This window comes from Gilliamella sp. W8123 (assembly GCF_016101085.1).
GTDB lineage: Bacteria > Pseudomonadota > Gammaproteobacteria > Enterobacterales > Orbaceae > Gilliamella > Gilliamella apis.
On sequence record NZ_JACFRE010000007.1, the window covers coordinates 115344 to 160777 of the forward strand.

General features: G+C 34.0%; 38 protein-coding genes, 1 pseudogene and 1 riboswitch (1 of these 40 only partly in view). Of the genes and pseudogenes, 25 read left to right on the top strand and 14 right to left on the bottom strand.

What is annotated here, in order from left to right:
• The 3 genes from H3T56_RS09760 to ndk all read left to right on the top strand — a co-directional run.
• Positions 1-4076 carry the 3' portion of an alpha-2-macroglobulin gene (locus tag H3T56_RS09760; protein WP_198192841.1) on the top strand. It extends 1051 nt beyond the left edge of the window, so the window shows 4076 of its 5127 coding nt (coding positions 1052-5127); its start codon lies beyond the left edge, outside the window; it ends in the stop codon at positions 4074-4076.
• A gap of 97 nt (positions 4077-4173) precedes the next feature.
• Positions 4174-6471, top strand: a complete 2298-nt coding sequence (gene pbpC / locus H3T56_RS09765; RefSeq protein ID WP_198192843.1) for a penicillin-binding protein 1C — start codon at positions 4174-4176, stop codon at positions 6469-6471.
• Positions 6472-6486: 15 nt separating this feature from the next.
• Positions 6487-6909: a nucleoside-diphosphate kinase gene (ndk, locus tag H3T56_RS09770; protein ID WP_034901386.1), complete on the top strand. Its 423-nt coding sequence runs from the start codon at positions 6487-6489 to the stop codon at positions 6907-6909.
• Positions 6910-6976: 67 nt separating this feature from the next.
• Here ndk and H3T56_RS09775 read toward each other — a convergent pair whose 3' ends face one another.
• Together H3T56_RS09775 and pdxA are read right to left on the bottom strand one after the other, a co-directional pair.
• Complete coding sequence (locus H3T56_RS09775) at positions 6977-7738, bottom strand: DeoR/GlpR family DNA-binding transcription regulator (protein WP_198192844.1); 762 nt, start codon at positions 7736-7738, stop codon at positions 6977-6979.
• Positions 7739-7783: 45 nt separating this feature from the next.
• Entirely contained in the window at positions 7784-8764 is a 981-nt protein-coding gene (gene pdxA, locus H3T56_RS09780) for a 4-hydroxythreonine-4-phosphate dehydrogenase PdxA (RefSeq protein ID WP_198192846.1), read from the bottom strand.
• Between the two features lie 265 nt (positions 8765-9029).
• Between pdxA and H3T56_RS09785 the strand changes: the two genes are divergently transcribed.
• The 8 genes from H3T56_RS09785 (at position 9030) to pmrB (ending at position 16189) form a co-directional block, all read left to right on the top strand.
• A complete protein-coding gene (locus H3T56_RS09785; RefSeq protein ID WP_065614291.1) occupies positions 9030-9992 on the top strand; it encodes a 2-keto-3-deoxygluconate permease in 963 nt (320 codons plus the stop codon).
• 11 nt (positions 9993-10003) lie between these two features.
• Positions 10004-11212 carry a four-carbon acid sugar kinase family protein gene (locus H3T56_RS09790; RefSeq protein WP_065577996.1) on the top strand — a complete coding sequence of 403 codons (1209 nt, stop codon included), beginning with the start codon at positions 10004-10006 and terminating at the stop codon, positions 11210-11212.
• Positions 11213-11396: 184 nt separating this feature from the next.
• A complete protein-coding gene (locus H3T56_RS09795) occupies positions 11397-12224 on the top strand; it encodes an ABC transporter substrate-binding protein (protein WP_065577995.1) in 828 nt (275 codons plus the stop codon).
• Between the two features lie 5 nt (positions 12225-12229).
• Entirely contained in the window at positions 12230-12955 is a 726-nt protein-coding gene (locus tag H3T56_RS09800) for an amino acid ABC transporter permease (protein WP_034901374.1), read from the top strand.
• Between the two features lie 6 nt (positions 12956-12961).
• Positions 12962-13648: an amino acid ABC transporter permease gene (locus tag H3T56_RS09805; protein ID WP_198192847.1), complete on the top strand. Its 687-nt coding sequence runs from the start codon at positions 12962-12964 to the stop codon at positions 13646-13648.
• A gap of 134 nt (positions 13649-13782) precedes the next feature.
• A complete protein-coding gene (locus H3T56_RS11795) occupies positions 13783-14307 on the top strand; it encodes a phosphatase PAP2 family protein (protein ID WP_165754888.1) in 525 nt (174 codons plus the stop codon).
• An 89-nt stretch (positions 14308-14396) separates the two neighbouring features.
• A complete protein-coding gene (gene pmrA, locus H3T56_RS09815; protein ID WP_034901372.1) occupies positions 14397-15059 on the top strand; it encodes a two-component system response regulator PmrA in 663 nt (220 codons plus the stop codon).
• Between the two features lie 32 nt (positions 15060-15091).
• Positions 15092-16189 (top strand): two-component system sensor histidine kinase PmrB, encoded by a 1098-nt coding sequence (pmrB, locus tag H3T56_RS09820; RefSeq protein ID WP_198192848.1) that lies wholly within the window; start codon positions 15092-15094, stop codon positions 16187-16189.
• Here the strand turns inward: pmrB and H3T56_RS09825 are convergent.
• A complete protein-coding gene (locus tag H3T56_RS09825) occupies positions 16161-16781 on the bottom strand; it encodes a YrbL family protein (RefSeq protein WP_065614287.1) in 621 nt (206 codons plus the stop codon). The two genes, pmrB and H3T56_RS09825, sit on opposite strands and share 29 nt — an antisense overlap.
• Before the next feature lie 275 nt (positions 16782-17056).
• Between H3T56_RS09825 and rplM the strand changes: the two genes are divergently transcribed.
• The 8 genes from rplM to glnE all read left to right on the top strand — a co-directional run bounded on the left by rplM (position 17057) and on the right by glnE (position 28132).
• Complete coding sequence (gene rplM / locus H3T56_RS09830; protein WP_034901369.1) at positions 17057-17485, top strand: 50S ribosomal protein L13; 429 nt, start codon at positions 17057-17059, stop codon at positions 17483-17485.
• Positions 17486-17496: 11 nt separating this feature from the next.
• The gene (gene rpsI, locus H3T56_RS09835) at positions 17497-17889 is read left to right on the top strand and encodes a 30S ribosomal protein S9 (protein WP_034901366.1); all 393 of its coding nucleotides are present in this window, start codon (positions 17497-17499) and stop codon (positions 17887-17889) included.
• A gap of 303 nt (positions 17890-18192) precedes the next feature.
• On the top strand, positions 18193-18825 hold the full coding sequence (locus H3T56_RS09840; RefSeq protein WP_065577990.1) for a glutathione S-transferase N-terminal domain-containing protein: 633 nt from the start codon (positions 18193-18195) through the stop codon (positions 18823-18825).
• 51 nt (positions 18826-18876) lie between these two features.
• Positions 18877-19287, top strand: coding sequence for a ClpXP protease specificity-enhancing factor (locus H3T56_RS09845; RefSeq protein WP_065650875.1), 411 nt, complete (start codon positions 18877-18879; stop codon positions 19285-19287).
• Positions 19288-19491: 204 nt separating this feature from the next.
• Positions 19492-21357, top strand: coding sequence for an ABC transporter ATP-binding protein (locus H3T56_RS09850; protein ID WP_198192849.1), 1866 nt, complete (start codon positions 19492-19494; stop codon positions 21355-21357).
• The gene (locus tag H3T56_RS09855; RefSeq protein ID WP_198192850.1) at positions 21350-23083 is read left to right on the top strand and encodes an ABC transporter ATP-binding protein; all 1734 of its coding nucleotides are present in this window, start codon (positions 21350-21352) and stop codon (positions 23081-23083) included. The genes H3T56_RS09850 and H3T56_RS09855 overlap by 8 nt, the downstream gene beginning before the upstream one ends.
• A gap of 64 nt (positions 23084-23147) precedes the next feature.
• The gene (locus tag H3T56_RS09860) at positions 23148-24065 is read left to right on the top strand and encodes an inorganic triphosphatase (protein WP_198192851.1); all 918 of its coding nucleotides are present in this window, start codon (positions 23148-23150) and stop codon (positions 24063-24065) included.
• A gap of 1229 nt (positions 24066-25294) precedes the next feature.
• A complete protein-coding gene (gene glnE, locus H3T56_RS09865; RefSeq protein ID WP_198192852.1) occupies positions 25295-28132 on the top strand; it encodes a bifunctional [glutamate--ammonia ligase]-adenylyl-L-tyrosine phosphorylase/[glutamate--ammonia-ligase] adenylyltransferase in 2838 nt (945 codons plus the stop codon).
• 120 nt (positions 28133-28252) lie between these two features.
• Here glnE and ttcA read toward each other — a convergent pair whose 3' ends face one another.
• Positions 28253-29149: a tRNA 2-thiocytidine(32) synthetase TtcA gene (gene ttcA / locus H3T56_RS09870; protein WP_065614280.1), complete on the bottom strand. Its 897-nt coding sequence runs from the start codon at positions 29147-29149 to the stop codon at positions 28253-28255.
• 14 nt (positions 29150-29163) lie between these two features.
• Positions 29164-29736: an elongation factor P-like protein YeiP gene (gene yeiP, locus H3T56_RS09875; RefSeq protein WP_034884126.1), complete on the bottom strand. Its 573-nt coding sequence runs from the start codon at positions 29734-29736 to the stop codon at positions 29164-29166.
• Between the two features lie 12 nt (positions 29737-29748).
• Between yeiP and H3T56_RS09880 the strand changes: the two genes are divergently transcribed.
• Both H3T56_RS09880 and H3T56_RS09885 read left to right on the top strand, forming a co-directional pair.
• Entirely contained in the window at positions 29749-30114 is a 366-nt protein-coding gene (locus H3T56_RS09880) for a YkgJ family cysteine cluster protein (RefSeq protein WP_108720926.1), read from the top strand.
• Positions 30115-30292: 178 nt separating this feature from the next.
• Positions 30293-31759, top strand: a complete 1467-nt coding sequence (locus H3T56_RS09885) for an amino acid permease (protein WP_255542244.1) — start codon at positions 30293-30295, stop codon at positions 31757-31759.
• 127 nt (positions 31760-31886) lie between these two features.
• Here the strand turns inward: H3T56_RS09885 and infA are convergent, their stop codons facing one another.
• The 6 genes and pseudogenes from infA to bamD form a co-directional block, all read right to left on the bottom strand.
• Positions 31887-32105, bottom strand: coding sequence for a translation initiation factor IF-1 (gene infA, locus H3T56_RS09890; RefSeq protein ID WP_025315083.1), 219 nt, complete (start codon positions 32103-32105; stop codon positions 31887-31889).
• A gap of 235 nt (positions 32106-32340) precedes the next feature.
• Positions 32341-32997, bottom strand: coding sequence for a nicotinate-nucleotide adenylyltransferase (gene nadD, locus H3T56_RS09895; protein WP_034903002.1), 657 nt, complete (start codon positions 32995-32997; stop codon positions 32341-32343).
• Positions 32991-33995: a DNA polymerase III subunit delta gene (gene holA, locus H3T56_RS09900; protein WP_198192855.1), complete on the bottom strand. Its 1005-nt coding sequence runs from the start codon at positions 33993-33995 to the stop codon at positions 32991-32993. The genes nadD and holA overlap by 7 nt, the downstream gene beginning before the upstream one ends.
• A gap of 9 nt (positions 33996-34004) precedes the next feature.
• Complete coding sequence (gene lptE, locus H3T56_RS09905; RefSeq protein ID WP_065614278.1) at positions 34005-34496, bottom strand: LPS assembly lipoprotein LptE; 492 nt, start codon at positions 34494-34496, stop codon at positions 34005-34007.
• Between the two features lie 38 nt (positions 34497-34534).
• A complete protein-coding gene (gene leuS, locus H3T56_RS09910) occupies positions 34535-37117 on the bottom strand; it encodes a leucine--tRNA ligase (protein WP_198192857.1) in 2583 nt (860 codons plus the stop codon).
• Between the two features lie 255 nt (positions 37118-37372).
• A pseudogene (bamD, locus tag H3T56_RS09915) lies at positions 37373-38095 on the bottom strand (outer membrane protein assembly factor BamD); the annotation flags it as partial.
• A gap of 93 nt (positions 38096-38188) precedes the next feature.
• Between bamD and rluD the strand changes: the two are divergent.
• Both rluD and pgeF read left to right on the top strand, forming a co-directional pair.
• A complete protein-coding gene (rluD, locus tag H3T56_RS09920; RefSeq protein WP_065577979.1) occupies positions 38189-39163 on the top strand; it encodes a 23S rRNA pseudouridine(1911/1915/1917) synthase RluD in 975 nt (324 codons plus the stop codon).
• An 8-nt stretch (positions 39164-39171) separates the two neighbouring features.
• The gene (gene pgeF / locus H3T56_RS09925; RefSeq protein ID WP_086320218.1) at positions 39172-39939 is read left to right on the top strand and encodes a peptidoglycan editing factor PgeF; all 768 of its coding nucleotides are present in this window, start codon (positions 39172-39174) and stop codon (positions 39937-39939) included.
• Between the two features lie 204 nt (positions 39940-40143).
• On the opposite strand, the gene H3T56_RS09930 is transcribed toward pgeF, so the two are convergent.
• Both H3T56_RS09930 and queD read right to left on the bottom strand, forming a co-directional pair.
• Positions 40144-40758, bottom strand: coding sequence for a 7-carboxy-7-deazaguanine synthase QueE (locus H3T56_RS09930; protein WP_198192860.1), 615 nt, complete (start codon positions 40756-40758; stop codon positions 40144-40146).
• A complete protein-coding gene (gene queD / locus H3T56_RS09935; protein WP_198192861.1) occupies positions 40755-41183 on the bottom strand; it encodes a 6-carboxytetrahydropterin synthase QueD in 429 nt (142 codons plus the stop codon). The genes H3T56_RS09930 and queD overlap by 4 nt, the downstream gene beginning before the upstream one ends.
• A gap of 3 nt (positions 41184-41186) precedes the next feature.
• Positions 41187-41232: riboswitch (PreQ1 riboswitch) on the bottom strand.
• Positions 41233-41506: 274 nt separating this feature from the next.
• Here queD and clpB point away from each other — a divergent pair.
• Positions 41507-44077 (top strand): ATP-dependent chaperone ClpB, encoded by a 2571-nt coding sequence (gene clpB, locus H3T56_RS09940; RefSeq protein WP_086354331.1) that lies wholly within the window; start codon positions 41507-41509, stop codon positions 44075-44077.
• A gap of 284 nt (positions 44078-44361) precedes the next feature.
• Here clpB and H3T56_RS09945 read toward each other — a convergent pair whose 3' ends face one another.
• Positions 44362-44967 (bottom strand): hypothetical protein, encoded by a 606-nt coding sequence (locus H3T56_RS09945; protein ID WP_198192862.1) that lies wholly within the window; start codon positions 44965-44967, stop codon positions 44362-44364.
• Positions 44968-45225: 258 nt separating this feature from the next.
• On the opposite strand from H3T56_RS09945, the gene H3T56_RS11800 reads away from it, so the two are divergent.
• Positions 45226-45315, top strand: a complete 90-nt coding sequence (locus H3T56_RS11800; protein ID WP_198192863.1) for an HAD hydrolase family protein — start codon at positions 45226-45228, stop codon at positions 45313-45315.
• Positions 45316-45434: the final 119 nt, after the last annotated feature.

A 45434-nucleotide genomic window follows, 5' to 3' on the forward strand; every position in this document is an offset into this window, starting at 1 on the left:
TTTCAGCAGTAACAGATAAAGATGGTTATGCTGAATTTGACCTAGGTAATAATTATGACTATTCGTTATTAACAGCCAGTGATGGCCAGCAAACTTCGTTTGTTAATATTGATCGTAATGCGCTTAATTTGACTGATTTCAATTTGTCCGGTAGTCCTTTTTATCAAAAACAATTGTTTGTTTTCGGACCTCGTGATCTTTATCGTCCAGAAGAAACCGTCTATTTTAATGCATTATTACGTAATGCTGATGGGCAATCATTACCAGATCAACCTATCATTGTTGATATTCTTTCTCCTGATAGTCGAGTGATTAAAAATTACCAATTAAAAAGTAATGCTGATTTAAATGGGTTATATCAGCAAACGTTTGATATTCCTTATGATGCCGCAACAGGTAAATGGGCAATTCGTTTTAATTTAGGCGATGATGATTATCGTTACTGGAGCTTTAAAGTTGAAGAGTTTTTGCCTGAGCGTATGGCAATGGAAATCAAAAGCACTACAAACGGGGCGGTTCTTAATAACGAAGATATTAACTTTAATGTTAAAGGTTGGTATTTATATGGTGAACCAGCAATAGGTAACAGTTTAGAAGCTAATCTCTATTTAAAGACCGTCGATTCAGTTACTGGCCTAGCTGATTTCAAAATTGGAAAAGTGACAGACGAAAGCCTATATCGTGAGCTTGATTCTCTTGAAGTTGAGTTGGATGATGATGGTTTAACTCAAATTGAGGTTAGCAAAGATAATTGGTCTGGATTACAGTCTCCTGCTAAATTGGTTTTACAAGCAAGTCTACTTGATTCAGGAGGTCGACCGGTTACACGTTATGCGACACAAACCATATGGCCGGCAGATAAATTACCTGCAATTCGAGCGCTATTTGAAGATTCACCATATTATGATTGGAATAAGGATGAATATTATGATCGTCCTACCGTTGACATTGACCATAATGCCGAATTTGAAATTGCTTATATTAATCTTGAAGGTGAAAAGTTAGCTACAAATTCACTAAAAGCTCGGTTGATTCGCGAACGTCGTAATTATTATTGGACTTGGTCAGATGAGGATGGTTGGCGAGTAAACTATAATTCTAGTGAATATATGGTTTCAGAAAATCAATTATCTATTGATGCAGGTAGTACAACAAAAATAAGTTTCCAACCAACTGATTATGGCTCTTATCGCGTTGAAGTTGTTGATCCTCAAACTAATGTTGTGACAAGTTTCCGTTTTTGGGCTGGTTATGATTGGGAAGATAATACTCGTGGCACAAAATCTGTACGGCCAGATCAAGTTAAGTTAACTATTGATAAACCATCTTATAAAGTTGGCGATATAGCCAGAGTGAATGTTCAGGCACCAGTTGCTGGCTCTGGTTATATCTCTTTAGAAAATAATGGTGGTACCATTTGGAAAAAATCAATAACTATTGATGAAAATGGTTTAGATGTTGATATTCCAATTGAAAATTGGGGACGACATGACATTTATATTAGTACTATGATAGTTCGTCCATCGACAGATGCTGCTGTACAAACAGTTAAACGAGCAATTGGGTTATTATATTTACCAATTGACACAACAGACCGTCAGTTAAATGTTGCAATCAATGCACCAGTACAAGTTGAACCAGAAACTACTGTACCAATAAAAATCAAAATGGATAAACAATTTATTCAACAGGATAAAAAAGTCACAGTTTTGGTTTCTGCAGTTGATTCCGGTGTGTTAAATATAACTGATTTTGTTACACCCGATCCATACACAGGATTTTTAGGTCGTAAACGCTATGATACCAGTATTTACGATGTTTATGGTAAATTGATTGAAGCTTCAGGTCGTAATGTTAACATGAGCTTTGGTGGTGATGCGATGGGTGCTGGTGGTAAAAAACCATTAAATGACGTCCTAATTGTAGCACAACAACTTGAAACTATTCAGTTAAATGATGAAGGCGAAGGGATAATTAACTTACCATTGCCTGATTTTAATGGTGAACTACGAATTATGGCGCAAGCATGGGATACCAATCGTTTTGGCAGAGCTGAAAAAACGATGAAAGTTGCTGCTCCTGTTATTGCTGAATTAACAACACCTCGATTCTTATCTGGCGGTGATCAGGCGATTTTAGCGTTAGATTTGCATAATTTGACTGGTAGTACGCAAAACATGCAAGTTGAGGTATCAACTAGTGGTTTGCTTCATCAAAATGAAACAAAATCGGTTACTGTAAAACTAGATAGTAAACAGAAAGATATTATTAAGATTCCTGTTGCTGCCGATTACGGTTATGGTAAAGGAACAATAAAGATAGATGTAAAAGGCATTTTGCTTGAAGATAATTCTGATTTCAATATAAGTCGTTCTTGGACAATTGGTATAAGACCTGCATATGCCGCAACTTCAAGATCTTATGTCTCAGCAGTAGATGCAAATGAAAGCTGGCAATTATCAGACCAAGCTTTAACTGGTTTAATCGAAAATACTGTTGAAGGACAATTAGTGGTCTCTAATCAACCTCCGTTAAATATTGCACAATATATTAAAAGATTATTTGCTTACCCATATGGCTGTTTAGAGCAAACTACGAGTGGCTTATTCCCATCTTTATATGCTAACAGTGAACAACTGGCGCAGTTAGGCATTAAAACTGATTCTGATGAAAAGCGCCGAGAAAAAGTTCAAACAGGTATTTCACGCATTTTATCAATGCAACGTAGTAATGGCAGCTTTGGTTTATGGAGTAACTATAGTGAAGAAGAACATTGGCTAACAGTCTATGCCACAGACTTTTTATTGCAAGCTAAAGAGCGCGGATATCAGGTTAATGATAAAGCGCTTGATGCTGCAATGACGCGTATTGGTCAATATATTTATGATGCCTCTGCATTTAATAATCTTAGTTATTACGGTGATTTAGACGTGCTTGAGTTTAATAAATTATCTATTAAAGCCTATGCTTTGATGATACTTTCTAAACAAGAGAAAATCACTGCAGCAATGCGTAATGAAATTAATTATTTAACCGATAAAATAATGAGCAGTGATACATCATTTATCTACTCACCATTACCATTAGCTCATTTAGCGGTAACAGCAAAATTAAATGGTTATCAGGCAACCTATGACAAATTATTGCCGTTAGTTTTTACTACTCCATATACATATAATGATAGGTGGTTAGGTAATTATGGTAGTACAGTTCGTGATCAGTCATTAATTCTTTCTTTATTGATAGAAAATAATATGGCGCAGAATAATCAAGCAAATTATCTATATAATTTGTCAGATTTATTAAATGATCAACGTTATTTCTCAACACAGGAATTAAATGCGTTATTTATTGCTGGTTGGACATTAGAACAACATAAAAGTGGTAATCAATTCAAAGTTTCAATAAATGGCAAAATTGATGATGTTGATTCAGTTGTTTCTCACTCCTATGATTTTGATGGATTAGCACAAGGATTATCTATTAATAATTCTGCTCATGATGAGCCGCTTTATATTAAATTTTCTGTTACAGGCTATGAAAAAACACCTCCAGCACCAACATCGCAAGATGGTTTTTTAACTATTAAGCGTACCTATTATGATTTACAAGGTAAAGAGATAATACCATCGAATATAGAAGTAGGTTCAATGATGGTTGTCGTTTTAGATGTAACAGCTCAAAAAGCTGTGCATGATGCCTTAATTGTTGATTTCTTACCTGCAGGTTTGGAGCTAGAAAATCAAAATCTTGCTAATAGCAGTGTAAATTTATCAACAATTCCATGGGTCGCTGATTTATTAAAAAATGAGGATATTAACGAGATTAAATATCAGGAATTTAGAGATGATAGATATGTTGCTGCGGTGAATATCAATACCTATGTCAATGAAAATAAATATCGTAAACGCGTTGCTTATTTAGTTAGAGCAGTGACTACTGGTGATTACATGATTCCTTATCCTTATGTTGAGTCTATGTATCGACCAGATCGGTTTGCTATAGGACAATCACTTGATTTGATGACAATATCCAGTCCTAGTAAAAAGGATAACAATGAAGAAGGTGATAAGTAATTTCACCATTACATTTTATAAAATGATTATTCCGCCAATATAGTTGGCGGAATTTTTTATTTCTAAATAAATTTAGCTGGATAATATAATAACGATAATGAAAAAGTGCTTTTATAAACTATTTAAATTCTTATTGATATTACTAGTTTTATTCGTTGGCAGCTTTTTTGTTGCTGATTATCTTTTTCCATTATCTGTTTCACAAAATAAAACTACGCAGACTGTTATCGCTGAAGATGAAACGCCATTATGGCGATTTGCTGATAAAAATGGTATTTGGCGTTATTCAGTTAGTCTTGATGAAGTTCCTGACTATTATCTAGACGTTTTATTAAATTATGAAGATCGTTATTTTTACGATCATATTGGTATTAACCCAATTTCTTTACTACGTGCTGCTTGGCAAAATATAACAAATGATAAAATTATTTCTGGTGGCAGCACTATTTCAATGCAAGTGGCTCGGTTATTATATCCTCATGATCGAACACTGCTTGGTAAGTTAAAACAGATTTTTCGTACTTTTCAATTAGAATTACATTATAGTAAAGAAGAAATTTTGACATTATATATCAATCACGCACCTTATGGTGGCACAATTGAAGGCATAGGGGCTGCAAGCTGGTCTTATTTTGGTAAACAACCCAAAGCATTAACCCGTAGTGAAGCTGTTTTATTAGCCGTTTTACCTCAAGCTCCTAGTCGATTACGACCTGATCGGTTTCCTGAAAGAGCTAAGCAAGCGCGTAACAAAGTCCTAGATAGATTGGCTGAATATCAAGTATGGTCAAATGATTTGATTGAACAAGTCCGACGAGATGAGGTTTGGGTTTATCCACGAAAGACTCCGCAGTTGGCTCCATTATTAGCTTATCGACTAAAACAGCAATATCCTAATGAGGATATTATACATTCAACCATTGATGTGTCTATCCAGTATAATTTAGAAGATTTAGCGATTAACCGTAAAAAACAGTTACCTCCTAAAACATCACTGGCTATTTTAGTTGTTGACCATACGGATATGACTGTAAAAGGCTATGTAGGTTCTGCTGATTTTAATGATAAAGAACGTTTTGGCCAGATTGATATGATTAGTTCATTACGTTCTCCTGGTTCTACATTAAAACCATTTATTTATGCCTTTGCTATTGATGAGGGTATGATTCATTCTGAATCTTTATTGCAAGATGTTCCTCGTATAACGTCAGATTATCGACCAACTAATTTTGATGAAGGTTTTTATGGCCCTGTTAGCGCATCAGAGGCATTAAGTAAATCACTGAATCTACCAGCAGTTCAGTTAATTGAATTATATGGTCCAAAGCGATTTACCGCCAAACTGGCTGGTATTGGTTTACCCTTATCCTCTATTGCTAATGAACCAAATATTTCTTATATATTAGGTGGCGCTTCGTTAAAAATGGATAATCTTGTTAGTGCTTACAGTGCCTTTGCTCGGCATGGTGAGGTGAGTCCGTTACGCTTTACTCAAAAAGAACCTTTAATAAATAAACCACTTATTTCTGATGGTAGCGCTTGGATAACAAGACAAATGCTAATTAATAGTAATTTATTAGCATATAAAACTGGTACCAGTTATGGTTATCGGGATGCTTGGGCAATTGGAATCAATCCAAGATACTTAATCGGTGTTTGGGTAGGGCGACCAGACGGTACTCCTGTTCCTGGACAATATGGTTCAATGTCAGCAATGCCAATTTTACAGCAAGTGAATTCAATATTATTAAACAGAGAAACTCGTTTGAATCGACCTATTATTGATAATGAAATGCCTAAATCAGTTTCTTCTATGAAAATCTGCTGGCCATTAGGACAACCTCTTCCAGAATCGGATGCGAATTGTCATCGGCAAAAAACGGCATGGGTATTGGATAAAATGGTACCACCAACATTAAGTACTTATAGCGAATTGAAAAACAACATTTACCGTTCTGGTTGGATAAATATTTGGGTAAATGAACGAGGTGAACGTGTCGCAGCTGATTGTTTAGGTGCACAAAAAAAACAGGTAGCATTATGGCCTGTTTCATTAGAAAATTGGTTACTAACTAAAGAACGAAGGAAATCAATATTACCTCCAATAGATAAAACATGTCCTGTAATGGGTAAGGATATCTTTTCTTCTCTCAATATTGTTGGGCTACGTGATAAACAATTGATTAGAGCTTTACCAGGATTTAATCAAGTGACTGTTGATCTAATTCCAGAAGGTGGTTATGGTGAAAAATGGTGGTTTTTAGATGGGGATTTAGTAGCTAATTCCCATAATAATGAAAAAGTTGCTTTAACAGTGACCAAAAAGGGGATACATCGTTTATTATTATTAGATGAAAGTGGTCAAATTGTTCGATTAACTTTTATATCAGATTAATAAAGGAATTCTCATATGGCTATACAACGCACATTATCAATCATTAAGCCCAATGCAGTTAACAAACAAGTCATAGGTGAGATTGAAACTCGAATATCAAAAGCAAAACTCAAAATCATTGCTATGAAAATGATTAAGCTGACAAAGTCTCAAGCTGAAGGCTTTTATGCTGAACATCAAAATAAGCCTTTTTTTGATAAATTAGTTAATTTTATGATTTCAGGTCCAATAGTTGTACAAGTGCTTGAAGGTGAAGATGCCATCTACCAATATCGCCAATTAATGGGACCTACCGATTTAAGTAACGCTGAGCAAGGAACATTAAGAGCTGATTTTGCCGATAACACCACAGAAAATGCAGTACATGGTTCAGACTCTATTTCATCCGCCGAAAGAGAAATTGCCTATTTTTTTGTAGATAGTGAAATAGTTGGATAATTGTAGAATAAGACAAATATCACAGATAAATGAATTTTATTTTTTATTGATTTATCTGTGAAATATATTAACTGGCAATATGTAACTTAAATGGTTGGCTTTGAAGATTTTGTACTGTTTCAGTATCTAAATGGTTATCGGTAATAATATCGGTAAAACGATTGAGTGGTATAGAGGTAAATAAAGAATAAGAATTGTATTTACTGCTATCTGCGACAAGTACTACTTTATCCGCCTTTTGAGCAAATCCTGCTTTAATTAATGCTTTGTCTTCAGTTGGTGCAGTTACACCTTTACTTAAACTCCATGAATTACAACTTACAAATGCAATATCAGGATTAATTTGTAGTAGCAATGAACGTCCATGTTCACCGATGCATGATTGACTACTATCATCAATTTTACCGCCAATGATGGTCACTTCAATCTGTTTAAACTCAGATAAAAAAAGAGCAATATGCAAATCTGATGTAATAACTCTGACAGGCATTTGGGTAATTCTTTTAGCAATTTCCAAAGTTGTTGTCCCTGCATCAAGCGCTATTGAGTCTCCAGCTTTTATTAGTTCGGCTGCAACATCTGCAATAAGCTGTTTTTCATTAAAATTTTTATGAATTTTTTCAGATTTAGTTGGTTGACTAGGAATAAAACGATTTAGAGTAACACCCCCATGAGTTCGACTAATTACTCCTTGTTGATCTAATTTAATTAAATCACGACGAATTGTGGCAGGAGAGGCTTCAGTAGCTATAACTAACTCTTCGACTGTGACTAAGTTATGAATCTTAAGATAATCCATGATTTGATCAAGTCGATTGTATTTACCCACTGAAAATTCTCCTTTTTGTTTTGCTATGTTTATTAATATTGTTCACTATGATAACAGTTCCGCTAATCGGATTGATTCTATCATACTATCGGCTTTTGCAATACCTTGCCATGCAATATCAAATGCGGTGCCATGATCGGCTGATGTTCTAATAAATGGTAGTCCGGCTGCGATATTTACCCCATCATAAAAGCCTAATAATTTAAGTGGGATATGACCTTGGTCATGGTACATTGCGACAACCATATCAAATTTACCTTGATGGGCTTGTAAAAATACTGTATCAGGTGCACATGGACCAATAGCATCAATGCCACAAAGCCGCATTTTTTCAATAGCAGGTGTAACAAATTTTATTTCTTCATCACCAAATAGGCCATGTTCTCCTGCATGGGGGTTAACACCAGCTACAGCAATTTTGGGATCAGAAATTCCTACTTTTTTAAGAAAGTCATCAGCAATTTTAATTACTTTTTCAATTCTATCACTACTTAATTTATCCAAAAAGTTTCGTAGTGAAACGTGTGTGGTAACATGAATCACTTTTAGTGAATCAGTATAAAGTACCATAGCGACATCTTTACTATTGGTGAGCTTCGCTAACAACTCAGTATGTCCTGGATACATGTGCCCTGCTGAGTGTAATGCCTCTTTGTTTAGCGGCGCTGTTGCAATTGCCGTAACTTCGCCCGCAAGAGCTAATTCTGTTGCTTTTTTTACACATCGATAAGCTAGATCTCCCGCTTGTGGTTGAATTTTTCCTGGTTGCAATGAATCGATATCTTCCAATTTTATATCAATTATATTAATCACATTTTTTGAGAAATCTGCTTCGCTAACGCTATTGATTATATTAAGATTAATGTTCTTAAATAATCCCATTTTTAATTGTTTTTTTAATAAATCAGCCGAACCAATTACAACCGAATTTATATTTTTTACAATATCTGATTGTAGTGCTTTGACAATAATTTCCGGCCCAATTCCTGCTGGATCTCCCATAGTTATCGCTACGATTTTTGACACAAGTTATCTCCTTATATGAAATTTTAAATTCAAATATTAATCTTTCTAAACTATATATTTTTTAATTTGAAAAATCCACTTAATTTGATTAAATTTAATCATAAATAATATTTGTGTGATCTTGGTCATAAAACTAATCATTTTAAATATAATTAAATGCTATTATTGATAATATATGATTCAAATAAATCAAAATGATTTATTTGAATCATATTTAGTGGATGATTTGTAAAGAAGTACCAATTATTATTTCAAAGGAATTAATATGAATATTTTAAATACGGTAAAAAAAATACCTGGCGGATTGATGGTTGTTCCGTTGGTTCTTGGAGCTATTACTAATACTTTTGCTCCACAAGTTTTTTCAATTGGAGGATTCACTGAAGCATTATTAAAAACAGGAGCTCCAGCTTTATTAGCTGCGTTTTTATTATGTAATGGCGCACAAATACAGATAAAACAGGCAGGTTTACCTGTTCTAAAAGGAGTTATCTTATTATTAGTTAAAGTTTTAATTGGTGCAATATTAGGTATCATCGTAAATTATTTTTGGGGTATATATGGTGTGTTAGGAATTACCCCTTTAGCAATAATTGCTTCATTAACCAATAAAAATGGTGGGTTGTATGCAGCACTTGCTGGAGAGTATGGAGATTCAACTGATGTTGGGGCTGTATCAGTCATCGCGTTATCTGATGGTCCTTTTTTTACTATGTTGGCTTTTGGAGCAACAGGTCTAGCTCAAATTTCATTTACCGTCTTATTAGCAGCCTTAGTTCCTATTCTACTGGGATTAATTCTTGGAAATTTAGATGATAATATTAGGAAATTTTTAGCTCCAGGTACAAGTATTTTGATTCCTCTTTTTGCTTTTCCTTTAGGTGCTGCTCTCAATTTTAATCAACTTATTAATGCTGGTATGTCAGGTATTTTACTAGGTATTAGCTGTGTTTTTATTACAGGTTTTGCAGGATATTTTGCTTTTAAACTATTTCGTTTTAAATTTCCGCAAGTAGGGGCTGCTGTAGGTGCAACCGCAGGAAATGCAGTTGCTACTCCAGCAGCTGTAGCAGCTGTTGATCCTACTTTCGCTGAAATAATGCCTCAGGCAACTGCACAGGTAGCTGCTGCTGTTATTGTTACTGCAGTTTTATGTCCAATCTTAGTTAGCTTTTTAAATAAGTTAGAAAATAAGAAAAAAGCAAAACTAGAAATGAAAGCTAAATAGGAGTAAATATAATGACAACCCAATATTTGATTGTTGCAGATGATTTTACAGGGGCAAATGATACAGGAATACAGATGAAAAAAAGAGGGATAAATGTAGATGTATTATTGTCTCCAGCATTTCATTCAAGTTCAATAGTGCTTGATACTGAATCAAGAAACCTTAATGCTAACGATTCATATTATAAAGTATTTAAAATGGTATCAGAAGTTTGTGCATTAAGTAAATTTGATATTATTTATAAAAAAGTAGATTCAACTTTAAGAGGAAATATAGCTCATGAAATCAGAGCTATTGCAGATGTTTATCACCCTGATTTAATTGTATTTGCTCCCGCATTTCCCAAAATGAATCGTATTACTAAAAATGGAAAACAGTATTTAAATGATGAACCATTAATGAATACTGAATTGACAAAAGATCCTTTAAGTCCTATTAAAACTGATAATTTAGCAGAAATTCTTAATCAAGCATTTAAAGAATCAGTCAGATATCATGAGGTATCTGAGTTAGATAATAATTGTTTCAATATTTCTGATGAGTATTTACATGTTATAGATATAGTATCAGATAAACAGATATCAGATTTATCAAAAATCCTATTGAAGCTTAATAAAAAAATTCTATATGTTGGAAGCGCTGGATTAGCTGAAGGCCTTTTCAACTCATTATATCCCACAGATCCTGTTCTAGGTGTTGTTGCAAGTATTAGTCAAGTATCAATTGAACAAATAAATTATGCTGAGTCAGAAGGAATTAATATTGTAAAAATTGAACCTGCTGATATATTTAACAATGAAACATATAATAAATATGCTGAAGAAATTTGCTTAAAATTGTCTCAAAAAAAGGATGTAATCTTAACAACCTGTAAGAGTAAATCTGATTATGAACAGACTTTAGCATTTTCAGAAGAAAATGGTATTCTTTTTCATGATGCAATAACTAAAGTTAAAGAATGTTTAGGATCTATTGTAGATATTGTATTAAAAAATGTCTCTATTTCTGGATTGTTTTTAACCGGTGGTGATACTGCCGTTAATATTGTTAATAAAATTCAAGCTGCAGGATGTTGTATTAAGCAAGAAATATCCCCCGGAATTGTGATGTCAACATTAATTCATGAACGTTATGGTAATATTAAAATTGTAACAAAAGCGGGAGCATTTGGGACCAAAAAAGATATCGTTACAAGTATAAATAAGTTAAAAGAAAAATGATTTTTTAAAATTCAATATTGAAATAATAAAAACGTCAATTTTGGGCGTTTTTATTATTTTTAATATAATTTAACTTTAAACATATAACCAATAGTTATATAGATGTAAATATTTGTTATTTATCCTAAAGACTATTTATTGTTAGACTTTTTATGTAAATACCTCTCTTATTAAGGATGTTGTCATGAAATTTCTAACTAAATCATTAACAGCTGTAGCTTTGATTAGTACACTATTAGGCGTGAACACTGCTTATGCAGATCGTTTAGACGATATTGAAAAACGAGGTGAGATTAAGATTGCTGTATTTGATAGTAATCCTCCGTTTGGATTTATTGATGAAAAAACCAATAAAATTGCCGGGCTAGATGTTGATTATGCTAATGAAATAGCTAAAGCATTAAATGTAAAAGTGGAACTTGTTCCAACTAATCCAGCTAATCGTATTCCATTACTTACCTCGCAAAAAGCGGATTTGATCGTTGCCAACTTTACGGTTACTGATGAGCGAGCTAAAACAGTTGATTTTAGTTTGCCTTATTTTGCCACTGGTCAGAAGTTTGTGGCTAAAAAAGGATTGTTAAAAACAGCTGATGATCTTAAAAATCTTCGTATAGGGGCTGATAAAGGGACTGTAATGGAAATTACGTTACGTGAAAAGTTCCCAACCGCTAAAGTGATTTCTTATGATGATACGCCTTTTGCTTTTGCAGCATTACGTAATGGAGTGGTACAAGCTATTACTCAAGATGATGCTAAGTTAATTGGTTTACTCGCAAATGTCCCAGAAGAACAACGTGCTGTTTTTGAAATTTCACCATTTAGTATTACTGAAGAATATCAAGCTGTTGGTGTTCCAAAAGGTGAAACTCGTTTAAAAGAAAAAGTTAATCAAATATTGTTAAAACTTGAAAATGATGGTGAAGCATTAACTATTTATAACCGCTGGTTTGGTCCAGATACAAATTCTGCGATGCCTCGTGGTGATTTCAAAATAGGTAAAGGTCAATAAATTATATGTATGAGCAATTACTAGAGCCACGTTATTTGTGGTGGTTGTGGGATGGTTTTTTAGTCACTATGGCTATCTCTTTTTTAACAATTATCTTTTCTACCACATTAGGATTTTTATTAGTTATTGCTCAGCAAAGTCATATTAAAATTATCAAAGGCGTTGTTATTGGATATAACGCCATTTTTCGTTATTCGCCATTACTACCGCAACTTTTTTTCTGGTATTTTGGTATTGGTAATTTGTTACCGATTGAGTTTAAATTATGGTTATTTGATGAACCAGAAATTCAACTGTTTTTGTTCACTCTAAAAATGCCATCTTTTGAATTTATTATTGGTTTAATTGGTTTAACATGTTATTCCAGTGCTTTTATTGCTGAAGAATTCCGGGCTGGTATTATGGGGGTGAGTAATGGACAAGAACAAGCCTCATTAGCGTTAGGTCTCACTCGTTGGCAGAGTATGCGATTTATTATTTTACCGCAAAGCTTTCGTATCGCTTTTCCTCCATTGATCGGTCAATATATGAATATTATCAAAAACTCATCGCTAACCATGGCAATAGGTGTGTTAGAACTATCTTATGTTTCTCGTCAAGTAGAAACCGAATCGTTAAAAACATTTCAGGATTTTGCAGTAGCAACTTTTTTATATATTTTCGCTATTGTTATTGTGGGTACCCTAGGCAATATTTATCAATCAAAATATTTACAAATAGGCAAGGTCTAATACGTTATGGATTTTAAGGGTTTTGAAATTATTTGGCATAATCTCGATTATCTTATTTTTGGTAATTTCCCTGGTGGCGTAGTATTAACATTGTTAATGAGTTTTGCTGCTATTGTTTTTTCGACCATTATGGGTATTTTCGCGGGAGTCGGTTTAACGGTTTGTGACGGATTTTTACGTAAACTTTTAGTTATTGTATTAGGTTTTTTAAGAGCGATTCCCGTTATTATGCTCATATTTTGGACTTATTTTTTATTGCCAGTTTTATTAAATATTGATGTGCCAGCTATCACTACTGTGATTTTTGCTTTATCATTAATTGGTGGTGCATACATTGGTCATTCTGTTCATGCAGGAATGGTAGCTATTGGCAAAGAACAATGGCAAGCAGCTTCTTCATTAGGTTTCACGAAAACCCAAGTCATTATTTTTATTATCTTGCCACAAGCATTAAAAATGATGTTACCTTCCTTTGTTAATCAGTGGGTATCATTAATTAAAGATACCTCTCTAGCTTATATCGTTGGTGTTGCAGAGTTTACCTTTATTGCTACCCAAATTAATAATCGTAGTATGGTTTATCCTACAGAGATTTTTTTGTTTGTTATTATGGTTTATTTTATTATTTGTGCCACACTTGATTTTACCGTATCAGTATTACCAAAATATCATTTATTTTCTCGCAAAAAATAGCTAGATGGTTTGTTTTAATAGTATTGAGCAAAACATCTCTAAAAAAGTCAAAAAGGTTATTAAGGTTCTTTTAAGCTTTGTTTGCTAAATTATAAGTAAATATTATCAATATTGGTTTTGATATGTTACTTAATATGAACACTCATCTTTTTTTATTAATTAATGCTCAAGAACACGCTTCGAAGTTGTTTATTCTTTTTGCTGTGTTTTGTGCTAATTACTTAATATTGCTACCTATTGGCTTATTAGGAATATACTGTATATACAAACCAGTATATAGAACATTGGTGATAAAAATTTTAATAAGTTTAGCATTGGTGCTAACTGTTACTTTTATTATGAGGCATCTATTTTATTCGCCACGGCCATTTGTACTTAATGTTGGTACTAATTTTTTAACTCATGATAAAACGAGTTCGTTACCGAGTCAGCATGCTGTTTTTATTTGGACTATCTGTTTTTCTATTTATTTAAATTATAAAAAGCAATTTAAATCGTTTGCTTATTTATCTACTGTAGTTGCTTTGCTTGTTTGTTGGAGTCGTATCTACTTAGGGGTTCATTGGCCACTAGATATTCTAGTTGGTATGTTATTAAGTTTTATATCAGTTTATTTAATTAAAAAATTTTGGTTTCTATATTACAAAATTTATAAATGATTAAAAATTTAAGTTGTTCAAGGTTAGGCATATACTAGTTAACTATGCTAGTTAGGGTATTTTTCAAATCTACTTAAGGTTGAACTATAATGAAAATACTTATAGTCGAAGACGATAGTTTATTACAAAAAGGGTTATACGATGGTATAACGTCTGATGGCTATGTTTGTGAAGTGGCATCTAATGGTAAGCAAGCGGAAGAACATATAGAGTTTTCGCAATTCAGTTTAATTATTCTTGATTTGGGACTGCCAGATTGCGATGGTTTAGATTTACTCACTCGTTGGCGTAAAAAACAAATTGAGGTTCCTGTTCTTATTTTAACTGCCCGCGATACTATTGAAGATAGAGTAGAAGGTTTAGATCTTGGTGCTGATGATTATTTAATTAAGCCTTTTGCTTTAACTGAATTACTAGCAAGAGTCAGGGCATTGATTCGTCGAAATCAAGGAACAGCTGATAATGTTATTAATTATGGTCCGATTAGCATTGATATTAAACGACAAACAGCGACATTAAATGGACAAGAAGTTATATTAACACCTAAAGAGTTTATTTTATTGTCTAGATTAATGTTAAAAGCTGGAGAAAAAGTACATCGTAATTTATTGCAAAATGATTTATATGATTGGCAAAGTGATCCTAGTTCAAATGTGCTTGAGGTTTATATTCATGCGTTACGAAATAAATTAGGTAAACATTTAATCAAAACTGTACGTGGATATGGTTATCAACTCAATATTGATAATTAGCTATTATTCTAAATTTAGTGAATGATAAATTTATGATTGAAAAATCCTTGACCAAGATCCGTCATAGTATTCGTTGGAATCTTTTTTTTACTTTAGGCGCTATTATGTTAATTTGCCAAATTATTACGGTATTTTGGTTATGGCATGAAAGTAAAGAGCAAATTGATGTTCTAGTTAATTTAACATTAAGTAAAAATAAAATCGACGAAGTAGTTGAGCACGAGGAGTTAGAGGCTATTTTTGCTCTGTTTTGTTCAGCTTTTTCTATGATGGCTGTGACATTATTTTTAGCTTATAAAGCTATTAAATGGATTACTAAACCTTTAGAGATTCTGGAAAAGGATCTAAATCAAAGAACCGCGGATAATCTTAAGCCGATAAAGCCAATTAGTAATATGCGTGAAATCAAATCGATTACGTTGGTATTAAATAATTTATTTGAGAGACTCAATAATACTCTTTCGCAAGAACGTCTATTCACTGCCGATGTTGCTCATGAAATGCGAACACCATTGGCTGGTATTCGTCTGCATTTAGAATTACTTGAAGCAAAAAATAAAATCGATTGTCGTGAATTAATTGAACGTATAGATCGTTTAGTCAATACCGTAGAACAACTTTTAATGCTTGCTAGGGCTAGTCAAAAATTTACGTTAGGTCAGTATCAAAAAATTAATTTTTATGATGATATTCAAATACCACTTTTTGATGAATTAACCGAACTAACAGAACAAAAACAACAAACAATTGAATGGCAAATTACTAATAAGATTACTTTTAGTGGCGATGCTACTCTGATTCGTTTACTGATTCGCAATCTTGTTGAAAACAGTTATCGATATAGTCCAAATAACAGTAAAATTACGATATGCTTTTATAAAGACATTCAAGATATTATTATTACTGTTCAAGATGAAGGTTGTGGTATTGATGAATCAAAGACTGAAAATTTAACCCAAGCCTTTTTCCGAATGGATCGTAAACATAATGGAATAGGGCTTGGCTTAAGTATCGTTAATCGAATTACTAAATTACATCATGGGCAATTTACATTAAGAAATCGGCAGGACCGTCAAACAGGTACTATTGCCGAAGTTAGACTTAATGATTCACTTCATCAATTAACTTAGTTATTAAATTGTTATATTGATTTTCTTTAATAAGTGATGACAAAAAACGTTGCCAAGTGCGTTCTATTTTTGCTTTGGCAAAAAATCCGACATAATTAGCAATCGGAATAAAGGTTGAATTACCTATATTATCAATAATGATTAAGCGATTGTTTTCAGATGACAAATGCTGAAATAAAATATTTTTACTCTTGATTGTCATGGTAATAATTCGATCTTTTAATAACGCTGTTTTTAATGCTTTAAGTGATACAACTAACTCACTATAATATTGTTGAGTTAATTGTTCGTGAAAGAGATATTTTTCTAACGGTGTAGCAATTTTCCCATCATAGTCCCTAATTAATTCAAAAACATGTCCTTGTCCAAAATTAGTTGTTACTGGGCCATAATATTTTGCTAAAACATCCCACGATATTTTGCGTTTTATAAGATGTTTATAATAAGCAATTTCACGGTTTGTTTCCTCTTCGGCACCATCATTATAATTTACTTTGATACATTTATTCGGATCATCTGGATGGTGGTAGCACTTTCTATGTAGTCCTTTGCTTATATAATCTTTTTCAGTAAGTTGAATTAATTTTTTCATCAATTGATATCGTGTAATTAAAGGTTAACTAAAAGTGTAGCAGTTAGTGTTTTTTATCGCTATGGTTTTTTTATTATAAGTTCTAGCGCTTTTATAATATTTCTGTATAATATTGCCACCCACGTTACAACAGTGTTCTTCCCAACACTGTTTTCGATTGTCAAAATTAGTATAGCAACTCGAAGGGGTTAGTTAGTTAATAGTAGCAATCAAAAAGTGTAAATAAATCAAATGATTTATTAACGTGAGATTAATTAAAATTTGGATAAATACGAATGAGTACTTTTTCAGCTAAACCAGAAACAGTTAAACGCGACTGGTATGTTGTTGATGCAGCAGGTAAAACGTTAGGTCGTTTAGCTACTGAAATCGCAAGCCGTTTGCGTGGTAAACACAAAGCAGAATATACACCACATGTTGATACAGGTGACTATATTATCGTTATCAATGCAGAAAAAGTTGCTGTAACAGGCAAAAAACGCACTGATAAGATCTATTATCGTCATACTGGTTACATCGGTGGACTTAAAGAAGCGACTTTTAAAGAAATGATTGAACGTCATCCTGAACAAGTCATCGAAATTGCTGTAAAAGGCATGTTACCGAAAGGTCCTCTTGGTCGTGCAATGTACCGTAAACTAAAAGTTTATGCAGGTAGTGAGCACAATCATGCGGCACAACAACCGCAAGTATTAGATATTTAAGGGGATAGAAGATGGCTGATAATCAATATTACGGTACAGGTCGCCGCAAAAGTTCCGCTGCTCGAGTGTTTATCAAACCAGGTAGTGGAAATATCGTTATTAATAAACGTTCATTAGAGCAATACTTCGGTCGTGATACAGCTCGTATGGTTGTTATGCAACCGCTTGAGTTAGTTGAAATGACTGACAAACTTGATCTTTATATCACTGTTAAAGGTGGTGGTATTTCAGGTCAAGCAGGTGCAATTCGTCACGGTATTACTCGTGCATTAATGGAATATGATGAAACTTTACGTTCTTCATTACGTCAAGCGGGCTTTGTTACTCGTGATGCGCGTCAAGTTGAACGTAAAAAAGTGGGTCTACGCAAAGCTCGTCGTCGTCCACAATTCAGCAAACGTTAATTGCTACGTTACAAATTTGTTTCAAAAACCCAGCGCAAGCTGGGTTTTTTTTCTGTTTTATTTATTACTATATAAATTTAGATAACAACCACCTAAATAAAAATAATTTATTATTATTCAATATGATATATCATAAATATTTTATTCTCATCTAAAAATATAATCTTTTTCTAAGACGAAAAAAATACAAATCTGAGAAAAAACAAAAAGAAAATTCATTTTTTTTAACAAATTTGTTATCCAATTTGTTAGAATAGTCATTAATATAAACTTATTTAAACTTTTTGCATATTTGGAGTGAACATGGTTGTTGCTGTTAATAAACGTTCTGTAATGACATTATTTTGTGATACAACAGATATTTATGGCCATCAGATTCGTTTTGTGTTGGCAGAAAAAGGGGTAACAGCTGAGATCGAGTTTGTTACAGCAGATAATCTACCTCAAGAATTATTGGATTTAAATCCCTACGGTTCAATTCCAACACTAATTGATCGTGACCTTACCTTATATGAACCACATATTGCATTAGAATATTTAGATGAACGTTTTCCTCATCCACCGTTAATGCCTGTTTACCCAATTGTAAGAGCGAATTCTCGATTAACCATGTATCGCATTAAGAAAGAATGGTATAGCGCTTACGAAACAATTTTAGCTAATCCGGACAGCGAAGCAGCTAAACAAGCACGTAAAAATTTACTTGATGATCTAGTATCAATCTCGATAATGTTTAAAGAAAAAGATTACTTTATGAGTGATGATTTTACATTATGTGATTGTTATTTTGCTCCTCTACTTTGGCGTTTACCTATGATTGGTATTGAGTTGCCAAAAATAGCCGAGAAGAATTATCTTGCTTATATGGCTCGCATTTTTGAACGTCCAGCTTTTATAAGCTCTTTAACTGAAGATGAAAAGAAAATTAGAGCGTAATAGTTTATTTTTTATCTAACGACAGATTAGCAATTAAACAAGGTAGCCGTTATGGAAATTGATAACATGACTCCTCGTCGCCCTTATATCTTTCGGGCTTTTTATGACTGGATATTAGATAACGAATTAACTCCGTATATTGTGGTTGATACATCTGTATATGGTGTATTAGTACCGCAAGAGTTTATAAAAGATAATCAAATCGTACTTAATATTGCCCCGCAATCGGTCGGTCAATATTTAGCTAATAATGAACAAATCGAATTTAATGCTAGGTTTTCTGGTATACCTCAACATATTGTTGTACCCATGGCGGCTATTGAAGCTATTTATGCTCGTGAAAATGGTGTTGGTATGGGATTTGAGGATGAACCATATTATAAAGCTCTCAGAGAAGGTGCGAATAAACCAGCAGAAAATGTTAAACCGAAGCCAGTTAATCCTTTCCGAGTTGTCAAATAATTATTCTTAATTACAAGAATAATCAAATTTTTCACTATCTTATTTACAATATTATTATTTAGTCATAAATAGGATAGTCTTTTTTTGTCTGTAATATCTATAATAGTAATAGCCAATATAAATCAAAGTAGGGGCGAAAGTAATTGTTATTTTAAATTTTATAATTGATAATGATTATTATTACCATAATAGAGTGTTTATTTTATGAAAACGTGTAATAACAATCCTACTTCTCGTCTTTGGCAACTTGCTTTTCGATATAAAGTACTCATCATTTTATCTTGTTTATTTTCAATCTTAAGCGTCGCTACTGCTTTTATTCCTTTTATTTCAGTATATTACATTGTTTATGAAATTATTATCAGTCTAACCAACAACACAACATTAAATAATCAACTTATTATCGATTATGGGTGGGTAGCTTTTATTGCTGCGGCATCATCTATATTTTTAAATTTTGTTGCACTTTGTCTCTCGCATATTGCTGCGTTTAAAACTCTTTATCATTTAAAATACAATTTTATTCGATACTTATCATGTTTACCTCTCGGATTTTATACTAAACATTCAAGTGGCGAATTACGAAAAATTGTTGATGATGATATTGAAAAAATAGAGATTTTTATTGCACACCAATTGCCTGATATGATTGGCTCATTTGCTACTCCAATTATTATTTTTATTATTTTAGCCATTTTCGATTGGCGTTTAGGTTTGGCAACATTGGTACCAATCATTTTAGCTTATATTGTTTTGAAAAGCGGTTATCGTCGTAAAGAAATTAAAAACAATATGCAAGAGTTCCAAACCCGATTAATTGATATGAGTAATGCATCAGTTGAATATATTCGTGGTATAACAGTGGTTAAAGCTTTTAATCAAACTTTCTTTTCTTTTAAACGCTTTTATGAATCGATCAAAGCTTATCAACAATATTGCCTTAAGTTTATAGATTGTTTTAAATATCATATGGCACTATTTTTGCTCATATTAAATAATATCTATCTTTTTATTATTCCAGTAATGATTTTATTACTAGGTACAACAGAAAATTATGCCAATTTTATTTTGTCATCTATTTTCTATTTAATTTTCTCATTAGCTTTACCTGCGCCTTTTTTCAAACTTTTATATGTATCACAAGGTTTTCAAAGAGCAGTTAAAAGTGTTGAAAATATGGATAATGTCCTCAATATAAAATCATTGGCTGAACCTGAATCAGGTCTTGAAGTTGATAATTATGACATTTGTTTTAACGATGTTACATTCTCTTATAATGAGAATAAAGATAATGATTCTTTAGAAAGTAATGCCCTCAATCACATCTCTTTTACTGCCAAACAGGGAACAACCACCGCATTAGTTGGGCTTTCTGGTAGTGGCAAAAGTACCATTTCATTACTTATTCCGCGCTTTTTTGATCCTGGAGAAGGATCAATAACCATTGGTGGTGTAGATATCAAACAAATGAGTAGTGAATATTTATTGTCATTAGTTAGCTTTGTGTTTCAAGATGTTTTTCTCTTTAAACAAACAATTTTAGATAATATTAAAATCGGCAAACCAGACGCCGATCTAGACGAAGTTATTGCCGCGTCTAAAGCTGCTCAGTGTCATGATTTTATTGAAAAATTACCAGATGGCTATCAGTCTGTAATAGGCTCTAAAGGATTGCATTTGTCTGGGGGAGAAATGCAACGATTAGCAATTGCTCGAGCATTACTAAAAAACTCACCTATATTGATTCTTGATGAGGCTACATCTTTTGCTGATCCTGAAAATGAATACAAAATTCAACTTGCCTTAAAAGTATTAATGGAAGGTAAAACCGTTATTATGATTGCTCATCGTCTATCAACAATAAAAGATGCCGATCAAATTGTGGTATTAGATAAAGGAAGTATTGTTGAAAAAGGAACCCACCAACAACTTATTGATAAACAAAATACCTATTACAAAATGTGGCAATATTACAGACAAACATTAGATTGGCAAATGGATCAGCCAAAATCTACTAAAAATTGTCATTCAGATCACTCTTGTCATAATGATGGAGTTGCACATGTTTAAAAAAATATTGATGTTGTCAGATATAGAAAGTAAAAATCTCAATCAAGCTATCATTGCTTGTACCTTATCCAATTTGACATTAATGTTGCCCTTTGTAATTTTATTACAGGTAATCATGTTGTTAATTGAGCCTTTAACTAATCAAATACCAGTGAATGTTTATTATCTTTGGATAATGGCAGGCTTAGGCGTGTTATCGGCAATTTTGTTCTTAATCTGTTATAAAAGAGAATATAAAAAGACTTACGCTAATGCTTTTAGTCAAGCGGCCAATACTAGAATTGCGGTTGCTGAAAAACTTCGCAAATTACCACTAAGCTTTTTTAATCGAAAAGATCTTTCTGAACTTACTGCAAATATTATGGGTGATTGTGCGGTTATTGAAAATATGCTTAGTCACGTTATACCGCAATTAATAGGATATTCCGTTAGTAGTCTAATAACTTGTTGCTTATTAGCATTCTATGATTGGCGGATGTCTGCAGCTATTTTTTGTACTCTGCCGATTGCTATTATTATTGTTGTTGCCGGTAAGAGACTTGAACAAAAATTGGGTGAAAAACATGTTCAAGCTAAATTAGCCGTTTCCGATGAGGTTCAAGAATATCTCGATGGTATAAAAATCATAAAAGGTTTTGGGTTAAGTGGTAAAAAATTCCAGCGCTTAGATAAAGCTTTGAAAAATATGATGTGGGCATCAATTAAGTTTGAAGGAATAGGTGGAATTATTGTTACTTTGTCTACTATGACATTACAAGTGGGTCTAGGTATTGTTGTTTTACTCGGAGTAACTTTAATGGTTTCTGGAAGTTTGGATCCAATTACTTTTATTGCCTTTGTAATTATTAGCTCACGAATTTATAGTCCTTTAATTTCAGTTTTAACATTATTACCTGAACTGTTCTATATGCTGGTTTCTATCGATAGAATGAAGAGTCTGCAAAATGAGACTATTATGGAAGGTAAAGATGAGGTGACTTTTACTAATTATAATATCAATATTGATCAGATTAATTTTTCCTATAACCAGACAAGTGTTATTAATAATGTAAGTTGCACTATACCTGAAGGAAAAATGACAGCACTAGTTGGACCATCTGGTAGTGGTAAAAGTACTTTATTACAGTTGATTGCACGTTTCTGGGATGTAACTTCAGGAAAAATTACTATAGATAATCAAGATATTAAGCAAATAGATCCGGAAACATTAATGCATTCAATGGCTTTTGTTTTTCAGCAGGTGGTATTGTTTGATGATACTATCATGAATAATATTCGAATTGGTAGGCATAATGCTACTGATGAAGAGGTAAAACTAGCGGCTAAAATTGCTAGATGTGACGAACTAGTTGCTCGATTACCAGATGGTTGGAATACATTAATTGGTGAAAACGGTAGTAAACTTTCTGGTGGTGAACGACAACGTATCTCAATTGCGAGGGCATTATTAAAAAATGCACCTATTATTTTGCTTGATGAAGCTACCGCTTCTTTGGATCCAGAAAATGAAGTTTATATTCAAGAAGCCATTGCTAATCTAGTAAAAGATAGAACTGTCATTGTTATTGCTCATCGCTTAAAAACTATCATTGGTGCTGATAATATTATTGTCTTAGATCAAGGTTCAATTGTAGAACAAGGCAATTATCAGCAATTAATGGCTAAAAATGGCTTATTTACTAAGCTTTACAGCCTACAAAAACAGACATTTTCGATTACTTCATGACAGGCTATATTTATCAACTTAATCAGTATATCATATAGCAAAATAACTGATAAAAAACAGACAAATGAGTAACGAAATTGAATTAAAGTTTCAAATCAATCAAAGTGATATAGAGCAGTTACAAAATTACTTAAATCAATGGGTTTGTTGTGATGAAGCTGAGTTTTCATCGCAACAACATTTGGTTAGTCAATTAAATCTGATTAACACTTATTACGATACTGAAGATCATTTTTTACGACTTAATGGTTGTGGTCTTCGAATTCGAACTACAGAAACTGAGCAAAGTAAGTGTTTTGAAATTACCTTAAAATCAAAAGGTAATTCTGTAGGTGGGTTACATGAACGCATTGAAATTAATCAACCTTTACCTAATGATAAGCTCGATTTAAGTGTCCTACCGAAAGAGGCATTACCTAATGGATTAACGCAGTTAAGGCCTCTTTTTACCACCAATTTTAAACGGCAAACTTGGCTGATTTCATTTGCCAATAGCGAAATTGAAGTTGCTTTAGATTTGGGGCAAATTACCTCAAATGGTCAATCTATGCCAATACAAGAGGTAGAGTTAGAAATCAAACAAGGCAATAAGCAAGATTTGCTCAACTTTGCGATCGAATTAAGTCGCTTTAACTTACATCTATTTTCTCAGAGTAAGGCTTCTCGGGGCTATCGTTTATTAGATAACTTAACCTTAACTCCTACTGTTCTTTGTTCACAAATTGAGCAAGATTTAGCCGATCTACTAAACTTTTGGCAACAAAATGAAGAATATGCTTTAGCAAATAATGATTTAATTTTTTATAAACAGCTACTTATTCAAATAAACGAGATACTTATTAACAAAAATCTGCAAATTGAGCCTGAATTTAAACAGTGGCAAATGGCGATACCATTTATTGACTCGATTAAACAGTTTGCTTATTGCGAGGTGAATACCAAGTTCAAGTTGATGTTAATGGCTGAAATAAATAAAAAATAGGTATACGAATTAAAATGAAAACAACCCTCTTTAAATTACCACTATTATTAGTGGTATTTTATTGGTTATTATATAGTGTTTTTACCGTTATTTATCTTACTAGATTTGATAACGATTTTATATCGTTATATGTTGGGACTGACCAAATTGCCTTGAAAATTGTTAAGCAAGTTTTAATCAGTTTTTTTCTTCAAATACCTAATTCAGTAGTTCTTTTTACTATTTCCACAATAGCATTTAATCAGTATTCCATTTCCATAATTAATCGGAAAAACATTATTAATACCTTCTTAGTTGCCATATTTATTGTATTAAGCGATATGGTTTTTCGCTTGAGTTACTACTCTTATAGTTATGATTGGATTGTGTCTAAACTAAGATTTTTAAATATTAATGATGGAGATAATTTTTCGGCATATATATTTCATCTCGCAGAGCATCTCATTTTCTATTTTTTTATAACACTTTGTACTTATCTTAGTATTAAATTATGCAAAAAAAATTATATTTGTAACCAAATCATATTAACCGAAACAGAAAGTCAGAAGTTACATATGGTGTTATTCATCTGTTTTTATAACTGTTTCTTTATAACCATGTCATATTTGTTGCTTTTCGATGGTATGTATTACAGTTTAAGTAACCTGATTTTCTCTATAGTCTTATTGGCGATATTTTTATCAATAGTAAATTTAATTGGTTATTTCTTGCTAAGAAAATGCTTTACAGCGGTAACAGAAATTTTGGCTTTAAAAAAGGTAATTTTTAGTTCGCTTATTACCTTTATATTAAACTGCCTTTTATTAATACTTATTCTATACATTTACAACTATATCTATAATTTCCTACCATTCGATATTATCTCTAATACTTTTAAATTGTTCTACTTATGGATGTTTTTAATTACTTTGTTGATTTCAAGTTGTCTATTGGTAAGAAAGATGACAAAGTTGTTTTTTGATAAACATTAACCCGCTATTCGAATCAAAGAATATAACATTGTTATTGGCCATTACGTTATAACCAATAACAATGATAAGGTAAACAAGCAATATAAGACCTAACGATAGTCAGCAGTTATAGTTTTATCGGTAAACAGATTGCGAAAAAGTATCAATACTGTTTTTCGCGATTTGTTTAATAAAAAGATAGGTGAACTTAAAAAGTCATTTATAATATTTAATTAGGTGATTTTATGTATATATAAATATTTTAAGTGAGTGCTAATTATGTCCCAGCCAAGCTCGTTAGTTTCACCATTAATTGTTGAGCAAAAACAAAAGATTATATCCCAATTGTCACAATGTGATGCAAAAGAGGTGCTCGATAACCTTGATATTTTGCTGCAAAGTGATTTTCTGGTTGATGCTTTTTATCGATTTCCCGAGTGGCTGACAGATATTATTACTTACCCCCCTCAAGCTGATGAAAGATGTTTCTATCAACAATGGTTAAATGAAAGACTAGTATCAGTATTTGATGAATTAGCTCTAATGAAAGTATTAAGATTATTTAGGCGTTATATTCTGATAAGGCTTGAATGGTCACAATTAACCCGCACAAGTAGTGATGAGCAGATTTTATTACAACTCTCGCAGTTAGCTGAAGTGATTATTATCACTGCACGTGATTGGCTTTATGAGCTTAGTTGTAAAGAATGGGGAACGCCATGTAATTTACAAGGACAAGCACAACCTTTACTTATCTTAGGTATGGGAAAATTAGGTGGTGGCGAACTTAATTTTTCCTCCGATATTGATCTTATTTTTACCTATCCTGAGCATGGTCAAACACAAGGTGGCCGGCGAGAATTAGATAATGCGGTGTTTTTTACCCGTTTAGGGCAACGCTTAATTAAAACACTAGACCAAATTACCGAAGATGGTTTTGTCTACCGCGTTGACATGCGTTTACGTCCGCTTGGCGATGGCGGTCCGCTGGTTTTAAGTTTTTCTGCTATGGAAGATTATTATCAAGAGCAGGGCAGAGACTGGGAACGTTATGCCATGGTAAAAGCTAAAATACTTGGTGATCAGCAAGATCCTTACACCAAAGAGCTTTACCAAATGTTAAAACCATTTGTTTACCGCCGTTACATTGATTTCAGTGTATTGCAGTCATTACGAAATATGAAAAGTATGATAGAGCGTGAAGTTCGGCGTCGAGGTTTGACTAACAATATCAAACTTGGTGCAGGTGGTATTCGTGAAATTGAATTTATTGTACAAGTTTTTCAACTTATACGAGGTGGACGTGTTGTAGGTCTACAAACTCGCTCATTATTAAATGCCTTACAAGTAATAGAACAAGAATCGTTACTTAGTGTTAATGAAGTAGATACTTTACGAGAAAATTACTTTTTCTTACGCCGTTGTGAAAATTTACTCCAAGCGATATATGATGAGCAAACGCAAACTCTACCAGAAGATGAATTAGACCAAATACGTTTAGCAATCGGCATGAATTTTAGTAACTGGAACGAATTTGTAACGGAACTCACTCGAAGAATGCAATTTACTCGACAAATTTTCAATCAGCTTATCGGTGATGAATCAACAGAAACAGTTCATAACGTAAACAACGACCAATATGCTGATCTTTGGGTACCAGATTTACAATTAAGTGACGTTACTTCGGTATTAACCAACTATGCACATGATGATGCTGAAAAGCTCTATCAGATGCTTTGCCAATTTCGTGATGATATCGGTAAAAGGACGATTGGTGTTCGCGGCCGAGAAATCCTTGATCAGCTAATGCCAAGATTATTGGAGTCGGTTTGTAATGATAAGCATGCGCTAATCGTATTGTCGCGGATTTTACCGCTATTAGTGAATATTGTTAGTCGAACAACGTATTTAGAATTACTGCTTGAATACCCAACCGCATTGAAGCAACTAATTCGATTATGTAGTGCTTCGCCAATGATTAGTGAACAGCTTGCACATTATCCAATCCTATTAGATGAACTAATAGATATTAACTCACTTTATCAAACTGTTGCACCTAATGAATACAAAAGCGAACTTTATCAATATTTACTGAGAATTCAGGTTGATGATGAAGAACAACAACTTGAGGCATTAAGGCAGTTCAAACAGATGCAACTACTGCATATAGCTGCGGCTGATGTTGAACAAGTATTAAATACTATGAAAGTAAGCGATCATTTGACCTATGTTGCAGAATCACTAATTGATTTTGTTGTGCAAATGGCATGGAATCAAATGGTTGCTCGTTATGGAATACCCGCACATTTAACCGATAATCAAAAAGGCTTAGTTATTATTGCTTATGGTAAATTAGGTGGCTTAGAATTAGGATATGGTTCAGATTTAGATCTGGTATTTCTTCACGACTGTCCAGCCGATAGCATGACCAATGGGGATAAACAGATTGATAGCCGCCAATTTTATTTGCGATTGGTGCAGCGAATCATTCACCTATTTAATGTCCGCACAAGCTTTGGAATTCTCTATGAAGTTGATGTTCGTTTACGTCCACAAGGTGATGCTGGTTTATTAGCTTGTAGTTTAAATGCATTTTATGACTATCAAATGCATGAAGCTTGGACATGGGAGCATCAAGCACTGGTTCGAGCAAGAGCTGTTTATGGTGAAATAGACCTTATTAAACGCTTTAACCAAATCAGACATGATGTTCTATGTAAAAAACGTGAGGAAAATATATTAAAAACCGAAGTCCGAGAGATGCGTGAAAAGATGCGAGCCCATTTAGGTACTACTGAATCTCATCGGTTTAATTTGAAAATTGATGAAGGCGGTATTGGTGATATTGAATTCTTATCTCAATATCTGGTACTAAACTATGCACATCAATACCCTAAAATGACCACATGGAGTGATAACGTACGAATTCTAGAGTTAGCGGCAAATTATCAAATTATGGATAGTCAAGAAGCAGAGCAACTAACTAAAGCTTATATTGATATGCGTAATGAAATACATCAATTATCATTACAACTTTTACCTAGCACCGTTGATGATTCCTGTTTTAAATCAGAAAAACAGATTGTTAACCAAAGCTGGTTAAAATGGCTTAAATAATAATTAGCCTGAATATAATTATGATTAATTAAGATCGTTAATAAATATAAATTTTAGGTGATTTATCGGCGATATAGATTATCACCGATAAAAAGATAATTTATAGAGAATAGCTAATTGCTAGTTAGCCTCTTTCCACAGAATTAGATCTTGATCGTCGAGTTCTGACGCATCAAATCCGACCATGGCTGGCAATTCTTCACGGTCAAAGGCTAAATCGCCACCATTGATATCAATATCACCTTTCTTAATCCCTTTGAAATCGTAAAGATTGGTATCACATAAATGCGAAAGGGTGATATTTTGTGTAGCACGAAACATGGTTTCGATACGGCCAGGAAATTTCTTATCCCAATCATTTAGCATCTCTTTGATCACTTGCCGTTGTAAATTAGGCTGTGAACCACAAAGATTACAAGGAATGATAGGAAACTGTTTTATTTCAGCATATTTTGCAATATCTTTCTCTTTGCAATATGCAAGAGGTCGAATAATAATATGCTCACCTGAATCATTCATCAATTTAGGTGGCATAGCCTTAAGTTTGCCGCCATAAAACATATTTAAAAACAAGGTTTCCAAAATGTCATCACGATGATGTCCAAGCGCTATTTTGGTTGCACCAAGTTCAGTTGCAGTGCGATATAAAATACCACGTCGAAGCCGAGAACAGAGTGAACATGTAGTTTTGCCTTCAGGGATTTTTTCTTTAACAATTCCATAAGTATTTTCTTGGACAATTTTATATTCAATACCTAAGGATTCTAGGTATTGAGGTAAAACATGCTCTGGAAATCCTGGCTGTTTCTGATCTAAATTAACGGCAACTAATTCAAATTGCACTGGAGCACTGATTTTTAAATTAATAAGAATGTCTAGCAATGTATAACTATCTTTACCGCCTGATAAACAGACCATTATACGATCGCCTTCTTCAATCATATTAAAATCAGCGATTGCTTCGCCAGTAAGACGGCGTAAGCGTTTATGTAATTTATTTTGATTGTATGTATTCATCACGATTTAATTGATTATTCCGCTCGGCTCATATATCGGCGTTCAGCAATATGAATTTTAACTTTTTCGTGGTTATCAATATATTCAGGTACTTGAATAACAAGACCAGTAGAGAGTGTAGCCGGTTTAGTGCGTGCACTTGCCGACGCACCTTTAATACTTGGCGACGTTTCAATGATTTCAAGTTCAACAGTTTGTGGTAATTCTAAAGCCACAACTTCACTTTCAGCCATTAAAACTTGAATGCCATCCATACCACCTTCAGGGATAAATAGCAGTTCTTCTTCAATTTGATCTTTCTTAAAAATAAACGGCGTATAGTCTTCATTATCCATAAACACATATTCATCACCGTCAATATAAGAAAAGCTAACAGGGCGTCGAAATAATTCGATAGTATCTAAAATATCATCACCTTTAAAACGTTCTTCAACTTTACCGCCAGATTTCACATCGGTAAAACGCATTTTATAAAGGGTACTAGCACCACGTGCACTAGGACTTTGAACATCAATCTCTTTCACCAATAATAGTTTGCCATTATAGGTGACCGCATCACCACGTTTTATTTCATTTGCTTTAGCCATAATACTTTCTTCATGTTTAATAGAGTTAAAAATTTAGCTCGCTATTTTACCCTTAACTTGCTATTGTCACCATTAAAATTTATAAAACAACAACAAATTCCTCTAAATCCAATGACTGATTCATTTAAATGTCGTAAAAATTGCGGTGCATGCTGTATTGCGCCATCAATTTCATCTACTATACCTAGTATGCCTAATGGTAAACCAGCTGGGATTGCCTGTTTTCATTTAGATGAGAATTTTCAATGTAAATTATTTGGTAATGCTAGTAGACCTCTAGTCTGTAGTCGTTTAAAACCTTGTTTTGAAATGTGTGGAACAAATCGCGATCAAGCGATGGATTATTTAACTCAATTAGAACAGTTAACTAGCAACTAAGTATTGCGAATATTTAACATATCAGTTGTATTATTAGAATTATTTATCTCGCAAAGAAATTTTTTTGATACACTTCAACGCAATTTATCAGCTAATGATAAATATCGGAATAAATTATTTTAAATCAGTTATTAACCTAGATATAAAGCATAAGGTAGTAACTAAGTATATTTAGAATCTGTTTAACAAGAAGAAAATTGATATGAATAATAAATTAAAGCGTGATTTAAAAGCCCGTCATTTAGCGATGATAGCCATTGGTGGCTCCATCGGTACCGGGTTATTTGTCGCTTCAGGCGCTACTGTTGCACAAGCAGGTCCTGGTGGTGCACTACTTTCTTATGCCATTATCGGCATAATGGTTTATTTTTTAATGACTAGTTTGGGTGAGCTTGCTGCTTATCTTCCGGTTTCTGGGACATTTGCGACCTATGGATCACGCTATGTAGATGAAGCTTTTGGTTTCGCTATTGGTTGGAACTACTGGTATAACTGGGCAATAACAGTTGCCGTTGACTTAGTTGCGGCACAGTTAGTGATCTCCTATTGGTTTGATGCTGGTGCTTATAGTTGGTTATGGAGTTTATTGTTCCTAACTATTATCTTCTGCTTGAACTATATTTCTGTAAAAGGCTTTGGTGAAGCTGAATTTTGGTTCTCATTAATTAAAGTCGTCACTGTGATTTTATTTATTGTAGTTGGTTTATTAATGATTATTGGCATTTTAAAAGGTGCTGAAACTGCTGGTTGGCAAAACTGGCAAGTTGGCGATGCTCCATTTGTTGGCGGTTTTTCCTCAATGATTGGTGTTGCGATGGTTGTTGGTTTCTCATTCCAAGGTACTGAGCTAATTGGTATAGCTGCAGGAGAATCAAAAGATCCAGAAAAAAACATTCCAAAAGCAATGAAACAAGTGTTTTGGCGAATATTATTATTTTATATTTTGGCAATTTTAGTTATTAGTTTAATCATCCCATATACTGATCCTAACTTACTACGTAATGATGAAACTGATATCAGCGTAAGTCCATTTACTTTAGTTTTTCAGCATGCAGGACTATTATCTGCAGCAGCTATTATGAATGCGGTGATTTTAACTTCAGTTCTTTCTGCAGGTAACTCAGGGTTATACGCTTCAACCCGTATGCTATATGCTTTAGCTAAAGAAGGTAAAGCACCGAAGATCTTCGGAAGATTATCTTCATCTGGTGTACCTGATATGGCATTATTTGCGACAACATTAGTGGCTATGCTTTGCTTCTTAACCTCGCTATACAAAGATCAGGAAGTTTATTTATGGCTACTTAATATGTCAGGTATGACAGGGTTTATTGCTTGGCTTGGTATTGCTATTAGCCATTATCGTTTTAGAAAAGGCTACATAGCACAAGGACATGATCTAAATAAATTACCATATCGTTCGAGTTGTTTCCCATTTGGCCCTATTTTTGCCTTTATACTTTGTTTGACGATAACATTAGGTCAAAATTATGAAGCATTTTTACAAGAGACCATTGATTGGAACGGTGTCATTGCCACTTACATTGGTATTCCATTATTTCTTTCGATTTATTTTGGTTATAAAATCGTTAAAAAGACTAAATGGATAAAGTATGAGCAAATGGATTTTTCTCAAATGGATTAATTAGATAGTAACCTAAATTATGACTTGCACTTCCGTCGACTTTAGTCGACGGAATTGTATTAAAAAAGAGAAAATAACTAATCAACTTATTAGTTAATAATGTAAAACAACAAGCGTGATAACTATATTAACGACTACGGAATATGATACGTGCTTTTGAAAGATCGTAAGGTGTCATTTCTACCGTTACTTTATCACCAGTTAGAATTCGAATATAGTTCTTTCTCATCTTTCCAGAAATGTGTGCAGTAACAACATGACCGTTTTCAAGTTCAACACGAAACATCGTGTTCGGAAGAGTATCAAGAATAGTACCTTGCATTTCAATGTTATCTTCTTTTGCCATTGGGGCCTCTTAATATTAAATACAAATTAAATACACTCAAATTAAAAAACATCATTCTCATTTTCTTTACGATTAACTAGAAAAGCGAATTAATCAAACTCAACTAAATTACCAAAATGTTTTTTGATCAAGATAAAGTGATTGATTTGAGTATAAACACAGAACAGCTACATTTAAATTATCTAAATATAGCGGCGAAATAATGCCGAAAAAACTCTCAGATGTAAAGTCATTTCTAACATTTCTTTGCATTATAGAGCCTATTTTCATGTATATATTGCCAAACTTTAGGCGATAATAACTTTTCACAGCTTTGTTGATTATCAATATTTTGTCGGATTTCTGTTGCTGAAATTGCTTCAAGCGGAGTATTAGCAAAGTAAATATAGCCATTAGGACATTGATGTAATGTTTGACTAACTTGGGTTTGGTGTTGATAAATCCATTGTTGTAACTTGGTATCACAAGAGGTTTGAGCATAACCAGGCCGCTTACATATTAGCAAATGACAATAATCAAGTAATTTTTGCCATTCTTTCCATGTTGGTAAACTAAGCAAAGAATCTTGCCCCATTATAAAAGCTAAACTTTGCTGAGTACCATTTTGCTGACGCCATGATTTGAGAGTATCAATGGTAAAAGAGGGCTGATTGATTAGCGTTGGTTCTAATTCTCGAGTATCAATTGAAAATAGAGAATAATCAGCTATAGCCAGCTCCAACATAGCTAAACGTTGCTCAGTATTGGCCTCAGGTTGTGGTTTATGAGGTGGAATTCGGTTAGGTAACAGATTAATTTTAGTCAATCCTACCTCTTTGGCTAAGGCTAAAGCTGGGCGTATATGTCCATAATGGATTGGATCAAAGGTTCCACCAAATAACGCAGTTAGCACTTATTTAGCCCCATAAACTGCATAGTTAAACTCAACAGCGCATCCCAGACAGGTAAATCATTATTATGTTTTAGACTAATTTCAATGTCGGTTAAAGTCGCTAGTAGGGCGAATAATGCTTTGATATCAAAACGATTCAAATAATAGCTATACATGGTTCTTCTATTTTGCCACACTCTGTATTCGTCAAAAACTTGACGAGGTGATTTTTCGGCCAAAGCTAATTTTAAATTGATCAACAAAATCAATTCACGTTGAATAATCCGCATCAATATTAATGGCTCAAAGTCATTCATTTTTAGCTGTTGTAAAACATGTGTTGCACGTTTTGCTTTATGGGAAAGCATTGCATCAATCCAATGAAAAGGCGTAAATATTGCTGAATCATTAATATTTGATTCAACTTGCTCATAAGAAATAGTTTGATTGGGATAGAGTAAATTTAATTGTTCAATAAGCTGTGTCAACGCCAACAAATTACCTTCATAATAATAGCTAAGTAACTCAATCGCAGGAGATTCAATAACTATTTGCATTTGTTGCAAATAGCTTTTGATCCATTGTGGTAATTGTGCTGCTTCAGGTGTTGAACAATTCACTACCACTAATTTGTCAGATAAAGCCTTATACCATGATGCATTTTCTTGGTTCTTAGTGATCTTAACTAGACTAATTATCAAGCCAATATCAGGCGTCAACATTTCACATAATGTATTTAATCTTGCCGCGACCGAAACATTTAACACACCTTCTCCAATATCTATACAGAGTAAAGTCTTGCTTGAAAATAGATTCATTGCTTGGCAACTATCATACATTGCCGACCAATCTGTTTGGCTATTTATGGTAAAAGAAAGTTGCTCGTCATATTGAGCTTGCTTAAAAGCATAACGTAATTGAGTTTGTACATAATGTTGCAGATAAGGATCGCTACCTAAAATTAAATAATAAGGCGATCCTAATTGCTGGGTTATTTTTTCAGCACTAATTTTTATCATAACAAGTCGTTAGTTTGCTGCATCAACTGCTTTCAATTTACGGATGATGTCTTTAGCTGCTTGCTTATACATTTCATCTTCAATCAAATTTTGTTCTACAGTTTTAGCCAATGCAGCTGCTGGATTATCGAAGAAGGTACGGAATATACGAACAGTAATTGGATGAATTTGTTCGCCAGCGATGACTACTTGAGCTTGAATAGCCAATACTAACTGATATTCCGCAGCTTTACCATCTTGATAGATTGATATAGTGCTTCTATCCAATGAATCACTGACTATGCGTAATGATGGATATTTAGCTTTATTATTGGCTTCAGCTAATGTAACCCCATTATCGCGTAGCAACTCTTTAATATCCCTTGACAATCGGCCGTATGGATCACCACTCTCATAAGACAGTGTCTTAAAGCGAGCAGGAACTTCGGGTTCATATTGCAAATGAAAACCGCATCCAGACAACAATATTGTCAATAACATCAAAGCCAAATATTTTTTCATTGGTATCATCACCTATATCTTAGTTATATCCAACATTATTAACTTACAACCAAATTCAATAATTTGCCTGGCACATAAATAACCTTACGAATAGTTGTATCAGCTAAATATTTTTGAATGTTTGGTTCTTGCTTCGCTTGCTCTACTACAAAATCTTGTTCGGCATCCGCAGGAACGGTAAATTTACCACGCACTTTACCATTGATTTGTACCACAATTAATTTTTCATCTTCAACCATTGCTGACTCATCAGCAGTAGGCCATGACGCATTATCAATGGTTTCACTATTACCTAATGCTTGCCACATAATAAAACAAGCGTGAGGCATCATAGGATAAAGTAATCTAACAACTGCATTTAATGATTCATCCATTAACGCACGGTCTTGATCTGTATCTTGTGGCGCTTTTTGTAGGCGATTCATAAATTCCATTACTGCTGCGATTGCGGTATTGAAGGTTTGGCGGCGACCAATATCATCACTGACTTTAGCAATCGTTTTATGTAGTTCACGACGTAAAGCTTTTTGATCGGCAGTCAATTTAGATAGATCAAGAGTTGTTGTTTTACCTAGTTGAGCATGTTCATATACTAAACGCCATACACGTTTAATAAATCGATTAGCACCTTCTACACCAGATTCTTGCCATTCAAGCGTCATATCGGCTGGAGAGGCAAACATCATAAATAATCTAACGGTATCTGCACCATATTTTTCAACCATCTCTTGCGGGTCGATACCATTATTTTTCGATTTAGACATTTTTGTCATACCAGCATGAACAAGTTCATTACCTTTGCTATCTGTGGCTTTAGCAATACGACCTTTGTCATCACGTTCAATAGTGACTTCAGTTGGTGAAACCCAAATTCGTTCATTGGTAGGGCTGGTGTAATAGAACGCATCAGCTAAAACCATACCTTGGCATAACAAGCGTTTAGCCGGTTCGTCTGATTTCACTAAACCAAAATCACGCATTAATTTATGGAAGAATCTAAAATAGAGTAAATGCATAATTGCATGTTCAATACCACCAACATATTGATCAACAGGCAACCAATAATTTGCTGCATTTTCATCTAACATACCTTTTTCATAATGAGGGCAGGTATAGCGTGCATAGTACCAAGACGACTCCATAAACGTATCAAAAGTATCGGTTTCACGTAGTGCTGGTTGACCATTAACTGTTGTTTTTGCCCAATTTGGATCTGCTTTAATTGGACTAGTAATACCATTCATTTCAACATTTTCTGGTAAAATGACTGGCAGTTGATCTTCTGGAGTTGGGATTGTTGTGCCATCTTCAAGTGTCACCATAGGAATAGGTGCACCCCAATAACGTTGACGAGAGACTCCCCAATCACGTAAACGATAATTTACTTTACGATTACCAATACCTAATGCGATAAGTTTATCTGCGATGGCATTAAAGGCTTGTTCAAAATTAAGACCGTCAAACTCACCAGAATTAAATAATTTACCATGTTCAGTATAAGCTTGCTCAGAAAGATCGGGCGCTTGATCATCTTGTGTTAAAATAACAGGTTTTATTGGTAGATTATATTTTGATGCAAACTCATAATCACGCTCATCGTGACCTGGCACCGCCATTACGGCACCTGTGCCGTATTCAATTAAAACAAAGTTTGCAATCCAAACTGGAACTTTATCACCAGTTAATGGATGGATAGCAAAAAATCCTGTTGCCATACCTTTCTTTTCCATTGTTGCCATGTCGGCTTCAGCGGTTTTAGTCGTCTTGCATTCAGCAATAAATTCAGCAATTTTTGGATTATTTTGCGCAGCTAACTGAGCGAGTGGATGTTCCGCAGCTACCGAAACAAAACTCACACCCATTAGCGTGTCAGGACGAGTAGTATAAACACGCAACTTGTCGCTATAGTTTTCAACGGCAAAATCAAACTCTACCCCTTCAGAACGACCAATCCAATTTCGTTGCATTGTTTTGACTTGTTCTGGCCAGCTTTCAAGAGTATCTAAGTCATTCAATAATTCATCAGCATATTCAGTGATTTTGATAAACCATTGAGGAATTTCTTTACGCTCAACTGGAGTATTACAACGCCAACAACAACCTTCAACTACTTGCTCGTTAGCTAATACAGTCTGGTCGTTTGGACACCAGTTAACAGCTGAAGTTTTTTTATAAACTAAACCTTTTTCAAATAGTTTAGTAAAGAACCATTGTTCCCATTTGTAATACTCAGGACGGCAAGTTGTCACTTCACGATCCCAATCATAACCAAAACCAAGTAGCTGTAATTGCTTCTTCATGTAAGCAATATTTTCATAAGTCCATTTGGCTGGCGCTGTATTATTTTTAACTGCTGCGCCTTCGGCGGGTAAACCAAATGCATCCCAACCGATTGGTTGTAATACATTCTTACCATTTAAACGTTGGTAGCGCGAAATAGTGTCACCAATTGTATAATTTCGAACATGACCAAGATGTAAACGACCTGAAGGGTATGGAAGCATTGACAAACAGTAATACTTCTCTTTCGATGGATCTTCAGTAACGTGGAATGTTTTGTCTTCTTGCCAATGTTTTTGTACTTTGGCTTCAATTTCATCTGGGCGATATTGTTCTTGCATGACGAATTAATGTCCTATCTATTATTGCTAATAAAAATAATTTGCTAATTGTATTGGTTATTGAGGTGTTTTACAAACGTTATGTGAATTGTAAGATTGATTTATTAGGAATTAAAAGATGTAATTTGGATATTGTGCATTAATAAAAGCGTAAAAAGCGGGCTATGCCCGCTTAGTAAATAATTAGCCACCATTGAATACACTAGTAAACTTGGAGAAGAATGATTTTTGTTCTTCTTTTGGTATGTTTTCCAAATTGGCCTGAATAAGTTGATCAACTTTTTGGCTCTCATCAACTAAACCTAATTCATTGTAAGCATTACGCATCAATAACAGTGCGCTCTTAGTTGAATCAGTATCAGGGAATAAAGCTAACATTTGGGTAACCCGATTAATTACTGCAACATAAGCACCACGTTTAGTGTAATATTGCGATACTTTTAATTCATGACGAGCAATACGGTTTTTCAAAAATACTAAACGCTTTTTGGCATCTGCGGCATAACTACTATTTGGAAAACTAGTTACCAAATAAGTAAAATCTTTAAATGCAGCCATAGCAAACTCAGGATCTCGGTCTGAACGATCGACATTAAACCAACCCTGAATTGTATTGTCATTTTGCGCCATATTTGAAATTCCGCGCATGTAAATTACCCAATCAATATTAGGGTGTGTTGGGTTTAATTTTAAAAAGCGGTCAATTGATGCAATGGCCAGTGGATAATCCGCTGTTTTATAGTAGGCATAAATCAAATCTAATTGAACTTGTTGTGAATAAGGTCCAAATGGATAATTTTTGTCTATAGCCTCTAAAACACTAATACTGGATTTGATATTTCCACTCTCAAGCTCTGTTTTAGCTTTATTGTGGAGCTCAATCTCTGGCACATTTTCAACATCATGCTTTGTACTTGTACAGCCAATTAGCATGCTACTTAAAGCGATAGCTAACAAAGTTTGTAAACGCAATTTCATTCAGTTTTCAATCCAAAATATAATTAAACATTAAAGGCGATGATTAGTATATAATACTCTAAAACATAACAGCTTAAAATAGATAAATTACACATGCATAAGTTAAAACTTTCATCTGAAATCGAACAAACCCAGCTTGGAATGCGTTTGGATCAGGCTTTGTCCGAGCTTTTCCCTGATTACTCAAGGTCAAGAATTAAAGAATGGATCGTAAATAATAAAGTATTAGTTAACAATAATATTGTAAATAAACCCAAAGATAAAGTACTTGGTGGCGAAAAAATAATTATTGAAGTTGAAATTGAAGAAGAAACTTATCACCAACCAGAAGATATAAAACTTAATATCGTTTATGAAGATGATCATATTTTGGTTATTAATAAACCTCGAGATTTAGTGGTTCATCCTGGTGCTGGAAATCCAAATGGTACCGTATTAAACGCATTACTTTATCACTATCCAGATATCTCACGAGTACCAAGAGCAGGCATTGTCCATCGTCTAGATAAAGATACCACAGGATTAATGGTGGTTGCTAAAACCATTGAAGCACAAACTCATTTAGTAGAATCATTACAATTACGAGAAATAACTCGTGAGTATGAAGCGGTTGCTATGGGGATCATTACCGCTGGAGGTAGCGTAGATCAACCAATTACTCGCCATCCAACTAAACGGACCCATATGGCGGTTTTTCCAACCGGAAAACCAGCAGTAACCCATTATCGTGTTATGGAAAAATATCGGTTACATACCCGATTACGTTTAAGACTTGAAACAGGGCGTACCCATCAAATTCGTGTACATATGGCACATATTGCCCATCCATTAGTCGGTGATCCTCTTTATGGTGGTCGACCTAGACCACCGAAAGGTGCTAGCGAATCATTTATCCAAACTTTACGTGATTTTGATCGCCAAGCCTTACATGCCACTATGTTACGTTTATATCATCCAATTACTGGCGAGCTAATGGAATGGCATGCACCAATACCTGATGATATGCAAAAACTAATTCAAGAATTACAATTAGATACCGAACTCCACAAAGATGAACTTGATTGGTAATAGTTATGATTAAATCAATTTATCCCTATTGGCCGGCACCGACAAATATTCGTGCTTTTACTACAACTCGCATCGGTGGTGTGAGTTCTGCACCATTTGATAGCCTAAATTTAGGTAGTCGTACTGGTGATGATTTGAATGATGTTGTTGAAAATCGTCGTCTTATCATTAGTGCTGAAAAAATCCCTAGCGAACCTTATTGGTTAAATCAAACCCATAGCACAACTGTACTTGATATTTCAGAAATTCAACTACAACCAGCACATGGATTGATTGGTAATAGTGAACGTTTTGAAGCTGATGGCTCATATACCCGGCAAGCAAATCAAGTTAGTGTCGTGTTAACGGCTGATTGTATGCCAGTACTATTTTGTTCCGTCGACGGTAATCAAGTCGCCGCTGCCCATGCAGGTTGGCGTGGACTTTGTCATGGTATTTTAGAAGAAACGGCAAAGAAATTTTACTGTAAGGCTACTGATATCATAGTTTGGCTTGGTCCTGCAATTGGCGCTACAAAATTTGAAGTAGGTGGCGAAGTGAAAAAACAGTTTGAAGCTTACGATGCAAACGCGCATCATGCATTTAAACTAATAGATGCCAAACAACAAAAATATTTAGCGGATCTTTATATGATTGCCAAACAGCGATTAAATTCAATCGGTATAAACCAGATTTATGGTGGTAACTATTGCACCCATACCGAGCGAGACTTGTTTTACTCCTACCGTCGAGAAAATAAGACAGGAAGGATGGCAACAATGATTTGGTTTGAATAAAACCACTAAACAAGGCTTCGAATAATCTATTAATCATGATAAAAACAGATCTAGATGATTTGTTTTATCCTTTCTGTCATACCGATAACTAGGTAAAAATCCTTATTCCCTTAATAATGAATCATCATAACTGAAGGTATTTTATCGTATAGGATAATAGTCTATTTTATTTTTATAACCTATAGTGAAAGTTTGCCAATCTAACTATTCAATATTGGCAAATTTATGTGTTTGTAGACTTAGCATCCATTTATTGTCAATACGATTATGATTAATCTTACCTAACAACTCAATGGTATCAAACATATTCATCTCACCATTGACTTCGCAAGGTGACAAATAATAACGCTTAGCTTGAATATGCTGCTCAATATAGTAACAAAAATCGATAAATCCCGTTTGTTTCTCTGCGACAATTCTTACTTCACTAGCTGTTGATTGCAAAATTTTTTGATAACGATGGTGATAACAAAATTTAGGACTCAGTGCAATATAATCAATCAGTGGATCGACTTTACCTAGTCCATTACTCTCAATTGCAATATAGTAAGCAGCTTGTTTTAGATGTGTTAATAATAAAGATAACTCTTTTACCATTGTGGGCTCACCACCGGTAATAATAATATTGCTACTTTTATATTGTTTAACTTTTGCCAGTATTTGCTCTAACGTAAAACGCTGAAATTTGCGGAAATTAGTATCACACCAACTACAGTTTAAATTACAACCGGCAAAACGAATAAAAATAGCTGGCATACCAGTGTTATAACCTTCGCCTTGTAAAGATTCGAAGATTTCAACAATACGATATTCGATCATTTTTCGCTCCGATGATACTCACAATAAGAAGTAGGGGTTTCCCAAAGCTTAATCATCGACACAGGTAGAAATTGTGATAAGTGGTCAAAAATAAATTTACTCATTCCTTCTGCAGTAGTGCGACAAGGAAAAGCAAAAATTTTACGTTGCATTTGCTGTAAAAGCTCTGCTATTTGGCTTTCATTAGCATTATTTTGATTATAAAGATAAGCATGATCGAGTTGGTCGATAATTTGCTGTTTTACAATTGATTTTATGTCAGCATAATCCATTACCATATCAGCACTTGAACCGCTGGTAATAAGTTCATTGCTGATCTCGACTAACAAACGGTAGGTATGACCATGTAGGTTATGACATTTTCCATTGTGCCCATCTAACATATGACAAGCATCAAACTGGAACTCTTTAGCAATTTTAAACATATTTCTTTCCTAGTTTTTTTTCGTGGGATGGATTACGAACCACGGTTAGCTAACCTAACAAAATAAAGCGGCTAATATAAAGGATAACAGCTTAAGTGTCATCCAAATTTACTAAACATTTTTGCTTAAGTGCTGGTTTTTCAAACTACTTTATCTTTTATAAAGACGCGAGTAAAATATAAACGATTTTATTGCAAAAATTCGTCAAAAATATTGTTAATCAGCTCTTGAAATTTATTCTTCCACACTCATTTAGTGATTATGCAAATGGATTGAATGTGTTACACATTTAAACCAAATTTATTGCTTAGGAGATAAATAATATGAGGTTAGATAAACTCACTAACAAATTTCAACAAGCTTTAGCTGATGCGCAATCAATCGCATTAGGTAAAGACAATCAATATATAGAGCCCATCCATGTATTATCTGCCATGCTCAATCAAGAAGGCAGTGGGATTAATCCATTACTGGTGGCGTCAGGCGCAAATATTGCGACATTACAACAAGAATTAAATCAAGCAATTGAACGTTTACCCCAAGTTCAAGGCATTGGTGGTGAAGTTATTCCATCACAAGAATTAGTAAGAATTTTGAATCTATGTGACAAACTAGCGCAAAAAAATGGCGATAGCTATATTTCATCTGAACTATTCATACTAGCTGCGTTAGATGAAAAAGGTAATTTAACTGATATTTTAAAAAGAGCTGGTGTCAGCAAAGACAAATTTAGCCAAGCAGTTAACCAAGTAAGAGGGAGTGATAACGTGAACGATCCTAATGCTGAAGATCAACGTGGTGCATTGAAAAAATACACCATTGATTTAACCGAAAGAGCCGAACAAGGCAAGCTTGACCCAGTCATTGGTCGTGATGAAGAGATTCGTCGTACAATACAAGTATTACAACGTCGAACCAAAAACAACCCAGTACTTATTGGTGAACCAGGGGTAGGTAAAACAGCTATCGTTGAAGGATTAGCACAACGTATTGTTAATCGTGAAGTGCCAGAGGGTTTACGTAACAAACGAGTTTTATCATTAGATATGGGGGCATTAATTGCCGGTGCTAAATATCGTGGTGAATTTGAAGAACGCTTAAAGGCTGTATTAAAAGATATTGCCAAAGCCGAAGGTAGTATTATTCTCTTTATTGATGAAATACATACTATGGTCGGTGCCGGTAAAAGTGACGGTGCAATGGATGCTGGTAATATGTTAAAACCAGCTTTAGCTCGAGGTGAGTTACACTGTGTTGGTGCCACCACACTTGATGAATATCGTCAATATATCGAAAAAGATCCGGCATTAGAACGTCGTTTCCAAAAAGTTTATGTAGCAGAACCGTCAGTTGAAGATACCATCGCAATATTGCGCGGTTTAAAAGAACGTTATGAACTGCATCATCATGTGCAAATTACCGATCCAGCAATTGTTGCAGCTGCAACTTTATCGCATCGTTATATCTCTGATCGTATGTTACCAGACAAAGCGATCGACTTAATCGATGAAGCAGCATCAAGTATCCGTATGCAAATGGACTCAAAACCAGAGTCATTGGATCGGCTTGAACGACGTATTATTCAACTCAAACTTGAACAACAAGCGCTCAAGAAAGAGTCTGATGATGCAAGTAAAAAACGACTTGAGATGTTAAATGATGAACTTGCTGAAAAAGAAAAGGCTTATGCATCACTTGAAGAAGAGTGGAAATCAGAGAAGGCTGCACTTTCGGGTACTCAAAATATCAAGGCCGAGTTGGAAAAAGCACGTACTGAAATAGAACAGGCTCGCCGAATGGGTGACTTAAACAAGATGTCCGAACTACAGTATGGCAAAATCCCCGAATTAGAGAAGAAACTAGCTACAGCCACACAGCTAGAAGGTAAAACCATGAAGTTATTGCGTAACAAAGTCACCGATAACGAAATTGCTGAAGTTTTATCGAAAGCAACAGGTATTCCTGTATCGAGAATGCTAGAGAGTGAAAAAGAAAAACTTTTACATATGGAAGATGCCTTACATAAACGCGTTATTGGTCAAAATGAAGCGGTGGTTGCTGTGGCCAATGCTATTCGTCGTAGTCGAGCAGGGCTTTCTGATCCGAATAAACCGATTGGTTCATTCTTATTCTTAGGACCAACCGGTGTTGGTAAAACTGAACTTTGCAAAACATTGGCTAACTTTATGTTTGACAGTGAAGATGCTATGGTGCGTATCGACATGTCTGAGTTTATGGAAAAACATTCTGTGGCTCGCTTAATCGGTGCACCTCCTGGTTATGTTGGTTATGAAGAAGGTGGTTATTTAACTGAAGCTGTGAGACGACGACCATACTCTGTCATCTTACTCGATGAAGTCGAAAAAGCTCATCCAGATGTCTTTAACATCTTATTACAAGTATTGGATGATGGACGATTAACTGATGGACAAGGTCGAACTGTCGATTTTCGCAATACCGTAATCATCATGACATCTAACTTAGGTTCTGATCTGATTCAAGGTCAAGTCGAACTAAGTTACGACGAGATGAAAGCGTTAGTCATGACCGTAGTAACTAAACACTTTAGACCGGAGTTTATTAATCGTATTGATGAAACAGTGGTATTCCATCCATTAGGACAAGAAAACATCAAAGCAATTGCGAAAATTCAATTAGCTCATGTTGAAAAACGTCTTGATGAGCGTGGATATGAAATGGATATCTCTGATGCTGCACTAGAACAACTAGCTAAAGTTGGCTTTGACCCAATTTATGGTGCAAGACCATTAAAACGTGCAATACAACAAGAGATTGAAAACCCATTAGCTCAACAGATTCTATCTGGAAAATTAGTTCCTGGTAAAACGATTCATCTAGATTTGGATGAAGGTAATATTGTTGCCAAACAGTAAAGCTACTTATTGATTGGTTGTCGAAAATACAACAATATTAAAAAAAGCCAAAAAGCCTGAAAATTAATTTCAGGCTTTTTTTTTATCTATAGCATTAGTATTCTTGATTATAAAAAAATCAAATTTATTTAGTTTGACAAAAAAATTGAGGAAAGGGGTTTTTGACGGTTTATTAAAATTAAGTTGATAGATTTGGAAAGGTTAACTCATTTGAGAATCAGAATATGAAAAGCCTGAAAATTGCTTTTCAGGCTTATTTTTAGTTATCTAAAAAAGGCTTTACTTTATAATGGATTTACATCGGAAAATCTAAAAATATACTCAGGTTCTGTTAACTTACCATCCAAACTTAAACTTGACTCATAGATGCAGGTCTCGTTATCTTTAAAAAAGTTACCTGAAAACTTCACTTTTTGACCTTTTTTCATATTAGCAATTTTATCGAATAAAGGCGTATCAGGTTTAAGTAATGTTTTATGGAACGAATCTGATAATGCATTATTCCAAGTTTTAACATATATTTTTCTGGCAATTTCAATTTCTAATACACCGTAACCATCAGAATTTGAATCAATCTTCTTAATAGTTCCTACCCAATCTTTAACTGACAAATTAGTGATACCGTTACAAATTGCCTTGCTTCTCTCTCTAAGGGCACTGCCTTTTTGCATATCGTTATCAGCTTTTATAGCTTTATCCATAGCAGTTTTACTTGCTTCAATTAATGTAGTTTGATCTTGAGGATATTGGATTTCAGGCGTTGCTTCTTTCTTAGTTTCATCATTCTTACTATTCCCAAAAATAGCTACAATGACTACTAAAATTATAACGGCAAGCAAAATTTTCTTAATTATAGAACTTTTCTTTTTTGGGGTGGTTTCATTGGTCATAAGTCATCCTTTTAATAAAGCAAAAAACTCATTCTAATTAAAAATGATTAAATTTCAAATAAATATTTATATTAATCTCGACCTGATATTTCCAACACACTATATTGTGTGTCTAAAAATAATTAAGCACAATAAACATCAAGATGATCAAATCCCCCCAAAGGAAGCAGACATGATAAAGTTAATTATCACTGATTTAGATGGAACATTTTTAAATGATCAAGGCGATTATGATCGGGATTCAACTATAGCTTTGCTATGCGAAACGCCTTTGATGATATCAAAGCAGTAGCTAAATTTATTACTGGATCAAATAACGAAAGTGCTGTGATGAAAACTATCGAGTGAGGTTAGCATGGCAAACAGGGATGTTTGCCAAGGAGCGTTAAAAGCGAACGAAGGCGGAAGGTAGTCACATCGTGACCACTTGCGTGGTCGCCGCGGGAGATTGTAAAGAGGGTTCGCGC

Excerpts from the sequence above, each read along its gene's own strand:
- H3T56_RS09800 (WP_034901374.1), top strand. The coding sequence starts at position 12,230 with ATGTATGAGCAATTACTAGAGCCACGTTATTTGTGGTGGTTGTGGGAT.
- H3T56_RS09860 (WP_198192851.1), top strand. The coding sequence starts at position 23,148 with ATGAGTAACGAAATTGAATTAAAGTTTCAAATCAATCAAAGTGATATA.
- H3T56_RS11795 (WP_165754888.1), top strand. The coding sequence starts at position 13,783 with ATGAACACTCATCTTTTTTTATTAATTAATGCTCAAGAACACGCTTCG.
- queD (WP_198192861.1), bottom strand. The coding sequence starts at position 41,183 with ATGTTTAAAATTGCTAAAGAGTTCCAGTTTGATGCTTGTCATATGTTA.
- ttcA (WP_065614280.1), bottom strand. The coding sequence starts at position 29,149 with ATGAATACATACAATCAAAATAAATTACATAAACGCTTACGCCGTCTT.
- holA (WP_198192855.1), bottom strand. The coding sequence starts at position 33,995 with ATGATAAAAATTAGTGCTGAAAAAATAACCCAGCAATTAGGATCGCCT.
- H3T56_RS09855 (WP_198192850.1), top strand. The coding sequence starts at position 21,350 with ATGTTTAAAAAAATATTGATGTTGTCAGATATAGAAAGTAAAAATCTC.
- clpB (WP_086354331.1), top strand. The coding sequence starts at position 41,507 with ATGAGGTTAGATAAACTCACTAACAAATTTCAACAAGCTTTAGCTGAT.
- infA (WP_025315083.1), bottom strand. The coding sequence starts at position 32,105 with ATGGCAAAAGAAGATAACATTGAAATGCAAGGTACTATTCTTGATACT.
- H3T56_RS09845 (WP_065650875.1), top strand. The coding sequence starts at position 18,877 with ATGGAAATTGATAACATGACTCCTCGTCGCCCTTATATCTTTCGGGCT.
- glnE (WP_198192852.1), top strand. The coding sequence starts at position 25,295 with ATGTCCCAGCCAAGCTCGTTAGTTTCACCATTAATTGTTGAGCAAAAA.
- yeiP (WP_034884126.1), bottom strand. The coding sequence starts at position 29,736 with ATGGCTAAAGCAAATGAAATAAAACGTGGTGATGCGGTCACCTATAAT.
- H3T56_RS09850 (WP_198192849.1), top strand. The coding sequence starts at position 19,492 with ATGAAAACGTGTAATAACAATCCTACTTCTCGTCTTTGGCAACTTGCT.
- H3T56_RS09840 (WP_065577990.1), top strand. The coding sequence starts at position 18,193 with ATGGTTGTTGCTGTTAATAAACGTTCTGTAATGACATTATTTTGTGAT.
- H3T56_RS11800 (WP_198192863.1), top strand. The coding sequence starts at position 45,226 with ATGCGAAACGCCTTTGATGATATCAAAGCAGTAGCTAAATTTATTACT.
- H3T56_RS09930 (WP_198192860.1), bottom strand. The coding sequence starts at position 40,758 with ATGATCGAATATCGTATTGTTGAAATCTTCGAATCTTTACAAGGCGAA.
- H3T56_RS09825 (WP_065614287.1), bottom strand. The coding sequence starts at position 16,781 with ATGAAAAAATTAATTCAACTTACTGAAAAAGATTATATAAGCAAAGGA.
- rpsI (WP_034901366.1), top strand. The coding sequence starts at position 17,497 with ATGGCTGATAATCAATATTACGGTACAGGTCGCCGCAAAAGTTCCGCT.
- leuS (WP_198192857.1), bottom strand. The coding sequence starts at position 37,117 with ATGCAAGAACAATATCGCCCAGATGAAATTGAAGCCAAAGTACAAAAA.
- H3T56_RS09880 (WP_108720926.1), top strand. The coding sequence starts at position 29,749 with ATGTTTAATAGAGTTAAAAATTTAGCTCGCTATTTTACCCTTAACTTG.
- rluD (WP_065577979.1), top strand. The coding sequence starts at position 38,189 with ATGCATAAGTTAAAACTTTCATCTGAAATCGAACAAACCCAGCTTGGA.
- H3T56_RS09945 (WP_198192862.1), bottom strand. The coding sequence starts at position 44,967 with ATGACCAATGAAACCACCCCAAAAAAGAAAAGTTCTATAATTAAGAAA.
- pmrA (WP_034901372.1), top strand. The coding sequence starts at position 14,397 with ATGAAAATACTTATAGTCGAAGACGATAGTTTATTACAAAAAGGGTTA.
- H3T56_RS09795 (WP_065577995.1), top strand. The coding sequence starts at position 11,397 with ATGAAATTTCTAACTAAATCATTAACAGCTGTAGCTTTGATTAGTACA.
- lptE (WP_065614278.1), bottom strand. The coding sequence starts at position 34,496 with ATGAAAAAATATTTGGCTTTGATGTTATTGACAATATTGTTGTCTGGA.
- ndk (WP_034901386.1), top strand. The coding sequence starts at position 6,487 with ATGGCTATACAACGCACATTATCAATCATTAAGCCCAATGCAGTTAAC.
- H3T56_RS09785 (WP_065614291.1), top strand. The coding sequence starts at position 9,030 with ATGAATATTTTAAATACGGTAAAAAAAATACCTGGCGGATTGATGGTT.
- pbpC (WP_198192843.1), top strand. The coding sequence starts at position 4,174 with ATGAAAAAGTGCTTTTATAAACTATTTAAATTCTTATTGATATTACTA.
- H3T56_RS09805 (WP_198192847.1), top strand. The coding sequence starts at position 12,962 with ATGGATTTTAAGGGTTTTGAAATTATTTGGCATAATCTCGATTATCTT.
- H3T56_RS09790 (WP_065577996.1), top strand. The coding sequence starts at position 10,004 with ATGACAACCCAATATTTGATTGTTGCAGATGATTTTACAGGGGCAAAT.
- pmrB (WP_198192848.1), top strand. The coding sequence starts at position 15,092 with ATGATTGAAAAATCCTTGACCAAGATCCGTCATAGTATTCGTTGGAAT.
- rplM (WP_034901369.1), top strand. The coding sequence starts at position 17,057 with ATGAGTACTTTTTCAGCTAAACCAGAAACAGTTAAACGCGACTGGTAT.